Annotated in this window: 56 protein-coding genes (2 of these 56 cut by a window edge); 24 read left to right on the top strand and 32 right to left on the bottom strand. The window is 70.0% G+C overall.

What is annotated here, in order from left to right; genetic code table 11:
• The 8 genes from ASC67_RS18365 to ASC67_RS18330 all read left to right on the top strand — a co-directional run.
• On the top strand, positions 1-230 hold the 3' end of the coding sequence (locus ASC67_RS18365) for a GNAT family N-acetyltransferase (RefSeq protein ID WP_056325373.1). The gene continues 481 nt to the left of window position 1, outside the view; only the last 230 of its 711 coding nucleotides appear in the window; the start codon falls outside the window, past its left edge; its stop codon occupies positions 228-230.
• Positions 231-294: 64 nt separating this feature from the next.
• Positions 295-699 carry a hypothetical protein gene (locus ASC67_RS18360; RefSeq protein WP_156466818.1) on the top strand — a complete coding sequence of 135 codons (405 nt, stop codon included), beginning with the start codon at positions 295-297 and terminating at the stop codon, positions 697-699.
• Positions 700-727: 28 nt separating this feature from the next.
• Positions 728-1,417 carry an SDR family oxidoreductase gene (locus ASC67_RS18355; RefSeq protein WP_056325236.1) on the top strand — a complete coding sequence of 230 codons (690 nt, stop codon included), beginning with the start codon at positions 728-730 and terminating at the stop codon, positions 1,415-1,417.
• Complete coding sequence (locus ASC67_RS18350) at positions 1,414-1,998, top strand: hypothetical protein (protein WP_056325370.1); 585 nt, start codon at positions 1,414-1,416, stop codon at positions 1,996-1,998. The genes ASC67_RS18355 and ASC67_RS18350 overlap by 4 nt, the downstream gene beginning before the upstream one ends.
• A 73-nt stretch (positions 1,999-2,071) precedes the next feature.
• The gene (locus ASC67_RS18345) at positions 2,072-2,674 is read left to right on the top strand and encodes a cysteine hydrolase family protein (RefSeq protein ID WP_056325233.1); all 603 of its coding nucleotides are present in this window, start codon (positions 2,072-2,074) and stop codon (positions 2,672-2,674) included.
• A gap of 41 nt (positions 2,675-2,715) precedes the next feature.
• A complete protein-coding gene (locus tag ASC67_RS18340; protein WP_056325230.1) occupies positions 2,716-3,138 on the top strand; it encodes a VOC family protein in 423 nt (140 codons plus the stop codon).
• Positions 3,135-3,893, top strand: a complete 759-nt coding sequence (locus ASC67_RS18335; RefSeq protein ID WP_082536112.1) for a metallophosphoesterase — start codon at positions 3,135-3,137, stop codon at positions 3,891-3,893. The genes ASC67_RS18340 and ASC67_RS18335 overlap by 4 nt, the downstream gene beginning before the upstream one ends.
• Before the next feature lie 28 nt (positions 3,894-3,921).
• Complete coding sequence (locus ASC67_RS18330) at positions 3,922-4,188, top strand: hypothetical protein (RefSeq protein WP_056325227.1); 267 nt, start codon at positions 3,922-3,924, stop codon at positions 4,186-4,188.
• Positions 4,189-4,205: 17 nt separating this feature from the next.
• On the opposite strand, the gene ASC67_RS18325 is transcribed toward ASC67_RS18330, so the two are convergent.
• Positions 4,206-5,207: a response regulator transcription factor gene (locus tag ASC67_RS18325; RefSeq protein ID WP_056325224.1), complete on the bottom strand. Its 1,002-nt coding sequence runs from the start codon at positions 5,205-5,207 to the stop codon at positions 4,206-4,208.
• The gene (locus ASC67_RS18320; protein ID WP_056325221.1) at positions 5,188-8,709 is read right to left on the bottom strand and encodes an ATP-binding protein; all 3,522 of its coding nucleotides are present in this window, start codon (positions 8,707-8,709) and stop codon (positions 5,188-5,190) included. Before ASC67_RS18320 ends, ASC67_RS18325 begins: the two co-directional genes overlap by 20 nt.
• Positions 8,710-8,813: 104 nt before the next feature.
• Here ASC67_RS18320 and ASC67_RS18315 point away from each other — a divergent pair, with 104 nt between their 5' ends.
• The 3 genes from ASC67_RS18315 to ureC are packed head-to-tail and all read left to right on the top strand — an operon-like array spanning position 8,814 to position 11,164.
• Complete coding sequence (locus ASC67_RS18315; protein WP_056325217.1) at positions 8,814-9,116, top strand: urease subunit gamma; 303 nt, start codon at positions 8,814-8,816, stop codon at positions 9,114-9,116.
• A 10-nt stretch (positions 9,117-9,126) separates the two neighbouring features.
• Positions 9,127-9,435, top strand: coding sequence for an urease subunit beta (locus ASC67_RS18310; RefSeq protein ID WP_056325213.1), 309 nt, complete (start codon positions 9,127-9,129; stop codon positions 9,433-9,435).
• A 1-nt stretch (position 9,436) separates the two neighbouring features.
• Positions 9,437-11,164 carry an urease subunit alpha gene (gene ureC / locus ASC67_RS18305; protein ID WP_056325210.1) on the top strand — a complete coding sequence of 576 codons (1,728 nt, stop codon included), beginning with the start codon at positions 9,437-9,439 and terminating at the stop codon, positions 11,162-11,164.
• On the opposite strand, the gene ASC67_RS18300 is transcribed toward ureC, so the two are convergent.
• On the bottom strand, positions 11,149-13,212 hold the full coding sequence (locus tag ASC67_RS18300) for an AsmA family protein (protein ID WP_056325206.1): 2,064 nt from the start codon (positions 13,210-13,212) through the stop codon (positions 11,149-11,151). The two genes, ureC and ASC67_RS18300, sit on opposite strands and share 16 nt — an antisense overlap.
• A 142-nt stretch (positions 13,213-13,354) precedes the next feature.
• On the opposite strand from ASC67_RS18300, the gene ureE reads away from it, so the two are divergent.
• From ureE to lysM, 4 genes are all read left to right on the top strand, one after another.
• Entirely contained in the window at positions 13,355-13,987 is a 633-nt protein-coding gene (ureE, locus tag ASC67_RS18295) for an urease accessory protein UreE (RefSeq protein WP_056325203.1), read from the top strand.
• A gap of 3 nt (positions 13,988-13,990) precedes the next feature.
• Positions 13,991-14,704: an urease accessory protein UreF gene (locus ASC67_RS18290; RefSeq protein WP_056325200.1), complete on the top strand. Its 714-nt coding sequence runs from the start codon at positions 13,991-13,993 to the stop codon at positions 14,702-14,704.
• Positions 14,705-14,756: 52 nt separating this feature from the next.
• Positions 14,757-15,419: an urease accessory protein UreG gene (gene ureG / locus ASC67_RS18285; RefSeq protein WP_056325196.1), complete on the top strand. Its 663-nt coding sequence runs from the start codon at positions 14,757-14,759 to the stop codon at positions 15,417-15,419.
• 103 nt (positions 15,420-15,522) lie between these two features.
• Positions 15,523-16,026, top strand: coding sequence for a peptidoglycan-binding protein LysM (gene lysM, locus ASC67_RS18280; RefSeq protein ID WP_056325192.1), 504 nt, complete (start codon positions 15,523-15,525; stop codon positions 16,024-16,026).
• 16 nt (positions 16,027-16,042) lie between these two features.
• Here the strand turns inward: lysM and ASC67_RS18275 are convergent, their stop codons facing one another.
• The 5 genes from ASC67_RS18275 to ASC67_RS18255 form a co-directional block, all read right to left on the bottom strand.
• Positions 16,043-19,048 carry an EAL domain-containing protein gene (locus ASC67_RS18275; protein WP_082536110.1) on the bottom strand — a complete coding sequence of 1,002 codons (3,006 nt, stop codon included), beginning with the start codon at positions 19,046-19,048 and terminating at the stop codon, positions 16,043-16,045.
• 153 nt (positions 19,049-19,201) lie between these two features.
• Complete coding sequence (locus ASC67_RS18270) at positions 19,202-20,209, bottom strand: S49 family peptidase (protein WP_056325185.1); 1,008 nt, start codon at positions 20,207-20,209, stop codon at positions 19,202-19,204.
• Positions 20,206-20,616 carry a Rieske 2Fe-2S domain-containing protein gene (locus tag ASC67_RS18265; RefSeq protein ID WP_056325183.1) on the bottom strand — a complete coding sequence of 137 codons (411 nt, stop codon included), beginning with the start codon at positions 20,614-20,616 and terminating at the stop codon, positions 20,206-20,208. Before ASC67_RS18265 ends, ASC67_RS18270 begins: the two co-directional genes overlap by 4 nt.
• The gene (locus tag ASC67_RS18260; RefSeq protein WP_056325178.1) at positions 20,609-21,277 is read right to left on the bottom strand and encodes an HAD family hydrolase; all 669 of its coding nucleotides are present in this window, start codon (positions 21,275-21,277) and stop codon (positions 20,609-20,611) included. The genes ASC67_RS18265 and ASC67_RS18260 overlap by 8 nt, the downstream gene beginning before the upstream one ends.
• Positions 21,274-22,305: an RluA family pseudouridine synthase gene (locus tag ASC67_RS18255; protein ID WP_404932894.1), complete on the bottom strand. Its 1,032-nt coding sequence runs from the start codon at positions 22,303-22,305 to the stop codon at positions 21,274-21,276. The genes ASC67_RS18260 and ASC67_RS18255 overlap by 4 nt, the downstream gene beginning before the upstream one ends.
• 639 nt (positions 22,306-22,944) lie before the next feature.
• On the opposite strand from ASC67_RS18255, the gene ASC67_RS18250 reads away from it, so the two are divergent.
• Positions 22,945-25,983, top strand: a complete 3,039-nt coding sequence (locus tag ASC67_RS18250; protein WP_056325171.1) for an Rne/Rng family ribonuclease — start codon at positions 22,945-22,947, stop codon at positions 25,981-25,983.
• Between the two features lie 92 nt (positions 25,984-26,075).
• Here ASC67_RS18250 and nagZ read toward each other — a convergent pair whose 3' ends face one another.
• The 22 genes from nagZ to ASC67_RS18140 form a co-directional block, all read right to left on the bottom strand.
• Positions 26,076-27,143 (bottom strand): beta-N-acetylhexosaminidase, encoded by a 1,068-nt coding sequence (gene nagZ, locus ASC67_RS18245; protein ID WP_056325168.1) that lies wholly within the window; start codon positions 27,141-27,143, stop codon positions 26,076-26,078.
• The gene (gene acpS / locus ASC67_RS18240) at positions 27,144-27,542 is read right to left on the bottom strand and encodes a holo-ACP synthase (protein WP_056325165.1); all 399 of its coding nucleotides are present in this window, start codon (positions 27,540-27,542) and stop codon (positions 27,144-27,146) included.
• Between the two features lie 7 nt (positions 27,543-27,549).
• Entirely contained in the window at positions 27,550-28,344 is a 795-nt protein-coding gene (locus tag ASC67_RS18235; RefSeq protein ID WP_056325162.1) for a pyridoxine 5'-phosphate synthase, read from the bottom strand.
• Positions 28,345-28,359: 15 nt separating this feature from the next.
• Positions 28,360-29,190 carry a DNA repair protein RecO gene (gene recO, locus ASC67_RS18230; RefSeq protein WP_235566379.1) on the bottom strand — a complete coding sequence of 277 codons (831 nt, stop codon included), beginning with the start codon at positions 29,188-29,190 and terminating at the stop codon, positions 28,360-28,362.
• Complete coding sequence (era, locus tag ASC67_RS18225; RefSeq protein ID WP_056325158.1) at positions 29,187-30,125, bottom strand: GTPase Era; 939 nt, start codon at positions 30,123-30,125, stop codon at positions 29,187-29,189. Before era ends, recO begins: the two co-directional genes overlap by 4 nt.
• Positions 30,122-30,817, bottom strand: a complete 696-nt coding sequence (rnc, locus tag ASC67_RS18220) for a ribonuclease III (protein ID WP_056325359.1) — start codon at positions 30,815-30,817, stop codon at positions 30,122-30,124. Before rnc ends, era begins: the two co-directional genes overlap by 4 nt.
• Positions 30,818-30,866: 49 nt before the next feature.
• Positions 30,867-31,256, bottom strand: a complete 390-nt coding sequence (locus ASC67_RS18215; RefSeq protein WP_056325155.1) for a DUF4845 domain-containing protein — start codon at positions 31,254-31,256, stop codon at positions 30,867-30,869.
• 26 nt (positions 31,257-31,282) lie between these two features.
• Positions 31,283-32,251, bottom strand: a complete 969-nt coding sequence (lepB, locus tag ASC67_RS18210; protein WP_056325151.1) for a signal peptidase I — start codon at positions 32,249-32,251, stop codon at positions 31,283-31,285.
• A 7-nt stretch (positions 32,252-32,258) separates the two neighbouring features.
• On the bottom strand, positions 32,259-34,073 hold the full coding sequence (gene lepA / locus ASC67_RS18205) for a translation elongation factor 4 (RefSeq protein ID WP_056325148.1): 1,815 nt from the start codon (positions 34,071-34,073) through the stop codon (positions 32,259-32,261).
• Between the two features lie 548 nt (positions 34,074-34,621).
• Complete coding sequence (locus ASC67_RS18200) at positions 34,622-36,082, bottom strand: DegQ family serine endoprotease (RefSeq protein WP_404932893.1); 1,461 nt, start codon at positions 36,080-36,082, stop codon at positions 34,622-34,624.
• Between the two features lie 148 nt (positions 36,083-36,230).
• Entirely contained in the window at positions 36,231-37,289 is a 1,059-nt protein-coding gene (locus ASC67_RS18195) for a MucB/RseB C-terminal domain-containing protein (RefSeq protein ID WP_235566378.1), read from the bottom strand.
• 2 nt (positions 37,290-37,291) lie between these two features.
• Complete coding sequence (locus ASC67_RS18190; protein ID WP_056325138.1) at positions 37,292-37,936, bottom strand: sigma-E factor negative regulatory protein; 645 nt, start codon at positions 37,934-37,936, stop codon at positions 37,292-37,294.
• 35 nt (positions 37,937-37,971) lie between these two features.
• On the bottom strand, positions 37,972-38,592 hold the full coding sequence (gene rpoE / locus ASC67_RS18185; protein ID WP_056325132.1) for an RNA polymerase sigma factor RpoE: 621 nt from the start codon (positions 38,590-38,592) through the stop codon (positions 37,972-37,974).
• 3 nt (positions 38,593-38,595) lie between these two features.
• Positions 38,596-39,060 carry a hypothetical protein gene (locus ASC67_RS18180; RefSeq protein ID WP_156466816.1) on the bottom strand — a complete coding sequence of 155 codons (465 nt, stop codon included), beginning with the start codon at positions 39,058-39,060 and terminating at the stop codon, positions 38,596-38,598.
• A gap of 33 nt (positions 39,061-39,093) precedes the next feature.
• Complete coding sequence (fabF, locus tag ASC67_RS18175; protein ID WP_056325122.1) at positions 39,094-40,338, bottom strand: beta-ketoacyl-ACP synthase II; 1,245 nt, start codon at positions 40,336-40,338, stop codon at positions 39,094-39,096.
• 37 nt (positions 40,339-40,375) lie between these two features.
• Positions 40,376-40,615: an acyl carrier protein gene (gene acpP, locus ASC67_RS18170; RefSeq protein ID WP_011828239.1), complete on the bottom strand. Its 240-nt coding sequence runs from the start codon at positions 40,613-40,615 to the stop codon at positions 40,376-40,378.
• Positions 40,616-40,732: 117 nt separating this feature from the next.
• Positions 40,733-41,482 (bottom strand): 3-oxoacyl-ACP reductase FabG, encoded by a 750-nt coding sequence (gene fabG, locus ASC67_RS18165; RefSeq protein WP_056325120.1) that lies wholly within the window; start codon positions 41,480-41,482, stop codon positions 40,733-40,735.
• Positions 41,479-42,417 (bottom strand): ACP S-malonyltransferase, encoded by a 939-nt coding sequence (gene fabD, locus ASC67_RS18160; protein WP_056325117.1) that lies wholly within the window; start codon positions 42,415-42,417, stop codon positions 41,479-41,481. The genes fabG and fabD overlap by 4 nt, the downstream gene beginning before the upstream one ends.
• A 53-nt stretch (positions 42,418-42,470) precedes the next feature.
• Positions 42,471-43,469, bottom strand: coding sequence for a beta-ketoacyl-ACP synthase III (locus tag ASC67_RS18155; RefSeq protein ID WP_056325114.1), 999 nt, complete (start codon positions 43,467-43,469; stop codon positions 42,471-42,473).
• The gene (gene plsX / locus ASC67_RS18150; protein ID WP_056325111.1) at positions 43,466-44,572 is read right to left on the bottom strand and encodes a phosphate acyltransferase PlsX; all 1,107 of its coding nucleotides are present in this window, start codon (positions 44,570-44,572) and stop codon (positions 43,466-43,468) included. Before plsX ends, ASC67_RS18155 begins: the two co-directional genes overlap by 4 nt.
• A gap of 209 nt (positions 44,573-44,781) precedes the next feature.
• Complete coding sequence (gene rpmF, locus ASC67_RS18145; protein ID WP_011828234.1) at positions 44,782-44,964, bottom strand: 50S ribosomal protein L32; 183 nt, start codon at positions 44,962-44,964, stop codon at positions 44,782-44,784.
• Positions 44,965-45,151: 187 nt separating this feature from the next.
• Positions 45,152-45,718, bottom strand: a complete 567-nt coding sequence (locus ASC67_RS18140; RefSeq protein ID WP_056325107.1) for a DUF177 domain-containing protein — start codon at positions 45,716-45,718, stop codon at positions 45,152-45,154.
• 39 nt (positions 45,719-45,757) lie between these two features.
• On the opposite strand from ASC67_RS18140, the gene ASC67_RS18135 reads away from it, so the two are divergent.
• Both ASC67_RS18135 and ASC67_RS18130 read left to right on the top strand, forming a co-directional pair.
• The gene (locus ASC67_RS18135; protein ID WP_056325353.1) at positions 45,758-46,369 is read left to right on the top strand and encodes a Maf family nucleotide pyrophosphatase; all 612 of its coding nucleotides are present in this window, start codon (positions 45,758-45,760) and stop codon (positions 46,367-46,369) included.
• Positions 46,366-47,133 (top strand): SAM-dependent methyltransferase, encoded by a 768-nt coding sequence (locus ASC67_RS18130; RefSeq protein WP_056325102.1) that lies wholly within the window; start codon positions 46,366-46,368, stop codon positions 47,131-47,133. Before ASC67_RS18135 ends, ASC67_RS18130 begins: the two co-directional genes overlap by 4 nt.
• An 8-nt stretch (positions 47,134-47,141) precedes the next feature.
• Here the strand turns inward: ASC67_RS18130 and ASC67_RS18125 are convergent, their stop codons facing one another.
• Both ASC67_RS18125 and ASC67_RS18120 read right to left on the bottom strand, forming a co-directional pair.
• Positions 47,142-48,623 carry a DEAD/DEAH box helicase gene (locus ASC67_RS18125; protein WP_056325095.1) on the bottom strand — a complete coding sequence of 494 codons (1,482 nt, stop codon included), beginning with the start codon at positions 48,621-48,623 and terminating at the stop codon, positions 47,142-47,144.
• Positions 48,624-48,650: 27 nt separating this feature from the next.
• Positions 48,651-49,745, bottom strand: a complete 1,095-nt coding sequence (locus ASC67_RS18120) for a glycosyltransferase (protein ID WP_056325092.1) — start codon at positions 49,743-49,745, stop codon at positions 48,651-48,653.
• 86 nt (positions 49,746-49,831) lie between these two features.
• On the opposite strand from ASC67_RS18120, the gene ASC67_RS18115 reads away from it, so the two are divergent.
• The 6 genes in view from ASC67_RS18115 to ASC67_RS18090 are tightly spaced (at most 27 nt apart) and all read left to right on the top strand, a layout consistent with a single transcriptional unit that may run on beyond the window.
• Entirely contained in the window at positions 49,832-51,301 is a 1,470-nt protein-coding gene (locus ASC67_RS18115) for a mannose-1-phosphate guanylyltransferase/mannose-6-phosphate isomerase (protein WP_056325088.1), read from the top strand.
• Positions 51,298-52,371, top strand: a complete 1,074-nt coding sequence (gene rfbB, locus ASC67_RS18110; protein WP_056325086.1) for a dTDP-glucose 4,6-dehydratase — start codon at positions 51,298-51,300, stop codon at positions 52,369-52,371. The genes ASC67_RS18115 and rfbB overlap by 4 nt, the downstream gene beginning before the upstream one ends.
• Positions 52,368-53,276 carry a dTDP-4-dehydrorhamnose reductase gene (rfbD, locus tag ASC67_RS18105; protein WP_056325081.1) on the top strand — a complete coding sequence of 303 codons (909 nt, stop codon included), beginning with the start codon at positions 52,368-52,370 and terminating at the stop codon, positions 53,274-53,276. Before rfbB ends, rfbD begins: the two co-directional genes overlap by 4 nt.
• Before the next feature lie 17 nt (positions 53,277-53,293).
• The gene (gene rfbA, locus ASC67_RS18100) at positions 53,294-54,175 is read left to right on the top strand and encodes a glucose-1-phosphate thymidylyltransferase RfbA (protein WP_056325077.1); all 882 of its coding nucleotides are present in this window, start codon (positions 53,294-53,296) and stop codon (positions 54,173-54,175) included.
• Positions 54,175-54,726, top strand: coding sequence for a dTDP-4-dehydrorhamnose 3,5-epimerase (gene rfbC / locus ASC67_RS18095; RefSeq protein WP_056325074.1), 552 nt, complete (start codon positions 54,175-54,177; stop codon positions 54,724-54,726). Before rfbA ends, rfbC begins: the two co-directional genes overlap by 1 nt.
• Positions 54,727-54,753: 27 nt before the next feature.
• Positions 54,754-55,182, top strand: the start of a protein-coding gene (locus ASC67_RS18090; protein ID WP_056325069.1) for a GDP-L-fucose synthase. 504 nt of this gene lie beyond the right edge of the window; only the first 429 of its 933 coding nucleotides appear in the window; the start codon lies at positions 54,754-54,756; the stop codon falls past the right edge of the window.

Here is a 55,182-nt window from a genome sequence, read left to right as displayed (position 1 = left end):
CGGGCGGCTTCCGCGAAATCAGCGGCGTGTGCACCCATCCCGACGACCGCGGCCGCGGCCTCGCCTACCGCCTGATGGCACGGCTGCTGCGGCAGCAGATCGCGCGCGGCGAGCAGCCGTTCCTGCACGTGATGCACGACAACCATGCCGCCTGCCGCGTCTACGAGCGCATGGGCTTCCGGCTCCGCCGCGCGATGGTGGTACGGGTGCTGGCGCGCAGCAGCGCATGAGCCGGGCCGCGCGAGACTTCCGTCGATGCCCGCCCACCCTCCCCGCTTCGCAAAGGACTCCCGCGTGCGACTTCCCCTGCCTCCGCTCCATTTCGCCCAGGTTCTTGCTTTCGCCTGCGCCGCGCTGGCGGCTTCCGCACCGCCGCTCGCCGAAGCGCAATCGATGGCACTCGACCCGCAGGCCATGGCGCGTTTCGACGTTGGCTATGCAAAGTGCGAGGCCCGCCTGCCCGCGATGCGCGGCCACCGCGACGACGCCTACCTGAGCCTGCGCCGGCTGCAGATCGACGACTCACGGCGCCGCCAGCTTGCGGCGGCGCGCCGCAGCGCCGCCTACCAGGGTGAGCTTCGCCGCGTGAAGTCCGCCGAGGCGCAGGGTGTGGCGCCGGCGGCCTCGAGCCCGATCGAGCACCAGTGCCAGGCGCTGTGGGCCGAGACACAGCGCGTGATGCACCAGCCGCGCCGCTGACCGACACCGTGACCGAAAGGACCGACGCATGACAGGAAACACTCCGACCCTGAGCGGGCGGCGCGCGCTGATCACCCAGGCCGATGACTTCATGGGGCCGGCGCTGTGCGAGGTGTTCGCCGCGCACGGCGCACAGGTGATCGCCGACACCTCGCCGCTGGTCGACGCCGACGCGCCGGCCCGGGTGGTGGCCGCGGCCGGCGTGGTGGACCTGCTGATCCTCAACCTCGCGATCCCGGCACCGCGCACCAGCGCCGTGGCGTCGTCCGAGGCCGAGTGGGCGGCGGTGTTCGGCGCCCTGGTCGACCCGCTGCCGCGGCTGCTGCGCGCGGTGCTGCCGCAGATGATCGAGCGGCGCGCGGGCCGCGTGCTCCTGATGGGGAGTGCCGCGGCGCTGCGCGGCATGAGGAACAGCTCGACCTACAGCGCGGCGCGCGGTGCGCAGCTGGCCTACGTGCAGGCGGTCGGCGTCGAGGTGGCGCCGCACGGCGTGCGGGTGAACGCGATCGCGCAGAACTTTGTCGACAACCCGACCTACTTTCCGCCCGAGGTTCAGGCCGACCCGCGCTTCCAGGAGCGTCTGAAGCGCGAGGTGCCGCTGGGCCGACTGGTCGGCGCCCGCGAGGATGCCGAGTTCGCCGCCTACCTGTGCAGCGAGCCGGCCGACTGCTTCGTCGGCCAGGTGTTCCCGGTGTGCGGGGGCTGGGTGCCGCGATGAGACTGACCGACCTGGGCCCACTGCCGCTGACGCTGATCGCGTCGCTGGTGCTCGCCGTGGTGCTGCTGGCGGTGCGCGTGTTCGTGATGCAGCGCGTGCAGCAGCGGCGCCAGCGCGAGAACCGGCAGGAGACGGAGCGGCTGAAGTCGCTGATGGCGGCCTACCGCTCGCTGGCCGGCTCGTTCTCGCACGCGGCCGACGAGCACGGCCCGCAGATCGAGGAGACGCTGGCCGACCTGGTGCTGTTCGGCTCGCTGGCGCAGGTGGAGCTGGCGGCGCAATGCGCGCTGCGGCTGCGGCGCGGCGAGCCGGTGGACTGGCAGCCGCTGATCGAGGCGCTGCGCTCCGACGTGCGGGCCCAGCTCGGGCTGGACCCGATCCCGGCCGGCCTGGTGCTGCCGCCGTCGGGCCCGGGCCGCATGCCGCGGAGCGGCCGTGGCGACGGCGAAGGCGGCGGCCGCGGCGATGCGCGCGGCGGGGGTGGCGGTGGTGGTGGTGGTGGCGGAGCCGCCGCCGGAGCCGGCGGGATGAGTGCCGGATTGATCGCTGCCGAGGCCGGCAGCCCACGCGATCCGCCCTGAGGCGCGGGACATTGCGACTTTGGTGTAATGGCCGCGCGCCGGCACCACCGCCAGGCATCACGAGGAGACCTGCATGACCACCGCTTCCACCACCCTGAGAGAGCTCGTCGGTCTCGGCCACCGTCCGGCCGCGCTGGGCGAGGCCGCGCTCATCATGATCGACTGCCAGAACACCTACCGGCAGGGCGTGATGCAGCTGACCGGCGTGGAAGAGGCGCTGGTCGAGGCGCGCAAGCTGCTGGAGATCGCCCGCGCGCGCAGGATGCCGATCTTCCACATCCAGCACGACGCCGGGGCCGGCTCGCCCTACGACGTGCGGGCCGAGATCGGCGCCATCTCGGCCGAGGTGGCACCGATCGCCGGCGAGCCGGTCATCACCAAGAACTACCCCAACGCCTTCGTGCAGACCGACCTCGACGAACGGCTCAAGGCGCTGGGCATCCAGCAGATCGTGCTGGCCGGCTTCATGACGCACATGTGCATCAACTCCACCGCGCACGGCGGCTTCAACCTCGGCTACGCGCCGACGGTGGTGGCCAGCGCCACCGCGACGCGCGCGCTGCAGGGGCCGAACGGCAAGGTGCTGACGGCGCGCGAGGTGCACGACGGCGCGCTGGCGTCCACGCGCGATCTGTACGCGGCGGTGGTCGACTCGGTGGCCGATCTCGGCAGCTGAGTCCGCGCGGGACGTCGCGGCACCGAAAGTAGGGCCTCACGATGTTCACCTACGTTTGCCTCGGCAGCGCTGATCTGCCCCGCGCCGCGCGCTTCTACGACGCGACGATGGCCGCGCTGGGCCTGCAGCGCTGCGACACCAGCGACGAGCCCGACTGGGACGGCTGGATCGGCTGGGGCACCTACCTGCAGCACGGCGCGAAGGAGATCGCGCTGTGGCTGTGCGAACCGTTCGACGGCCGGCCGGCCACGGTGGGCAACGGCACGATGGTGGCGCTGCGGGCGCGCAGCTGGGCCGAGGTCGATGCCTTCCACGCGGCGGCGCTGGCGCACGGCGGCCGCTCCGAAGGCGCACCGGGCCTGCGCCCGCAGTACAACGCCGACTTCTACGCGGCCTATGTGCGCGACCCCGACGGCCACAAGCTCGCCGTCGTCTGCCGCGGCCAGACCGGGCCGGCCGCATGACGATGCCGGCCCTGCGCATCGCCTTCGTCTCCGACATCCACGGCAACCTCGCCGCACTCGAGGCGGTGGTGGCCGACATCGGCCGCCGGAAAGTGCACCGCACGGTGAACCTCGGCGACAGCCTGTCGGGGCCGCTGCTGCCGCGCGAGACCGCGCGCTTCCTGATGGCGCAGGACTGGCTGCAGCTGGCCGGCAACCACGAGCGCTACGTGCTCGGCGGCGGCGCGCTGCCGCGCGAGCCCTCGGATGCCTACGCGCACGCGATGCTCGGCCTCGCCGAACTCGACTGGCTGCGCACGTTGACGCACCGGCACGCACTGGCCGACGACGATGCCTTCCTGTGCCACGGCACGCCAGCGCGCGACGACACCTACTTCTTCGAGACCGTGACGCCGCAGGGACTGCGCGCCGCGACGGCCGACGAGGTGGAGGCGCGCCTGGGCGAGGTGCGTGCGGCGCTGGTGTGCTGCGGGCACACCCACACGCCGCGCCTGCTGCGCAGCCGGCGCGGCCAGCTGCTGCTCAACCCCGGCAGCGTGGGCCTGCCGGCCTACGACGACGCCTGGCCCTTCCCTCACGCGGTGGAGAACGGCGCACCGGACGCGCGCTATGCGATCGCCGAGCGCGGCGCCGACGGTCGCTGGTCGGCCGAGCTGATCGCCGTGCCCTACGACCATGCGGCGATGGCCGCGCTGGCGCGCGAGCGCGGCCGGCCCGAGTGGGAGCACGCGCTGCGCTGGGGCCGCATGCCGTGAGCCGCTGCCCACCTCGCGAGGTGCCTCGATGAAGACGATCGCCGTGCTCGTGGCCTTGGCGGCCTGGGCCCACCTGCTGCTCTGGCGCCCGGCGCCGTGGGTGAGTTGGCTGCTGTTCATGGCCTTCCTCGCATTCGGCGGCCTGTTCACGCTGGCGGGCGGCTTCAGCTACTGGTGGGACTCGGGCATGCGGCCCTCGCAGCGCAGCGCGGTCGTGCTGGTATGCGGGCTGCTCACGCTGGCGGCCCAGGCGGGACGCCTGTTCATGTCGCTCTCCGACGACGACCTGGGCTGACGCGCGGCGGCCGCGCCTCAGCTGCCGCCGCGCTTGAGCTTGCCGAGCGCCATCGCCGCGGCGGAGGTGCGTGTCTCGACGCCGAGCTTGGCGAACACATGCTCCAGGTGCTTGTGCACGGTGCGCGGGCTGGTGCCGAGGATGTCGCCGATGTCGCGGTTGGTCTTGCCCTGCGCCACCCAGTGCAACACCTCGGCCTCGCGGCCGGTGAGCCGGAACGCGACGGCCAGGCCCTCGATGGTGGCGCGATCGTTCGACTCCGTCAGCACCAGCAGCCATTCGTCCTCGCCGGTCGGCTCGTGCAGCGCGAAGCTCACGCGCCGGCCGTCGCGCGCCAGCACGATGGGGTAGCCGGTCTGCTCGGTGGCCGCCAGCACCGCCTGCGCCTGCATCCAGTCGAGCAGGGTCTCGCTGAGCACGGGCCCGCGCGTGCCGGCCTCGCGGGTGGCGTCCAGCGCCTGCAGCAGCTCGCGCGCCAGCGGCGTCTGCCACAGCACGCGGCCGTCGCTGGCGCGCACGGTGATCACCGCGTGGCCGAAGGCGTCGAGCGCGCTGCGCGCCTGCCGTGCCTGGCGCGCGCCGCGCACGTGGGCGGCGATGCGAGCGATGACCTCGCGCGGGCGGATCGGCTTGGTCACGTAGTCCACGCCGCCGGCCTCGAAGGCGGCCTCGACGTGCTCGGTCTCGGCCAGCCCCGTCATGAAGACGATGGGGATGTGCGCAGTGGCGGCGTCACGCTTGAGCCGGCGCGCCACCTCGAAGCCGTCCATGCCGGGCATCAGCGCGTCGAGCAGCACCACGTCGGGCCGCGCGTGCACCGCGCGCTCCAGCGCGGCCTCGCCGCTGGTGGCGACCAGCACCGTGTAGCCGGATTCGTCGAGCGCGTCGTGCAGCACCGCGACGTTGTCGGGCACGTCGTCGACGATCAGCACGACGTCGCTGTTCTCGCCGAGGCGCATGCGCTCCGGTCCGCGCAGCACGTCGGGGTCGGCGGGAGAGTCAGGCGGCCGCGGCAGCATCTTCGGGTTCCTCGTCTCGGGGGTTCAGCAGCGCACGGATGGCATCGAAGCGGAACTGCTGGGCCAGTTCGCGCACCGGGCCGGTCCAGGCCGCGGCGGCCGGGTCCTCGGCCTCGATCGCGCTCAGCTCACCCAGCAGCCCGCGCAGGTAGCCCAGCCGCGCCAGCTCGTCGAGCGCGGCGCGACGCGCCAGCGCGGCGACCGGTGGCGGACCGGCCGGCGTGGCTGGCGCCGGCGGACCCGAGGCCGCGGCGCGGCGCGGTGGCGGCGCGTCGATCCATTCGAGCGCCAGGCGCTGGCCCAGCCACTGCAGCAGGTCGGCCACGCGCACCGGCTTCACGAAGAAGTCGGCCGGCGTGACGCCGACGTCGTTGTCGAGCCCGCGATCGAAGGCATTGGCCGAGACAATGGCCACCGGCGCCTCGCACAGGCCTTCCTCGCGCAACTGGCGGATCGTGGCCCAGCCGTCCAGCCCCGGCATCGCCAGGTCCATCAGGATGGCGTCGGGCGGCGGCCCGGCGCGCAGCAGCCGCAGCGCCGCCTCGCCCGAGGCCGCCTGCCGCACCGTGAAGCCCAGCGGCTCCAGCACGGTGGCGAGCAGGCCGCGGTCGGCCTCCTCGTTGTCGACCACCAGCACGCTGCGGCGCGCGCCGAGGTAGCCGATGCGGCGCGCCACGCGCACCGCGGGCGCCACCGTCGCCTCGGCGGCCTGCGGCAGGAACAGGCGGATCGCGAACGCGGTGCCGCGGCCCGGCGTGCTGCGCACGGTCATCTCGCCGCCCATCAGGTCGGTCAGCATCTTCGCGATGGTGAGGCCGATGCCGGTGCCGGTGCCATGCCCGCCGCCGGCCAGCGCGCCGCCGCGCTCGAAGGGCTCGAACACGCGCGCCAGCTCGTCGGGCGTCATGCCGGGGCCCGAGTCCTCGATCTCGAAATGCGCGATCTCGCGCGCGTAGCGCATGCGGAACACCACCTCGCCCTGCGCGGTGAACTTGACGGCATTGCCCAGCAGGTTGATGAGGATCTGGCGCAGCCGCTTCTCGTCGGCGCGCACCACCTCCGGGCCCTCGATCTCGTGGCGGAACACCAGGCCCTTGGCGCGCGCCTGCAGCTCGAACATGCGCGCGAGTTCCTGCACCGCCTCGCACAGCCGCAGCGGCCGCACCTCGAGCGCGAGCTTGCCGCTCTCGATGCGCGCGAGGTCCAGCGTGTCCTCGATCAGGCTCGCCAGGTGGTCGCCGCCGCGGCGGATCACGCGCACCGCCTGCGCGCGGTGCGGCGGCATCGCCTCGTCCTCCTCCAGCAACTGCGCATAGCCCAGGATGCTGTTGAGCGGCGTGCGCAGCTCGTGGCTGATGGCGGTGATGTAGCGGCTCTTCGCGCGGTTGGCCTGCTCGGCCTGGTGCATCGCGCGTTCGGCCTGCAGCTTGGCCTCCTGCAACTGCGCATCGGTGCGGCGGTGCGATTCGATCTCGGTGCGCAACGCGGCGGTCTGGCGGTTCGATTCCTCCTGCGCGACCTCGCGGCTCTTGTGCGTGAGCACCAGCCACCAGGCCACCGTGCCGGCGATCAGCAGCAGCGCGGCGAAGGCCTTCACGAAGCCGAGCTTCAGCGCGCCGGCCACCGCCGGGGCGAGCGGCGCGCCGCTGGCAGCGAGCGTGCGCAGCTCCTGGTGATAAAGGAGTGCGAACAGGCCGCCGAGCAGCGGCACCACGGTGAGCATCAGCAACAGGTAGTGGCCCAGGCCGGTGTCGATGTAGGGCCACACCGCGCGCGGCAGCAGGCGCCGCAGCGCGGCCGACCACTGCGCGGCGAGCTTGGCCTCGGGCGGCTTGCACAGGTCGCCGCAGCGCGCGTCGAGCGTGCAGCACAGCGAGCAGATCGGGCCGCCGTAGGCCGGGCAGGAGGCGATGTCGTCGCGCTCGTACTCGCGCTCGCAGATGCAGCAGCGGCTCAGGCGCGGGTAGCGGCCGTCGTCGCCGGCCGCCAGCGGCTCGGGCTGGCGGGCGATGTAGTAGCGGCCCTTCGTGGCCCAGGCGATCAGCGGCGCGGCGGTGAAGGCCGTGACCATCGCGATGGCCGCCGACCAGGCCTGCGCCATCGGACCGTAGAGGCCGATGTGCGCGGTGATCGACAGCAGCGAGGCGATGCCCATCGCACCCACGCCGACCGGGTTGACGTCGTAGAGGTGGGCGCGGCGGAACTCGATGCCGGGCGGGCTCAGGCCCAGCGGCTTGTTGATCACCAGGTCGGCCACCACCGCCATCATCCAGGCGATCGCGACATTGCTGTACAGCCCGAGCACGCTGCCGATGGCCTGGAAGACATTGAGCTCCATCAGCATCAGCGCGATCGCGGTGTTGAACACCATCCACACCACGCGGCCCGGGTGGCTGTGGGTGAGGCGCGCGAAGAAGTTGCTCCAGGCCAGCGAGCCGGCGTAGGCATTGGTGACGTTGATCTTGATCTGCGAGATCACCACGAACAGCGCGGTCGCGGCCACCGCCAACCCGTAGTGCGGGAACACGTGCTCGTAGGCCGCGAGGTACATCTGGTTGGGGTCGACCGCGCGGTCCAGCGGCACCATGTGGCTGATGGCCAGCCATGCCAGCAGCGTGCCGCCCAGCATCTTCAGCACCCCCGGCAGCACCCAGCCCGGCCCGCCGACCAGCACGCCCAGCCACCAGCGGCCGCGCTGATCGGCGCGCTTCTCGGGCATGAAGCGCAGGTAGTCGGCCTGCTCGCCCATCTGCGTGATGAGCGCGATGCCCACCGTGGTGGCCGCGCCGAAGTGCAGCCACGAGAACCCGACCACGCCCTTCTCCCCCCCGTAGGCGAACAGTCCGTCGACGACGCCCGGGTTCTCGGCGAACACATAGACATAGGGCGCGATCAGCATCGCCAGCCACAGCGGCTGGGTCCAGACCTGCAGCCGGCTGATCGCGGTGACGCCGTGGGTCACCAGCGGGATCACGACCACCGCGCAGATCAGGTAGCCCCAGGCCGGCGGGATGTCGAAGGCCAGCTCCAGCGCATAGGCCATCACGGCCGCCTCGAGCGCGAAGAAGATGAAGGTGAAGCTGGCGTAGATCAGCGAGGTGAGCGTGGAGCCGATGTAGCCGAAGCCGGCACCGCGCGTCAGCAGGTCCATGTCGACGCCGTGGCGCGCCGCGTAGACGCTGACCGGCAGGCCGGCCAGGAAGATCACCAGCCCGGTCACCAGGATGGCCAGCACCGCGTTGACGAAGCCGTGCTGGACCAGCAGCGTGGCGCCCACCGCCTCCAGCACCAGGAAGGACGCAGCGCCGCCGATGGCGGTGTTGGCCACCCGCCAGGCCGACCACTTGCGGAAGGCGCGCGGTGTGAAACGCAGCGCGTAGTCCTCCATCGTCTCGCGGGCGACCCAGCTGTTGTAGTCGCGGCGCAACTTGATCACGCGCTGCACCGGGGCGGCGGGCGGCGTGTCGGCGGCAGGCGGCAGGGCGACGGGGTGGGACGGCATGGACAGGACGGTTGTACCTCACCGATCAAGAACCGCACCAGCCGGCCCTCCGCCGGCGTTGACTGGCCCTAACATGGCATCCATCCTGCTCACAGCGCCCCGCCATGGACCTGACGCCCCGCGAGAAAGACAAGCTGCTGATCTTCACCGCCGCGCTGCTGGCCGAACGGCGCCGCGCCCGGGGCCTGAAGCTCAACCACCCGGAGGCGGTGGCGCTGATCAGCGCCGCGATCATGGAAGGCGCCCGCGACGGCCGCAGCGTGGCCCAGCTGATGAGCGCGGGCCAGCAGGTGCTGACCCGGGCCGACGTGATGGACGGCGTGGCCGAGATGATCCCGGACATCCAGGTCGAGGCGACCTTCCCCGACGGCACCAAATTGGTGACCGTGCACCAACCCATTGCATGAGGCCGCTCACATGACGCCTGGAGAGCTGTTGCCTGCAGATGGACCGGACCACGCGCTGAATCCGGCCCGCCGCACGCTGACGCTGGTGGTGGAGAACGGCGGCGACCGTCCGATCCAGGTCGGCTCGCATTACCACTTCGCCGAGACCAACGGCGCGCTGCGATTCGACCGCGCCGCGGCCCACGGCATGCGACTCAACATCGCCTCCGGCACCGCGGTGCGCTTCGAGCCGGGCCAGCAGCGCACGGTCGACCTGGTCGACTACGCCGGCGACCGCCAGGTCTACGGCTTCCGCGGCCTCGTGCAAGGAAACCTCTGACATGGCCACCATCGGGCGCCGCGCCTACGCGGAGATGTACGGGCCGACCGTCGGCGATCGGGTGCGGCTGGCCGACACCGAGCTGCTGATCGAGGTGGAGGCCGACTACACGCTGCGTGCCGGCGGCTATGGCGAGGAAGTGAAATTCGGCGGCGGCAAGGTCATCCGCGACGGCATGGGCCAGAGCCAGCGGCCCAACGGTCCCGGGCCGCACGACGCGGTGGACTGCGTGGTGACCAATGCGCTGATCCTCGACCACTGGGGCATCGTGAAGGCCGACATCGGCATCCGCGGCCAGCGCATCGCCGCGATCGGCAAGGCCGGCAACCCCGACGTGCAGCCGGGCGTGGACATCGTCATCGGCCCGGGCACCGAGGTGATCGCCGGCGAGGGGATGATCGTCACCGCCGGCGGCATCGACTGCCACATCCACTTCATCTGCCCGCAGCAGATCGAGGAGGCGCTGTCCAGCGGCGTGACCACCATGCTGGGCGGCGGCACCGGGCCGGCCACCGGCACCTTCGCGACCACCTGCACGCCGGGGCCGGAGAACATCGCCAACATGCTGCGGGCGGCCGACGCCTTCCCGATGAACCTGGGCTTCTTCGGCAAGGGCAACGCGAGCCGGCCGGAGGCGCTGCGCCAGCAGGTCGAGGCCGGCGTGATCGGCCTGAAGCTGCACGAGGACTGGGGCACCACGCCGGCGGCGATCGACTGCTGCCTGTCGGTGGCCGACGAGGGCGACGTGCAGGTGGCGATCCACAGCGACACGCTGAACGAGTCGGGCTTCGTCGAGAACACCGTCGCGGCGACGAAGGGCCGCACGCTGTGCGCCTTCCACACCGAGGGGGCCGGCGGCGGCCACGCGCCCGACATCCTGCGCGTGGTGGGCGAGCCGAACTTCCTGCCGAGCTCGACCAACCCGACGATGCCCTACACCGTCAACACGCTCGACGAGCACGTCGACATGCTGATGGTCTGCCACCACCTCGACGCGGCGATCGCCGAGGACCTGGCCTTCGCCGAGAGCCGCATCCGCCGCGAGACGATCGCGGCCGAGGACATCCTGCACGACCTGGGCGCGATCAGCATGTTCAGCTCCGACTCGCAGGCCATGGGCCGCGTCGGCGAGGTGGTGCTGCGCTGCTGGCAGACGGCGCACAAGATGAAGCTGCAGCGCGGCAAGCTGCCCGGTGACCCGGAGCGCCACGACAACGGGCGTGCCAAGCGCTACGTGGCCAAGTACACGATCAACCCGGCCATCGCACACGGCATCAGCCACGAGGTCGGCAGCATCGAGGTCGGCAAGTGGGCCGACCTGGTGTTCTGGCGGCCGGCCTTCTTCGGCGTGAAGCCCTCGCTGGTGATGAAGGGCGGCTTCATCGCGTCGGCGCTGATGGGCGACGCCAACGCCAGCATCCCGACGCCGCAGCCGGTGCACTACCGGCCGATGTTCGGCGCCTTCGGCGGTGCGCTCGCGCGCGGCTCGCTCAGCTTCGTGAGCCAGGCTGCGCTGGCCTCGGAGGTGGGCAGCGTGTACGGCCTGCGCAAGCAGCTCTCGGCGGTGAAGCGGTGCCGCACCGTCAAGAAGGGCGACATGGTGCACAACGCCTACCTGCCGCGCATGGAGGTCGACGCCCAGACCTACCAGGTGCGCGCCGACGGCCAGCTGCTGACCTGCGAGCCGGCCACCGCCCTGCCGATGACGCAGCGCTATTTCCTCTTCTGAACCGCCGGCGCCGGCGGTGCCACGGTCGGCAGGCCCTCCTGCGTGGCGCGCGCCATCAGAGCGGCGCAGTCGCGGTCCTCGCCGGGGCCGGTCTCGATCAGCGGGATGATCGCGGCGAGCGGATTGATCAGTCCGAGCAGCAGCGCCCCACCACCGCGCGCGAACAGCCGCGCCTTGTCGGGCGACACCTGCGGTTTCGCGAACGGGCCCTTCACGTCGAACGGCACGCGTGCGCTCAGCGGGCTCAGGTCCTTGGCCGTGGGGGTGACACGCAGGTCGAGCTGCTCGTTCGTGAAGTCGGCCCGGCCGCGCGCCTCGATCACCGTGTCCACGGTATCGAACACCGCGGCGCGCGTGCTCATCTGCCCGCGCTGGAAGCCCACATCGACCAGCGCACAGCGCACCTCGACGGCGCGGTCGCCACGCACCAGGAAACTCAGCGCCTCGTAGGCATCGAGATCCAGCAACTCGAGCAGCAGGTTGCTGACGTGCCCGCGGCCCATCGCGAGCTGCGCCTCACCGTCGGCGCTGCCCAGCATCTGGGCGAACGACTGGCCCTGGCCGGCAAGCACGAGACGGCCATTGATCGCGCCCAGTGCGCTCTTCGTGCTGCGCAGCTGCGGCAGCAGCGTGTCGAGCTGCAGGCGGCGCAGCTTCAGGTCGAGCTGCGCCGCCATCGGCTGCGCGCGGCCGTCGATGCGCAGGTCGCCGTCGAGCCGGCCGCCGCCGAGCTGCAGCAGCAGCGGCGAGAGCGTCAGGCGACGGTCGTCCATCTTCACGCGGAAGTCGAGCTTCCCGATCGGGAAGCTGCCGAGGTTGCGCACCTCCTGGCCGACGAAATGCACCTCGGCGTCGAGCGTGCCCCACTTGTCGGCGTCGAAGCGCTGCTGGGGCAGCACGCGCCGCGGGCCGTCCGCCGGCGCGGAGGCGGACGCGGCGGGCACGGTCGGCGTCGCCGCGGCGGTGGCAGCCGTCTGCGTTGCTGTCCTCGTCGTGTTCTTCGTCGATTTCGCCGGGCCGCCAGCCGTCGCCGCGCGGGCGGCACCGCGCGGCTTGCCGATCACCGGCCCGAAGTCGGCCAGGTCGAGCGATCTCGACACCAGCTCGCCGCTCAGCAGCGGACGCGGCGCGCGGCGCTCGAACGCGATGCGGCCGCCGAGATCGCTGCGGCCGACGACGGCCTTGAAGTCCTCGTAGGTCCAACGCGTGCCGTCGAAGCGCAGCCGCCCTTCGGTCTTGTAGGGCGGTGTGTCGGGCAGGCCGACCCCGGCGATGCGGTGCCATTCGCCGAGCGAGCTGCCCGCGAGCTTCAGTTGCAGGTCGGCGCGCTCGGGCTCGCGCGGCCGCAGCACGCTGCCGCTCGCCACGATCGAGGTGCTGCCGATGCGACCGTCGAGTTCGAACGCGTACGGCTGGTCCTCGTTGCGCAGCTGCAGCACCTCGTCGCCTTCGGCACGCGCCTTCACCGGCAGGTCGTTCCAGCGGCCGCTGGCCTCGGCTTGCAGACGCCGGCGCCCGCCGCCGTCGATCGTGGTCTGCACGGCGATCCGCACCTCGGCGCGCCGTGCGGTCTCGGCATAGGTGACGACGCCACGGTCCAGCGCCACGCTGCCCAGGTGCAGGGTCCGCTTCGCGTCGCTCTGCTCGCGGTCCAGCCGCCAGCTGCGGCGGCCGTCCGGCGCCCGCTCCAGCCACAGGTCGGGCTGCTCGGCCCGCACGCGGGGCAGCACGATGCGCCCGTGGAGCAGCGGCCACAGCGCCACGTCGACCTCGACGCGGCGCGCCTGCAGGAATTCGGCCCGCCCGGCCCACGACGGGTTGCCGAAGCGCAGGCCCTCGACCGTGAGCCGCCCGTGGCGGCCGAAGCGCCACCACAGATCGCCGTCGATCACCAGCGTGCGGCCGGTGGCCGCCTGCACCCGCTCGCCGATCCAGCCACGCAGCAGGTTAAGCTTCCAGGGCACGACCCACGCGATCGCCAGCACGATCGCCAGCGCGAGGAACACGATCGCCAGGCGGCGCAGCAGGGGCGGGAATCGGTACGGCATGGGTCTCGGCGACGCGGGGCCCGGCGGGCCGAGCGTGAACTCCGAGCGTGACGCGGCGGGGCCGCCGCCACCATCGGCCGGCGGCGGGTCGGGCTGTAGGCCGTGGCCTACGGTGGCGCGCAGCGAGGGGCATACTCCCGCCATGCTGACCATCAACAAACTGCTCGCGCGCGGCGAAGGCCTCGCGCCCGCGCTGCTCAAGCGCGCCGCCACGGTGGAACTCGACTGGGACGTGCGCCAGAAGAGCCGCTTCGACGCCACCGATTCGCAGGGCCGCACGCTCGGCGTGTTCCTGCCGCGCGGCAGCGTGGTGCGCGGCAGCGACGTGCTGGTGGCCGAGGACGGCTCGCTGATCCGCGTGATCGCGGCGCAACAGCCGGTGCTGGTGGTGACGCATTGCAGCGAGCACGGTTCGGCCTTCGACCTGCTGCGCGCCGCCTACCATCTCGGCAACCGCCATGTGCCGCTCGAGCTGCAGCCCGACCGCCTGCAGTTCGAGCCCGACCACGTGCTCGCCGACATGCTGAGGGCCATGCACCTGATCGTCGGCGAGGCACTCGCACCCTTCGAGCCCGAAAGCGGCGCCTACGGCGAGCCGGCGGCCCATGGGCATGGGCACGCCGGGCACGACCACGCGCACGGACACGCGCATCCCGCCGCGCCGGCGACGACGCGCGGCCGGCCGATCGGCGTGGCCGTCAGCGCGGCCGCACCGGCCCCGCATGTGCACGGCCCCGGCTGCGGGCACGACCACGATCACGGCCATCACCACTGAACGATGCCGCGCGTGCGTCGCCCGGCCGCGCCGACCAGCGCCGCCACCTTGCTGGCCCTGATGTGGCTGGCCTCGCCGGCCTTGCCGGTGGGTGGCTTCAGCTATTCCGAGGGTCTGGAAGCGGCGGTCGAGGCCGGGCTGGTCCACAACGAGGCGTCGGCGCAGGCGTGGCTGCTCGATCAACTGCTGCTGGGCCTCGGCCGCGGCGAGCTGGCGGTCGTCGCCCAGGCCATTGCGGCCTGGCGGCGCGGCGATGCGCCGCGCGTGCGCGAGCTCAACGACTGGCTGCTGTCCACCCGAGAGAGCGCGGAGCTGCGACTGCAGACCGAGCAGATGGGCCGCTCGCTCGGCGCCTGGCTACAGCAGCGCCCGGGCACCGACGCGGCGGCCCTGGCGCGCCTGCTCGCGCTGCCGCCCGCGCCGAGCTACCCGGTCGCCTTCGCGCTGGCCGCCGCCGGCACATCCGCCAGCGTGCGCGAGGCGGTCCTGGCCTGTGCCTTCGGCTGGGCCGAGAACATGGTGCAGGCGGCGATCAAGGCGGTGCCGCTGGGCCAGAGCGCGGGCCAGCGCATGCTCGGCGCGCTGGTCGAGGCGATCCCTGAGACCGTGGACGCGGCGCTCGCGCTGCGCGACGGCGAGCGCATGGCCTTCATGCCGATGCTCGCGGTGCTGTCGGCCCGGCACGAGACGCAGTACTCACGCCTGTTCCGCTCGTGAGCGAGCGGGGCCACGGCGCGGCCGGTGGCGCGCTTCGTGCATCATCGCCGCCATGAGCACGTCCCTGCATTCGATCCCCCGCCGCACCAAGAAGCTGCCGCCGCTGCGCGTGGGCGTCGGCGGCCCCGTCGGTTCCGGCAAGACCACGTTGGTCGAGATGCTGTGCAAGAGCATGCGCGAGCGCTGGGACCTGGTGGTCGTGACCAACGACATCTACACCAAGGAAGACCAGCGCCTGCTCACGGTGTCGGGCGCGCTCGAGCCCGATCGCATCATGGGCGTCGAGACCGGGGGCTGCCCGCACACGGCGATCCGCGAGGATGCGTCGATCAATCTCGAGGCGGTCGACCGCATGCTGGCGAAGTTCCCGGACGCCGACATCGTGTTCATCGAGTCGGGCGGCGACAACCTCGCAGCCACCTTCAGCCCCGAGCTCAGCGACCTGACGATCTACGTGATCGACGTCGCCGCCGGCGAGAAGATCCCGCGCAAGGGCGGTCCCGGCATCACGAAGAGCGACCTGTTCGTCATCAACAAGACCGATCTCGCGCCGCACGTCGGCGCCGACCTGGCGGTGATGGAGGCCGACACGCGGCGCATGCGGCCGGCCTACGCGAGCTCGCGGCCCTATGTGATGACCAACCTGAAGACGCGCGCGGGTCTGGCCGAGGTGGTGGGCTTCATCGAGCGCCGCGGCCTGCTGAACACCGCCTGAGGGCCGATCTCCCTAACCTGGCGGGCTTCGTCATCGGCCCCGGCCCACGGTGGGATTAGAGTCGGCATTCCCTCTGTTCCATCCACCACGAAAGGACGACGCCATGGGCCTGATGAGTTTCATCAAGGAAGCCGGAGAAAAGCTGTTCGGCAAGGGCGAGGCCAAGGCAGCGCAGGAGGCCGCGAAGCAGGCCCCCAGCCCCGAGAACCTGGAGCGTCTGAACAAGACCGCCGGCGATGCCATCGTGAGCTACATCCAGGCGCAGGGCCTGAACGTCGACGGCCTGGCCGTCGGCTTCGACGGCGCCAGCGCAACCGTCACCGTCTCGGGCCAGGCGCCCGATCAGGCCACCAAGGAGAAGGTGCTGCTGTGCTGCGGCAACGTCGAGAACGTCGTGGCGGTCAACGACCAGCTGACGGTGGCCGATCCCACCCCGGAAGCGCAGTACTACACCGTGGTGAAGGGCGACAACCTGTCGAAGATCTCCAAGCAGTACTACGGCACGCCGAACAAGTACCCGGTGATCTTCGAGGCCAACAAGCCGATGCTGACGCATCCGGACAAGATCTACCCGGGCCAGGTGCTGCGCATCCCGCCGCAGCCCTGAGGAGGTTCCTCGCCTCTCAGAGCGCGATGGTGGCGGCCCGGGCCTGCAGCCACGCCGCCGTCGCGGCGGCGTCGGCCGGCCGGGCGAACAGGAAACCCTGGAAGGCCGGACACTCCATCGAGGCCAGGATCGCGGCCTGGGCCTCGGTCTCGACGCCCTCGGCCACCACGTGCAGCCGCAGGCTGCGGGCCATGGCGAGGATGGCGCGGACGAGCTCGCGGTCGTCGGCATCGGTCTCGAGATCGCGGACGAAGGTGCGGTCGATCTTCAGCGTGTCGACCGGAAAACGCTTGAGGTGGCCGAGGCTGGAGTAGCCGGTGCCGAAATCGTCGATCGCGATCCGCACCCCCAGAGCCTTGAGGCGGCGCAGCATCTCCAGCGTGGCCTCGGGGTCCTGCATCAGCGTGGACTCGGTGATCTCGAACTCGATCCGGCTGCCGTCGACGCCGCTGGCCCGCAGCACCTCGGCCACGGTGTCGACGAAGTCGGCCTGGGCCAGTTGCACCGGCGAGACGTTGACCGCGATCGAGATGCCGCCGAGCGCGGTGCCCGACCAGGCCCGCAACTGCGCGCAGGCCTGACGCAGGATCCAGTGGCCCAGCGGGACGATCAGGCCGCTCTCCTCGGCCACCGGGATGAAGACGGCCGGGCTCTGCAGGCCCAGTCCCGCACGGTCCCAGCGCACCAGCGCCTCGACGGCGACCGCATCGCGCGTGCGGCCGTCGACCACCGGCTGGTAGTGCACGATGAACTGGCCTGCGGCGAGCGCACGGCGCATGTCGGCCTCGAGTTGCAGCCGCGCCGAGGCGGCCTCGTCGACGGCCTTCGAGAAGAAGTGATAACGGTTGCGGCCCTCGCGCTTGGACCGGTACATGGCTGCATCCGCGCGCTTCATCAGCGTGTCGGGGTCGTCGCCATCGCCGGGGAACAGAGCGATGCCGAGGCTCGCGCCGACGTTGACCTCGGTGCCCCCCAGCACGCAGGGCTGGGCCACCTGCCGCAGGATCTTCTTGGCGACCTCCGCCACGCCATCGACATCGACATCGTCGAGTTCGGACAGCAGCACCACGAACTCGTCGCCGCCGAGACGGCAGATGGTGTCGCTGGCGCGCAGCGCGCCGGTGAGCCGCTGCGCCACCGCCTTCAGCAGTTCGTCGCCGACCGCGTGGCCCAGCGAATCGTTGACGTGCTTGAAGTGATCCAGGTCCATGAAGACCACCGCGAAACGCCGGCCATGCCGGCGTCCGGACTGGCAGGCCTGGTGCACGCGGTCCTGGAACAGCACGCGGTTGGGCAGGCCGGTCAGGCCGTCGTGGTGGGCCAGGTAGGACATCTTCTGCGCCAGGCCGCGGGCCTCGGTGACGTCCTGGCAGACCATCACCGCGCCCAGCAGGCTGCCATCGCGCCCGGCGATCGGAGCCACCGACAGCTGCACCCCGAAGTCGCGGCCCGAGGGGTGGCGCAGCACCGCGCTTTCCCGCACGCCATAGACCTCGCGGTCCTGCAGGCATTGCTCGACCGGGCTCGGCAGCGGCGCGCCGCTGGCCTGGTCGTACAGGTGGACCACCTCGCCGAAGGGCCGGCCGGCAGCCTGCGCCAGCGTCTGGCCGACCATCTGCTCGGCGGCCGGGTTCAGGTAGGAGATGCGGCCGTCACGGTCGGTGCTCACCACGCCGTCGCCGATCGAGTGCAACGTGACCTGGATGCGCTCCTGCTCGGCCGCCAGCTGCGCGGCCACGCGACGATGCTCGGTCACGTCCTTCAGCACCGCCAGCGTGCGCAGCAGGCCGCCCTCGGCGTCGGTCTCCCAGATCGCGGAGAGCTGCACATCGACCACCTCGCCGGTCTTGGTGAGCATCTGGTAGTCGATGTCGCGGATGGCCCCGTCCTGCATGAAGCGCGGGATCACCGAGGCCTCGGCGCGCTGGCGCGACTCGGGGGCCAGGAACTCGGTGGAGCGACGACCCAGGACCTCGGCCCGCTCGTAGCCCAGGCGCGCCAGCCAGGCGTCGTTGACCGCGACCAGCCGGCGCTCGACGTCGACCGAATGCATCATCACCGGCGTGCGCTCGTACAGTGTGCGGAATTGCGCCTCGCGATCCTCGATCTCCTGGACATGCTGGCGGTTGCGTTCCAGCGCGGCGGCCAGCAGCAGCGGCGGCACCAGCGTCAGCACCACCGGCAGGTAGAACGCCACCGTTTCCAGCCAGCCCTCGCCCGGCCCCGGCTGGAACAGGCCGAGCGCGATGACGACGCCGACCGACAGCGAGGCCAGCAGGCCGCCGGTGGCCGCGCCGGCAAAGCCACCGACGGCCGCCACCAGCATCAGCGCGACGGACACGTAGACGTAGCGGAAGTGCGAGAACACCGACGCCGACGCCGCGGTCGCGACCGAGATCAGCACCGCGGACGCCACCGCGGGAGGCATCAGCGCCGCAAGCACCGCTCGCCAGCCGCGTGCCAGCAGCAGCAGGCCCAGCGGCAGCACCGTCACCCCGCCGATGACCGTGCCGACGAACCACGCCGACCACAGCGTACCGAACGACGCCTCGAACTGCGTCGACAGCACGGCCGCACCCAGCGTCGCGCCGACCAGGCTGGGCACGACCGCACCCAGTCCCAGTGCCCGCAACAGCGATCCGACGTGCTGGACGCAGCGCGCCGGCGGGCCGGCACGGCGCAGCAGCCAGCCGGCCAGGCCGGCTTCCGCCAGGTTGGGCAGCAGGAAGGACAGGCTCAATCCGAGCGCGTGCCCGCTGAGCAGGTTGGCGGCGACGTTGGCGCCGGCCATGGCCAGCAGGTGCAGCGGCCACTCGGCGCGCCGGCGCGACAGCAGCACCACGGCCGCCGCTGCGTTGGCATACCAGAGCGTGGCGACGCTGCCCGGCTGGCGCGACAGGTGGATCGCGCCGTAGGCGAACACGAAATGCAGGACCGCGATCAGCGCGAGCGAGGCCGCCAACGACCGCTCGGGCCGGTCGGGCTGTGCGCGCGGGGGTGGTGGTGCACCGTCGCTTGCCATCGGGTCGTCTATCGTCCTGCTGGGGCCCACCACGCGCTCTCCGTCGATGCTTCGTCCGCAGCTGCGCGGAGGTCGGCGGCGAGAGCCGCCCACGAAGGATTCTGAAAGATAGCCGGCCGGTCGAAGCGCCGATCAGGCGGGCAATTCCAGCCGTCAGCGCAACGACGGGCCCGCGAGCGCCTTCGCCGCACCGGCACCGACCGCCGCGCCGAAGCGTTTGGCCAGGCGCTCGGCCACGTTTTCCTTGGGCGTGTAGTCGATCACCTCTTCGGCCTTGACCACCTCGCGCGCCACGTAGTCGAGGCTGCCGAGCCGGTCGGCCAGACCCTGCTGCACCGCCGACTCGCCGCTCCAGAACAGGCCGGAGAAGGTCTCGGGCACTTCCTTCAGGCGGGCACCGCGCCCGTCCTTCACCACCTTGATGAACTGCTGGTGGATCTGGTTCACCATCGCCTGTGCATAGGCCTTGTGGGCCTCGCTCAGCGGCGAGAAGGGATCGAGCAGGCCCTTGTTGTCACCGGCGGTGATGAGGCGGCGCTCGACGCCGAGCTTGTCCATCGTGCCGGTGAAGCCGAAGCCGTCCATCAGCACGCCGATCGAGCCGACGATGGAGGCCTTGTCGACGAAGATCTCGTCGGCCACCGCGGCGATGTAGTAGGCCGCCGAGGCGCACAGTTCCTCGCACACCGCGTAGACCTTCTTGTCGGCATGCAGGCCCTTCAGGCGCCGGATCTCGTCGGTGATGAGGCCGGCCTGCACCGGGCTGCCGCCGGGCGAGTTGATGCGCAGCACCACGGCCTGGGCACCGGCGTCGTCGAAGGCGGTGCGCAGCGCGGCGTTGATGCCCTCGGCGCTCGCCAGCGCATCCGCCGCGATCTCGCCCTGGATCTCGATCAGCGCGGTGTGCGGCCCGCTCGGCACGGCGGCATTGCGCTGCTGCGCGACCAGCGCCCAGGCGATCGCCGCGAAGACCAGCAGCCAGGCGAGCCGGCGCACGGCGCGCCAGCGGCGCTCGCTGCGCCGCTCCTTCAGGAAATCGCGCGCGAACTCCTCGATCACCCGACCGTCGATGCTGGTCGGCGCGGGGGTGGAGGCCGCCGCCGCACGGGCGGGCGTTGCGGGGCCCAGCGTGGGCTCGGCGGGATCGTCGAAACTGCTCATGGAATGCTCGGAATGGAAGGGGCGCCGAACGCGGGCCGGATGTCCGGGGAAGGATACCAACTCACCCGGCCGTCGCGTTCCGCGACGCGAACGGCCTTGAGGCGCGCGCCGCCGCAGGGCCCGGCGATGCAATAGCCGTCGGACGGCTCGTAGGTGGCGCCGTGGATCGAGCAGACGATGTAGCGGCGGTCACCATCGAGGAACTCGCCCTCCTGCCAGTCCATCTCGACCGGCACATGGGCGCAGCGGTTCAGGTAGGCGACGATCCGGCCGTCGAAGCGCAGCACGAAGGCGCGCAGCGGCTGGCCGTACTCGAGCACGTCGAACAGGATGGCCCGGCCGCCCTCGACCAGGTCGGTCGAGGCACACAGCGGCACGCCCGCGCCGGCATCGGCGGGTTCAGGCATGGGCGCGCAGCCAGCCATCGAGCTCGGCCGTCGAATGGGCCACGAAGCGCGGCGCGAAAGCCTCGAAGGCCGCCGGCTCGTGCGCGCCGAAGCTGACGGCGACGCTGGCCGTGCCGGCATTGGCGGCGAGTTGCAGGTCGTGCGTGGTGTCGCCGATCATCAGCGTGCGGGCCGGCGCGACGCCCAGCTCGGCCATCAGCTCCTGCAGCATGCGCGGATGCGGCTTGGACGCGGTCTCGTCGGCGGTGCGGGTGGCGTCGAACAGGCCCTGGAGCTGCACGGTGTGCAACGCCTCGTCGAGCCCGCGGCGCGACTTGCCGGTGGCGACGCCCAGCCAGTGCTGGCGCGCCTTCAGCGCGTGCAGCATGTCCAGCGCGCCCGCGAACAGGCTCAGTTCGTGCTGGCGCGCGAAGTAGTGGTGGCGGTAGCGCAGCCCGAGCTCGGGGTAGCGCTCGCGCGCCAGACCGGGCACGGCGTGCTGCAGCGCCTCCTGCAGGCCCATGCCGATCACGTAGGCGGCCTGGGTATCGCCCGGCACCTCGGTGCCGAGGTCGGCAGCGGCGGCCTGGATGCACTTGACGATCAGCGCAGTGGAGTCGTACAGCGTGCCGTCCCAGTCGAACACGACGAGATCGAACTGGCGGGGGCGGAAATCGCTCATGGAGAGGACGGAGGGGCCGCGGTGCGCGGCAAGGCATTCAGAAGGAGCCGGCATTCTGCCGGCAAGGGGGCCTCGAGCTCGATCGTCTCGCCGCTCGCCGGGTGCTCGAAGCGCAGGCGGCGCGCGTGCAGGAACATGCGGTCGAACTTCACCGCCGGCACGGCCTCGCCGCGGGCGAAGGCCTTGTTCAGCGCGAAGTCGCCGTACTTGTCGTCACCGACGATGGCGTGCCCCGCGTGCGCGAGGTGCACGCGGATCTGGTGCGTGCGGCCGGTCTTGATGGTCACGTCGAGCAGGGTGTAGCCGGCGTAGGCGGCGGCCACCTGCACCAGCGTGATCGAGCGCTGGCCGTCCTCGTCGTCGGCGCCGGTGACGCGCACCCGGCGCTCGCCGCCGCCGTCGAGGTACTTGTGCAGCGGCGCGTCGATCACCTTGTGCCGGGCCGGCCAGGCCCCGGGCACCAGTGCGGCGTAGGTCTTGCCGGTCTCGCGCGCGCGGAACTGGTCCTGCAGCCGCGTGAGCGCGCTGCGCTTCTTGGCGAGCAGCAGCAGGCCGGAGGTCTCGCGGTCGAGGCGGTGCACCAGCTCCAGGAACTTCGCCTGCGGCCGGGCCCTGCGCAGCTGCTCGATGACGCCGAAGCTCACGCCGCTGCCGCCGTGCACGGCCACGCCGGCCGGCTTGTCGATCACCAGCAGGTGCTCGTCCTCGTGGACGACCGGAAACTCGCGCGGCGGCGCGGCCTCGCGCTCGGCCGGGGTGGCCATCCGCACCGGCGGCAGCCGCAGGTCGTCGCCGGCCGCGAGCCGGGTGTCGGCGGCCGCGCGGCCGCGGTTCACCCGCACCTCGCCGCTGCGGATGATGCGGTAGACGTGCGTCTTCGGGACGCCCTTGAGCGTCTTGACGAGGTAGTTGTCGAGCCGCTGGCCGGCACCGTCCTCACCGACCGTCAGGTGCCGCACGGCGGGGGCCGGCGGCGATGGCGGTGCGGGCCGCGGCGCCGGGCTGGCGACAGCGCGCGCGGGGGCCACCGGGGCTCGCGAGGCCTTGCGCGCCGGGGCCGCTTTGCCTCCTATAATGCGTTGCACCACGTGTGCGCCGTAAGTGATTGATTTGCTTGAGTTTAGCGGTCACTTCGCCGTGGCGTGGGCCCTGCAGCCGGATCGGCGGCAGGTATTCGGTGATGCAACGCCGCGTCGTGCGGCCGGGCCGGCTCCCAAGGTGAGCGGCAGGCGGCGCGAGGTGGCGGCAGAGCCAGCGTAGTACGAACCAACAAACAAGGTTTTCCGGTTGCAGACCGGAGGTGCCCCAGGCACCGGCGAGCTGCAACCCGCGCCCCCGTGATGTCCCGGATGTCTTCGGCCCGCTCCCTCCCCTCCGCGCTCCGATCGCCCGCAGCCTCGTCGCTGCGCGTCGGCACACGCGTGTGCGGAAGGAGCGCGCCACACCACGGCCCGGTCCGTGGCAGGCCCATCCTGACCCACGCGGGCGCACGCGCCAACGCTTGAGCGCCGCAGCGCCCTGACGGGCGTGGCGAGCGGTCGAGTCCAGGGCGATTCCTTCCGGTTCCTCCACGCTGTTTCGTGCATCGATAGGCCGTGCCCGGTGACGGGACCGGTCGGATTCGTGTGCGGGCAGGCAAACCACGCCTCCCGCACGGAGGAGCGCACATGAAACGCATGCTGATCAATGCCACGCAACCGGAAGAACGGCGCCTGGCGATCGTCGACGGGCAGAAGCTGCTCGACTTCGAGACCGAGATCGAGGGGCGCGAACAGCGCAAGGGCAACATCTACAAGGCCGTCGTCACGCGCGTCGAGCCATCGCTGGAGGCCTGCTTCGTCGACTACGGCGAGGACCGCCACGGCTTCCTGCCGTTCAAGGAGATCTCCAAGCAGTTCTTCAAGGAAGGCGTGACCGTCCGCGATGCGAAGATCCAGGACGTGATCTCCAACGGCACCGAGCTGCTGGTGCAGGTCGAGAAGGAGGAGCGCGGCAACAAGGGCGCGGCGCTGACCACCTTCGTGAGCCTGGCCGGCCGCTACCTGGTGCTGATGCCCAACAACCCGCGCGGCGGCGGCGTGTCGCGCCGCATCGAGGGCGAGGACCGCGAGGAGCTCAAGGAGAACCTCGACCAGCTCGAGTACCCCAAGGGCATGAGCCTGATCGCCCGCACCGCCGGCATCGGCCGCAGCGCCCCCGAGCTGCAGTGGGACCTGAACTACATGCTCAAGCTGTGGAGCGCCATCGACGGCGCGGCCAAGGCGGGCAAGGGAGCCTTCCTGATCTACCAGGAGTCCTCGCTGGTGATCCGTGCGATCCGCGACTACTTCCACGCCGACATCGGCGAGATCCTGATCGACACCGACGACATCTACGAGCAGGCCCAGCAGTTCATGAACCACGTGATGCCGGAATCGGCCTCGCGGGTCAAGCGCTACAAGGACGACGCGCCGCTGTTCAGCCGCTTCCAGATCGAGCACCAGATCGAGACCGCGTTCTCGCGCACCGTGAACCTGCCCTCGGGCGGCGCGATCGTGATCGACCACACCGAGGCGCTGGTCTCGGTCGACGTGAACTCGGCGCGCTCGACGCGCGGCTCCGACATCGAGGAGACCGCGACGCGCACCAACCTCGAGGCCGCCGACGAGATCGCGCGCCAGATGCGGTTGCGCGACCTGGGCGGCCTGATCGTCGTCGACTTCATCGACATGGAGGAGAGCAAGAACCGCCGCGAGGTCGAGACCCGCCTGCGCGACGCGCTGCGCACCGACCGTGCGCGCGTGCAGTTCAGCTCGATCAGCAAGTTCGGCCTGCTCGAACTGAGCCGCCAGCGCCTGCGCCCGGCGCTCAGCGAAGGCAGCCACATCACCTGCCCGCGCTGCAACGGCACCGGCCACATCCGCGACACCGAGTCTTCCGCGCTGCAGATCCTGCGCATCATCCAGGAAGAGTCGATGAAGGAGAACACCGCCGCCGTGCACGTGCAGGTGCCGGTGGAAGTCACGTCCTTCCTGCTCAACGAGAAGCGCACCGAGATCACCAAGATCGAGCTGCGCCAGCGCACCACCGTGCTGCTGGTGCCGAACAAGCACCTCGAGACGCCGAACTACAAGCTCGAGCGCCTGCGCCACGACGACCCGCGGCTGGAGAACCTGCAGGCCAGCTACACGATGATCGAGGAGCCGGACGACGAGGTCGGCATCACCCGGCGCGAGAAGGCCAAGGCCAAGCAGGAGCCGGTGATCAAGGGCGTGCTGCCCGATCTGCCCGCCCCGGTGGCCGCGCCGAAGCCGGAACCGGTGGCCAAGGCCCCGGTGGCCGCGCCGCCGGTCGTGGCGGCACCGGTGCCTGCCAGTCGCGACGCCGGCGGCGGTGGATTCTTCGGCTGGTTGAAGAAGCTGTTCGGCGGCGAAGCGTCGCCGGCCGCCGCACCCGTGGTCAGACCCCCTGCCGTGCAACCGGCGAAGCCGGGCCGCGAAGGCGGACGCGATGGCAACCGTGACGGGGGCCGCGGTCGCCGGGGCGGACGCGATGGCCAACGCAGCGAGCGGGGCGAGGGCCGCCCGGGCGGCGAGCGCATCGAAGCCCGTGGTGAGCGTGGCGAGCGCAGTGAACGGGGCGAGGACCGCAACCGCCGCGGTGGTGGTGGTGGCGAACAACGCGACGGCCGAGGCCGCCGCAGCGAGCGCCCGGAAGGCGCTGCCGCCGAGACAACGGCCGGCCTGAGCGCCGAACGCCCGCCGCGCCGTGGCCCGCGTCCGGAATCGGCATCCACCTCGGCGGCCGAGGACCTGACGCTGCCGCTGGCCGCCGCCGAGGGCCTGGCCGCCAGCGCCGGCCCGGCCGCCGACGCCACCGAAGGCGCCGAGGGGGGTGAAGGCGCACGCCGCCGCCGCCGCCGCGGTGGTCGCGGTCGCGGTGAGCGCGACGAGGCCCGCAGCGACGCGCCCGAAGGTTCGATCGATGCCGCCGTCGTCGAGGGTGCGCCGAGCGCCGACGACGACACCCAGTCTCCGCGTGCCGAAGGCGACGCCACACCGGACGACGAAGTCACCGGCGAAGGCGGCGAACAGCGCCGCCGTCGCCGGGGTGGCCGCGGTCGCCGCGAGCGTGGCGAGGGCGACAGCGCTCCGGCCGCAGCAGCGCCGCTGAGCGACGAGGCAGGCGGCGATGACGCTCCGGTGTTGGCCAGCGCGGCCGAGACTGCACCGGAAGCCACCGTCAAGCCCTGGTGGGAAGCCGCCCCGACGGCCGAGCCCACGGCTGCGGCAGCGCCGGCCGTCGCGGCGCCCACGCCGCCGCAACCCACGGAAGTCGCATTGCAGGCGCTGGCCGACGTGGTGTCCAAGGCCCCTGTGGCCGCGCCGCCCGCCCTGGCGCCGGTCGCTGCACCGGTGGTGGCACCCGCGCCGGTCACGGTCGAACCGGTCGCCATCGCTGCGCCGCCTGCGGCTGCTGCCGCCCTGCCGCCCTACGCGCTGCCGATCGACGACCTCGCCGCCGTGGCCACCGGCGCCGGCCTGCAGTGGGTGAACTCCGACGCCGACAAGGTGCGCGCGGTGCAGCAGGCGATGGCCGATGCGCCGAAGCCGGTGCACGTGCCGCGCGAGCCGAAGCCGGTGGTCGCGGTCGACGACGGCCCGCTGGTGCTGGTGGAGACACGCAAGGACCTCGCGCAGATCAAGCTGCCTTTCGAAGGCCGCTGAGTCTCCCCGCCAGGGACAACGACAACGCCCCCGTGCCGCAAGGCCCGGGGGCGTTGTTCATGGCGCGGCCGTGTCGGCGCCGCGCCGGCGTCTCAAGGCAACTGGTCGAGCGCGCGCTGGTAGGGCGCGTGGTGCATCAGTTCGTCCCAGGGCAAAGGCGCCGTCTGCGGCAGCAGGTCGAGGCGACGCGCCTCGCTGTCGGCGCTGGCGTGCCAACGGCCGCGCTCGAGTGCCGTCGCCAGCCCGTCGATCAGTGCGTCGAGCGGTGCGCCACCGTCGAGCGACTGGTTGCACAGCAGCACCAGGTCGCAGCCGGCATTCAGCGCGGCGATGCCAGCCGCGGTGGGCGTGCCGGCCACGGTCGCGCCCTGCATGCTGAGATCGTCGCTGAAGATCGCGCCGGTGAAACCGAGTCGGCCGCGCAGGATGTCCTGCAGCCAGCGCGGCGAGAAGCCGGCCGGCAGCGCGTCGACCTTCGGGTAGATCACGTGCGCCGGCATCACGCTGGCGAGCGAGGTGGAGAGCCACTCGTAAGGCAGGGCGTCGTCGCCGAGGATCTGGCGCAGCGTGCGGCGATCGACCGGCACCTCGGTGTGCGAATCGGCCGCCACGTAGCCGTGCCCCGGGAAATGCTTGCCGCAACTCGCCATACCGGCCAGCAGCAGCCCGTGCATCAGGCTCTTGGCCAGCAGCGTGGCGACGCGCGGATCGCGGTGGAAGGCACGGTCGCCGATCACGCCGCTCGGGCCGTGGTCGAGGTCGAGCACGGGCGTGAAGCTGAAGTCGACGCCGCAGGCGCGCAACTCGGCGGCCAGCACGTAGCCGCAGGCGGTCGCGGCGTCGGTGGCGCGCATCGCACCGCTGCCCGGGCCGGCCTTGCCGTCATCCAGCCACAGCTCGCCCAGTGCGCGCATCGGCGGCAGATGGGTGAAGCCGTCGCTGCGGAAGCGCTGCACGCGCCCGCCTTCGTGGTCGACGCAGACCAGCACGTCGGGGCGCAGCGCCTTGATCTCCGCGGTGAGCGCGGTCAGCTGGGCGCGGTGCTGCCAGTTGCGGGCGAACAGGATCAGGCCGCCGACCAGCGGGTGCTGCAACCGGCGGCGGTCATCGGCGTCGAGCGCGGTGCCGGCGATGTCGAGAACGATGGGGGCGTGGTTCATCTAGGCTTCCTGTGTCTCGACCACGACGAAGCTCGCCGCGTAGTCGGTTTCGTCAGTGACGCTGACATGGGCGCGCAGGCCCTGAGCCTCGAACCATGCGGCCAGCGCGCCGTGCAGGCGGATCTCCGGCTTGCCGCTGCGCGCGTTGACGATCTCGCAGGCACGCCAGGTCATCGGCATGCGCATGCCCGTGCCGATCGCCTTCGAGAAAGCCTCCTTGGCCGAGAAGCGCGTGGCCAGGTAGCTGAGGCCTCGCGCTTCCACCTTGGCCAGGCGGTAGCGGAACACCTCGATCTCCTGCGGGCCCAGCACCTTCTCCGCGAAGCGCTCGCCGCGGCGTGCGTAGGTCTCGCGCAGACGGCGGATGTCGCAGATGTCGGTGCCGATCCCGAAGATCATGCCGGAGCTACGCGTGGGCGCGATGGATGCAGCGCAGGTAGTCGCGCACGGTCTCGGTCAGTCCCAGCTCCAGCGCGTCGGCGATCAGCGCGTGGCCGATCGACACCTCCTGCACACCGGGCACCGCCCGGAGAAAGGCGGTCAGGTTGTCGCGGTTCAGGTCGTGCCCGGCATTGAGCCCCAGGCCCACGGCCAGCGCGGCCTCCGCGGCCGCGGTGTAGCAGGCCAGCAGCGCGGCGTGCTGCGGCGTGCCGGCGCCTTCGGCATGCGAGCGCGCGTAGGCCTCGGTGTACAGCTCGACGCGATCGGCACCGATGAGCCGGGCCTGGGCCATCGCCTCGGGCAGCGGGTCCATGAACAGGCTGACGCGCACGCCGAGCGCATGGCACTCGTCGATCAGAGGCCTCAGCGCCTCGTTGTCCTCGGGCAGGCTCCAGCCGTGGTCGGAGGTGGACTGCTCGACGCTGTCGGGCACGAAGGTGGCCTGGTGCGGGCGCAGCTCGCGCACCAGGTCCATCAGGTTGTGGAAGGGATTGCCTTCGATGTTGTATTCGATGTGCGGATGGGCCTTCAGCATCGCCGCCAGGTCGTGCACGTCGTGGGTGCGGATGTGACGCTGGTCGGGCCGCGGGTGCACCGTGATGCCCTGGGCCCCGGCCTCGATCGCGAGCCGAGCCGCGTGCGTGACGCTCGGTATCGTGAGCGTGCGGGTGTTGCGCAGCAGCGCGACCTTGTTCAGGTTGACCGACAGCGCGGTGCTCGTGCCGTGGGAAGGGAGGCCGGAGGCGATCAGCGGATTCATCGAAATGTGAGCTCGTCAGCGGTCGAGGTTCTGCAGGTCCATCATCAACTGCCGTGTGCGCAGCACCGGCGTGGCCAGATGATAGTGAAGCAGGCTGCGCAGCATCGGCTTGAGGTCGGCCAGCACCGGCAGGCAGGCGCGCTGCAGCGCCGCCAGGTCATTGAGGTCGAGCGCGGCCTGCAGGGCCAGCCAGTCGGTCTGCGCCAGACTCGGCTCGCCCGACGCGGCGGCCACCAGACCGGACTCGGCCTTCAAGGCATGCCGAACGGCTCCGCCCAGCGGCTGCTGGGTCAGCGTGACACGGCCGAACTCGGGCAACAGGCCGATCTCGCGCAGCAGCACCAGTTCGAAGGCGCGCAGCGCCGCCTCGACCCGCGCATCGTCGCTAGCGCCCAGCGCCGGCAGCGTGTGCGCATAGGCGTCGAACAGCGTCGGGTGCGGATCCTGTCGGGCCAGCAGCTTCATCAACAGCTCGTTGAGATAGAAGCCGGTCAGCAGCGCCGCCCCGCCGAGCATCGCCGGGCCGCCGGCCCATTCGGCCGTCTTCAGCGGCTGCACCTCGCTGCCTTCGCCTTCTCCTTCACGAGCGCGGCGCACGCCGTAGGCCACGTTGAGCCGCTGGAACGGCAGCAGCACCGCGCGCAATTGCGAATAGGGCCGCTTCGCCCCCTTCGCCGCCACCGCCACGCGGCCCTGCTCGCGGGTGAACAGATCGAGGATCAGGCTGGACTCGCTCCAGTCGTAGCGGTGCAGCAGATAGGCCGGCTGCAGCGCCGGAGCCACGAGACGACCGCCGCGGGCGGCCTGCGGCGTGGCGCCCGAGGCACGCGACGCGGCAGCGCTCACTCGTAGCCGTAGCTCTTGAGGCGGGCCTCGTCGTCGGCCCAGCCGGAGCGGACCTTGACCCAGATCTCGAGGAAGACCTTGCCGCCCATCAGGCGCTCGAGCTCGACACGTGCGTCGGTGCCGATGCGCTTCAGTCGCTCGCCCTTGTCGCCGATCACCATGCCCTTGTGGGCCTCGCGCTCGACGATGATGGTGGCGGCGATGCGGCGCAGCGCGCCCTCTTCCTTGAACTCATCGATCACCACGGTCGAGGTGTAGGGCAGTTCGTCGCCGGTCAGCCGGAACAGCTTCTCGCGGATGATCTCGCTGGCGAGGAAGCGATCGCTGCGGTCGGTCAGCGCCTCCTCGTCGTAGAACCAAGGCTGCTCCGGCAGGTAGGGCTGGACGATCTTCAGCAGACGCCGCACGTCGTCGTCGCTGGTGGCCGCCAGCGGAACGAACTCGGCGAAGGGATGGCGCTCCTGCATGCTCTTGAGCCAGGGCGCAAGCTCGGCGCGGCGGCGGACCAGATCGAGCTTGTTCGCGATCAGCAGCGTCGGCTTGCCCGGCGGCACCAGCGACAGCACCTTGGCGTCGTCGAGCCCGAAGCGGCCGGCCTCGACGACGAACAGCACCACGTCCACGTCGCTCATCACCGACTGGACGGTCTTGTTCAGGTTGCGGTTGAGCGCGCCGGCGCCCTTGACGGTGTGACGGGTCTGGAAGCCGGGCGTGTCGACGAACACGAACTGGGCCTCGCCGGCGCTGCGGATGCCGGTGATGCGATGGCGCGTGGTCTGCGCCTTGCGCGAGGTGATGCTGACCTTCTGCCCGACCAGCGCATTGAGCAGGGTCGACTTGCCGACGTTGGGCCGACCGACGATCGCCACCAGGCCGCAGCGCTGCTCGGGCATGTCTCCGCCTGCGGCAGGGTCGGCGGTGGTGCTGTCGTTCATGGGCGCTCGGTTTCGTCGGACTTCAGTGTAGCCAGCGCGGCGCGGGCGGCCTCCTGCTCGGCCGCGCGCCGCGAGCGGCCTTCACCACGGATCTCGAGCGAGCGCGACGGGATGCTGCAGACCACGGTGAACATCTGCTCGTGCTGGCGTCCGCGCGTCGATTCGATGCGATACCCCGGCACCGGCTGGCGACGGGCCTGCAGCCATTCCTGCAGTTCGGTCTTGGGGTCGCGCGTCCAGGCCTCGGCCGCAGTGCTGGCGACCAGCGGCGTGAACAGGCGCTCGACCAGAGCCCGCGCCGGCGCGAAGCCGCCGTCGAGGTAGACCGCGGCGATCAAGGCCTCCACCGCGTCGGCCAGGATCGAGGGGCGCTGGCCCCCCCCGCTGCGCGCCTCGCCTTCGCTCAGGCGCAGCAGGGCCGGCAGGCCGAGATCCAGCGCGAGACGGTGCAGCATGTCCTCGCGCACCAGGTGGGCACGCACCCGGGTCAGGTCGCCCTCGCCGGACTGGCCGAAATGCTCGAACAGCAGGCCCGAGATAGCGGCCGAGAGCACCGCGTCGCCTAGGAATTCGAGCCGTTCGTTGTTATGGGCGCCGAAGCTCTTGTGGGTCAGCGCCCGGTCGAGCAGGGCGGCTTGCGCGAAGCGGTGCCCGAGGCGGGCCTGCAGCGCATCGAGAAGGCTGTCGTTCACGGCGTCGCCGACCGCGCCGCACGCCAACCGGCGGCGGCGCGGCGCAGCCTCACTGCGAGCGCCCCCGGTACTTGATGAGCAGGAAGACCGGCTCGATCAGTTCGAGCTCCTTGTCGTAGGCGAACTTCACCACGACCTTCTCGTTTTCCTTCGTGATCTCGAGGTCCTTGCCGCTGATCGAGGAGATCGAGTACTCGATGTCCTTCTGGCGGTCGAAGGCCGAACGGATCTCCGGCACGGTGCCTCCGCCCTCCTTGGCGACCTTGTTGACCGCGCGCTGGATGGTGAAGTACTCGTTCATAGTCGGCAGCACCTTCAGACCGACCAGCGCGACGCAGGCGATGATGATGGCCCAGAACAGCAGCCCGATCAGGGTGACGCCTCTCTGGGCGGGGCGTGCGCGGACCGCACCCGATGTTGCCGACGCTGCGAAGGCCATCGTTGTTCTCCTGGTGAAGCGCTGGCTCAATGGAAGGAGCCGATCCGCTTGAGGTTACCGAAATTCATCCAGACAAAGAAGGCCTTGCCGACGATGTTCTCGTTCGGCACGAAGCCCCAGTAACGCGAATCCTGAGAATTGTCCCGGTTGTCGCCCATCATGAAATAGTGACCCGGCGGCACCGTGCACACCACACCTTCGGCGCTGTAGCGGCAGTTGTCGCGGAAGTTCTGGAACTGCGGCATCGGGATCACGAAGCCGGGGCGGTCCTTGTCCGTCAGGATGCGGTGCTCTACGGCGCCGAGCTTCTCGCTGGCCTGCTGGGCGTAGCGCAGCGAGTCCTCGTCGTAGAACTCCGGCAGTGGCCGCGTTTCCACCGGCTGACCGTTGATCGACAGTTTCTTGTTCAGGTAGGCCACTTCATCGCCCGGCAGACCGACCACGCGCTTGATGTAATCGACGCCCGGCTCGACCGGGTAGCGAAACACCATCACGTCACCACGCTGGGGGTCATTGTTGGCGAGGATCTTCTTGTTGATCACCGGCAGCCTCACCCCATAGTGGAACTTGTTCACGAGGATGAGATCGCCGATCGCCAGCGTGGGGATCATCGAGCCGGACGGGATCTTGAACGGCTCGAACAGGAAGGACCGCAACAGGAAGACCGCCAGGATCACCGGGAACAGTCCGGCGGTCCAGTCCAGCCACCACGGCTGGGCCAGCACGCGCTCACGCGCCACTGTCACGTTGCCATCGACCTGCTGGATGCCCTGGCGCTGCAGTTCGCTGCGCCGCTGTGCATCCTGCGCCTCCAGCGCCGAGGCGGCTGCCACGCGCCGTGGCAGGAAGTGCAGGCGCTCGGCCAGCCAGTAGCCGAAGGTCGCCAGCGTCAGGATGAAGAGCAGCAGCGAGAAGTTGCCGCTCCAGGAGCCGAGATACCAACCGCCCAGGTAAACCGCGAGGGCGCCGTAGAGCAGCCCGGTCAATGCACTCATGAAGTGTTCAGTCGTCCACTTGGAGGATGGCCAGGAACGCTTCCTGCGGCACCTCGACGGAGCCGATCTGCTTCATGCGTTTCTTGCCAGCCTTCTGTTTTTCGAGCAGCTTGCGCTTGCGGCTGATATCGCCACCGTAGCATTTTGCCAGCACGTTCTTGCGCAATGCCTTGATGTTCTCCCGCGCGATGATGTTGGCGCCGATGGCCGCCTGGATGGCCACGTCGTACATCTGCCGCGAGATGATCTCGCGCATCTTGGCGACCACCGCACGGCCCCGGTACTGGCTCTGGCTGCGGTGCACGATGATCGACAGCGCATCGACCCGGTCGCCGTTGATCAGGATATCGACCTTCACGACGTCGGCAGCGCGGTATTCCTTGAACTCGTAGTCCATCGAGGCGTAGCCGCGCGACACCGACTTCAGCTTGTCGAAGAAGTCCAGCACGATCTCGGCGAGCGGCATCTCGTAGGTCAGCATGACCTGGCGGCCGTGATAGGCCATGTTGAGCTGCACGCCGCGCTTGAGGTTGGCCAGCGTCATCACCGGGCCGACGTAGTCCTGCGGCATGTACAGGTGGACGGTGACGATGGGCTCGCGGATCTCGGCGATCTTGCCGATCTCGGGCATCTTGGACGGGTTCTCGACCTCGATCACCTCGCCCGCCAGCCCACCGAGCTGGACCTGGTAGACGACGCTGGGCGCGGTGGTGATCAGGTCCTGGTCGAACTCGCGCTCCAGGCGCTCCTGCACGATCTCCATGTGCAGCAGGCCGAGGAAGCCGCAGCGGAAGCCGAAGCCGAGCGCCTGGCTCACCTCGGGCTCGTAGCGCAGCGACGAGTCGTTGAGCTTGAGCTTCTCCAGCGCGTCGCGCAGCTGGTCGTACTCGCTGGCCTCGGTGGGGTAGAGCCCGGCGAAGACCTGCGGCTGGATCTCCTTGAAGCCCGGCAGCGGCTCGCTGGCCGGCCCGGCGTTGTTGGGCAGCTTCTTCTCGAGCGTGAGGGTGTCGCCGACCTTGGCCGCCTGCAGCTCCTTGATGCCGGCGATCAGGAAGCCGACCTCGCCCGCCTTCAGTTGCTCGCGCGGCTCGGACTTCGGCGCGAAGACGCCCAACTGCTCCAACGGATAGACGGTGTCGGTGGCCATCATGCGGATGCGGTCGCCTTTGCGGAGCACGCCGTCGACCATGCGCACCAGCATCACGACACCCACATAGTTGTCGAACCACGAGTCGATGATCATCGCGCGCGGCGGTCCGTCAGGTTGGCCACGGGGAGCCGGCATGCGGGTGATCACCGCCTCGAGGATGTCGTCGATGCCTTCGCCGGTTTTCGCGGAGCAAGGGATGGCATGCTCGGCGTCGATGCCGATCACGTCCTCGATCTCGGACTTGGCGTTCTCAGGATCGGCCTGCGGCAGATCCATCTTGTTGAGCACCGGCACCACCTCGACACCCAGGTCGAGCGCGGTATAGCAGTTGGCCACCGTCTGCGCCTCGACGCCCTGGGAGGCATCGACCACCAACAGAGCGCCCTCGCAGGCCGACAGCGAACGACTGACCTCGTAGCTGAAGTCCACGTGCCCCGGCGTGTCGATCAGGTTGAGCTGGTAGACCTGCCCATCGCGCGCCTTGTAGTTCAAGGCCGCCGTCTGCGCCTTGATCGTGATGCCGCGCTCGCGCTCGATGTCCATCGAGTCCAGCACCTGCGCTTCCATCTCTCGATCGCTCAGACCACCGCAGCGCTGGATGATCCGGTCGGCCAGGGTGCTCTTGCCGTGATCGATGTGGGCAATGATCGAGAAATTGCGGATGTGGTCCATCTGACCTGTCGTCGTCGTACTGCGCTGCGCTTCAAGCGGGAGCTGCGACGGCGCTGCCGTTGCGTGGGGTGCTCATGTCGCGAAGCGGTGTGAAGGCACGGCGATCGCGCCGCACATAAAAAAAAGGCACGTCAAACCGGTGACGCGCCTTCCAACAAAAAACGTTTGGCAACTGCTTCGTTGGGCTTTCATTGTAGCCACATCAACCGCGCGGGAAACCGCGCCGTTGCTCGGTTTTGCGTCGTTGCAGCGTGCCAACAGAGAAATTAGTACACATGTTATCCACAATCGCCTGTGGGCGTCCTGTGGACGATCTTTGGCATTCTGACTATTGTTCCGAGCGATGCTTAAAGCGCCGAAATCTGGACGAATTCTAGCGGATTCGAGAGTCAATCGAAGATTCCGGAAGTGGGTGTGTGCACACACCCACTTCCGGAATGCTTGCGCATCTCCCGCAACTCGCAGAATCTTTTTCCAGCCGGCGGAAAACCAGACTGAGCGTCAGGGCGACGACTTGACGGCGCTGGCTCGCAGCCGCGCGGCTCGCTCTAGCGAGCGGCCGTCCGGATCAGTGCGTACTGCGCCCACTCCCCCCGCCTGAAAAGCACATTGATCGGCTTGCTCTTGTCGAGCTTGGCGATCACGGACTCGAACTGCTTCACGTCGACGATCTCGACATTGCCGACCGACAGGATCACATCGCCTTCGCGCAAGCCCGCCCGCGCCGCCGCGCCTTCGGTGGCCTCCACGCGCACGCCACCACGGAGCTTGAGCTCTCGCTTCTGCTCCTCGCTCAGGTTCGCCAGCGTCAGCCCCAGCGCTCCGGTGACGACGCTCGGCGTCGGCGTCTGCTTGCTCTCCGGCACCGCCGCCCGGCGGCCAGGCTCCGGCTCGAGTTCGGCGACGGTCACGCCGAGATCCCGCGAGTTGCCGCGGCGGAAGACCTGCAGGCTCGCCTTGCTGCCGGGTTTGGTTCCCCCCACCAGGCGCGGCAGGTCGCTCGATTTCTCCACCGGCTTGCCGTCGAAACGCGTGATGATGTCGCCCGCCTCGACACCCGCCTTGTCGGCCGGCCCACCGGCCTCGACCGAACGCACCAGGGCACCGGCGGCCTTGCCAAGGCCCAGCGATTCGGCCACGTCCTTCGTCACCTCGCCGATCTGCACGCCGATGCGGCCCCGCACCACGCGCCCACCGGCACGCAACTGGTCCGCTACGCGCGTGGCTTCGTCCATCGGGATGGCGAAGGAGATGCCCATGAAGCCGCCCGAGCGGCTGAGAATCTGCGAGTTGATGCCGACCACCTCGCCGCGCAGGTTGATCAGCGGGCCGCCGGAGTTGCCGGGATTGATGGCCACATCGGTCTGAATGAAGGGAACGAACTCGCCGGTGTCACGCGCCTTGGCACTGACGATGCCGGCCGTGACCGTGTTCTCCAGACCGAAGGGCGAGCCGATCGCCATGACCCATTCGCCGACCTTCAGCTTGCTGACGTCGCCGATCTTCACCGACGGCAGCCCCGTGGCCTCGATCTTGACCACGGCCACGTCGGTGCGCTTGTCGGCGCCGATGAGCTTGGCCTTGAACTCGCGCTTGTCCGTCAGCGTGACATAGACCTCGTCGGCCCCGTCCACCACGTGCGCATTGGTCATCACGTAGCCGTCGGTGGTGAAGATGAACCCGGAGCCCACACCGCGCTGCTGCTCTTCATCGGGCGCCTGCCGACGCGGATCCTGGCGCTGCCCGGGCAGCTGCCCCGGCGGCACGCCGAAGAAGCGGCGGAAGAATTCCTGCATCTCCTCGTCCATCTCCGGGCCGGCACCACCACCGCCGCGCTGGCCACCGCGGGCGCGCTCGGTGGTCCGGATGTTCACCACCGCCGGACCGACCTGCTCGACGAGGTCGGTGAAGTCGGGCAGGCCACGTGCCGCCGCCACGGCCGGCTGCGCATGGCTGGCATGCGGAGACATCAGCACGCCACCCAGCGTCGATGCGCCAGCGATGCTCATCGCCGTCACCCAGACCCAGGAACGCGCACGCCATGGCGAGCGCGACATCTCAGTTCTTGCTTCTTGCATCATCACCTCGTACCAACAGTCGATCAGGGAGCCATGGCCGCGGGACCCCGGGGCCCGGCGGGGTGAGATCGCGAAACCGTCAGCGGGGTTCCAAGGCCGCTGCGAATGCGCGCAGGGTCACGACGGGGACATCACCGATCACGGTAATCCACCATTCGCCGCGGCGCTTCACCAGGGTCTGCGTGGCGCCGAGCGACATCAGCATCTCCCGGCGGTGCAGGCGTGGCATGTAGGGCTCGATGAACACCGAGACGTAGGTGAGTCCGTCGGAATAGATGGCTTGCAGCACGGCAGGCGGCGCGAGCGGGAATTCGCCTTGCGCGACGGCAGGCTGGGGCTGCTCCACGCCGGAAACCGCCATCAAGCGCTTGACGCTGCTGACATGCCGGAAGCCCGGCGGCAGCGAATTCAGCAACCACCCTTCTCGCCCGATGTCGATTTCCTGCAGCGTCGGTCGCTCCACGCGGTAGCCTTCCAGCCGCTTCATCGGCTGCAGCACCGACTCCGGCCGAGGCTTCACGCCGATGGACACCTCGGAAAAGGCCGAGGTCTCCAGCACCACATCGCGTTCGTCGAACACCTCGGATCGCAGCAAGAGGCCGGAGCTGCGCTCGGCCCACAGGCGGTAGCCGAAGCGGTAGCCGTCCTTGGGTTGAAGCAGCAGCACGTTGGCTTCGTGCCCGGCCACGCGCCCGTCGCCCAGCGACTTCACGTCGTAGAACGGCACGATGCGGTCGGCGCCAGCCGACAGCAACAGGGGGAATTGCCCCACGGCCTGCCGCGTTTCCACCACCGCGACACGGCTGTGCGGCCACAGGCTGTGCACGAGATCGTTGTGGCGATAGACCTGACGGTGCTGACCATCGAGCGACTCGATGCGCTCGAACTGATTGCGCCCGTCGCAGAAGTGCACGATGCGCGAACTCGCCACCGAGCCGGCCGCCGTCACGACGAACGTCCCCTGGAAGTTGCGCTTCCCGGCCGCCTCATGGATGCGCGCCAGCCAGTAGCGCGCATCGCGCGCCTCGACCAGCGGATCGCCCCCGGGCTGAGCGCGGGTCGCGGTGGGCAACAACGCGGCCATCAGCACGACGGCCGGCATGGCGCGCCACCCCCGCGCGACGATGTTCTGCAGCATGTTCAGCGAGCAGCCGCCGTGGCGCCGTCGTAGGTCGCGCTGCGCAGGAACCCCGACGGCACGCTCAAGGCCGAGCTGCCACCGAACTGCTTGTGAGCGGCCAGGTACTGATCGAGGCGGGCATCGCGGATCAGCACACCGCTGGCCGGCTCGACCTGATCGGCAGGCGCGGCCAGGACGACCCGCTGGGGTGCCTCGGCCGGCACCACCGGTGCCTGCGCCAGCTGCGGCGCGTCCACCTGCGGCCCGGGCAGGCGGGTCACGGCCAGCGACCCGATCACGGCCAGGAAACCCGCCGCCACCGCGGCCGGCGTGGCCCAGCGGCGCAACCCCGCGCCGGCGGCTCGCTGCCTGGGCAAAGCGGCTGCGGCCTCTTCGGCCACCCGATCGGCCCGGGGCGCGAGCACGACCGGCTCCCGGTCGAGCTGCGTCCGCAGACGCTGCAGGAATGCCGCATCGCGGCCCAGGCCACTGAGCTCCTCGGAGCGCAGAACGTCACCGATCAACTGGTAGCTGTGCCAGCGTTCACGCAGGGCCGCCTCGTCGCGCCAGCGCGCGCTGAGCGACGCCGCCACGCGGGCATCGGCTTCGCCGTCAACCAGGGCCGAAAGGGCTTCGGCCCCCTGCAGGTTCTCGACATTGCTCATCTGAACACTCCATTGGCCCCTGGGCTCATCCACACTCACCAGCGCTCGCCGGAGCGCTGCTCCAGCATCGGCCGCAAACGCTCGGCGATCGCCTCGCGCGCCCGGAAAATGCGCGACCGCACCGTCCCGATCGGGCAATTCATCACGTCGGCGATCTCTTCGTAGCTCAGGCCTTCGATCTCGCGCAGCGTGATCGCCTGCCTCAGATCTTCGGACAGATCCTCGATCGCGGAGTTCACCGCGTTGGCGATCTGTTTCGATGCCAGCAAGGCGTCAGGCGTCTCGCCGTCGGTTAGTTCGTTCTCGACCCGGGAAGTTTCATCGCCGTCCTCGTCCCGGCCGGCCCGTGCCGATTCGGTCACGAGCAGGTCGCGCTTCAGGTCGCCGAGCGCCTTCTTGGCCGTGTTCACCGCGATGCGATACAGCCAGGTGTAGAAGGCGCTTTCTCCACGGAACTGCGGGATCGCCCGGTAGGCCCGGATGAAGGTCTCCTGGGCGATGTCCTGGACCAGATCGACGTCGCGCACCATCCGCCCGATCAGCCGCTCGATGCGACGCTGGTACTTGACGACCAGCATCTCGAAGGCGCGCACGTCGCCCTGCTTGACTCGGTCGACCAGCAGGGCGTCGCTGTCGGGGCTGTTCGGCTCAGCCACGGCTCAAGGACCTTCCGACGCGCCGGACGACGCTGCGGGCGAGTAGAGCGCACAGCGCAGCGCATGCCATTCGGCCGGATGCTCGCGGCGCCGCAACGCCAGCCATCGTGTGCAGGGTCCGGGCGCCGGGACCTCGAGGCCGTCCGCCCGAAAGCGCAGCAGCAACCAGCGATCCAGGTCGAGCGCCACCGCTACCTTGCCGACGCGCGGTTGCGCCGCATCCGCAGGCTCGGCCAGACACCAGTCGACGCCGTCCCATTTCAGATGCTGCGCGGAGGCCCGCCGATCTCGCCACAGCAGCCACGCCACGCCGGCCACGACCAGGCCCGTGACGGTCGCCGCGAGGCCGTCGCCGCGCTGCAGTGCCCACAGCGCCGTCACGCCCACGGCCAGCCCCGACAGGAGTCGCAGCATCGCTCGCGCCAGGCCCGGACACGCCGTCACCGCCACGGCGGGAGCCGCACGCATCGTTCAGGGAAATGCTCAGGGCCGGCACGCGCGTCAGACGCGCTTGAACACCAGCGTGCCGTTGGTGCCGCCGAAACCGAAGTTGTTCTTCACGGCGTGCTCGATCTTCATCTCGCGCGCAGTGTTCGCGCAGTAGTCCAGGTCGCACTCGGGATCCTGGTTGAAGATGTTGATCGTCGGCGGCGACACTTGGTCGCGGATCGCGAGCACGGTGAACACCGATTCGATGCCGCCCGCGCCGCCGAGCAGGTGACCGGTCATCGACTTGGTCGAATTGACCACCAGATTCTTCGCATGATCGCCGAAGGCCAGCTTGATCGCGTTGCTCTCGTTCAGATCGCCCAGCGGCGTCGAGGTGCCGTGCGCGTTCAGGTACTGCACCTGATCCGGCTTGATCCCCGCATTGCGCAAGGCAGCCTTCATCGCCCGCTTCGGGCCATCCACGTTGGGGGCCGTCATGTGGAAAGCGTCCGCGCCCATGCCGAAGCCGGCCAGTTCCGCATAGATTTGCGCGCCGCGGGCCTTGGCATGTTCGTACTCCTCGAGCACCATCACGCCAGCCCCTTCGCCGAGCACGAAGCCGTCGCGGTCGCGGTCCCAGGGGCGCGAGGCGGTGGCCGGGTCGTCGTTGCGAGTCGACAATGCCCGCGCTGCGGCGAAGCCGCCGATACCGAGCGGCGACACGGTCGACTCGGCACCGCCGGCAATCATCACGTCGGCATCGCCGGCCTCGATCATGCGTGCCGACTGGCCGATGCAATGCAGGCCGGTGGTGCAGGCGGTGACGATCGCGAGGTTCGGCCCGGTGAAGCCGCACTGGATCGACAGATGCCCCGAGATCATGTTGATGATCGAGGCCGGCACGAAGAACGGCGAGATCCGCCGCGCCCCGCGTGCCGCGTACTCCGCGTGCGTTTCCTCGATCATCGGCAGGCCGCCGATGCCCGAGCCGACCAGGCAGCCGATGCGCTCGGCCTGTTCCTCGTTCAACGCGTCGCCCGTGGGCAGCCCGGCATCCTTCACGGCCTGCAGCGACGCTGCGAGGCCGTAGTGGATGAAGGTATCCATGTGCCGAGCTTCCTTGGCGGGGATGTAATCCTCGATCTGGAAACCCTTCACCTCGCCGGCGATATGGCAGGCCAGCTTGGTGGCATCGAACTTGGTGACGGTGGCGATGCCGGACTGGCCGGCCACGAGCCGCGACCAGGACTCGTCCACCGTGTTGCCCAGGGGGGTGACGAGACCGAGCCCGGTCACCACGACGCGACGACGGCTCATGCGCTGAAAGGAGCGAGGGAAACGGAAACCGAGGCCGTCAGGCCTTGGCGTGACTCTTGGCGTAGTCGATCGCGAGCTGCACGGTCGTGATCTTCTCCGCCTCTTCATCGGGGATCTCGATGCTGAACTCGTCCTCGAGTGCCATCACCAGTTCCACGGTGTCCAGCGAATCCGCGCCCAGATCGGCGACGAAGGCTTTTTCATTGGTGACCTCGCCTTCGGCCACGCCGAGTTGCTCGGCGATGATCTTCTTGACGCGTGCTTCGATGTCGCTCATGACTCCTCCAAGGAGAGTTTGCAAAAACAGCCCGTGATTCTAGTTGCTCCGGCGTGACAGCTCCGGCGCAGCGGCGCGACCCCGGGGCGACGGGTCGCACCGCGCTCTGTTCAACACTCAGTTCATGAACATGCCGCCGTTGACGTGCAGTTCGGTGCCCGTGATGTAGCCGGCCTGTCTCGATGCCAGGAAGGCCACCGCATCGGCGATCTCCTCCGGCGCGCCCAGGCGCCCCAGCGGGATCTGCGCCAGCAGCGCGGCCTTCTGCGCCTCGGGCAGTCCGTCGGTCATGTCGGTCGCGATGAAACCCGGCGCCACGCAGTTGACCGTGATGCCCCGGCTGCCCAGTTCACGGGCCAGCGAGCGCGTCATGCCGGCGACGCCGGCCTTCGCCGCAGCGTAGTTGGCCTGGCCCGGATTGCCGCTCGCTCCCACCACCGAGGTGATGTTGACGATGCGGCCGTAGCGCTGCTTCATCATCGGCCGGATCACCGCCCGGCTGGCGCGGAACACGGCCTTCAGGTTGGTATCGAGCACCGCGTCCCAATCGTCGTCCTTCATGCGCATCGACAGCGTGTCGCGCGTGATGCCGGCGTTGTTGACCAGCACGTGCAGGCCGCCGTCCTGCTTGACGATGGCGTCGACCGCCGCCTCGAGCGCCGCGCCGTCGTTCACGTTCAGCACCAGCCCGCGCCCGCCGTGGGGGGCCAGCGCCGTGCCGATCGCCACCGCGCCGGACTCGCTGGTCGCCGTGCCAACGACCTTGAAGCCGTGCTCGGCCAGCGTGGTTGCGATCGCGCGGCCGATGCCGCGGCTCGCGCCCGTCACCAGGGCCACCTGCGTCGTCACCGAAGCGTCCGCGCTCATGCCAGAGCTCCTTTCGTCTCGGCCAGGCTGGACGGATCGAAGATGTTCAGCGCGGCCAGTTCGGCATCGACCCGTTTCACCAGACCGGCCAGCACCTTGCCCGGGCCACACTCCACGACGGTGGTCACGCCGCGGGCCTTGAGCGCCTGCACGGTTTCCACCCAGCGCACCGGGCCGAAGGCCTGGCGGTAGAGCGCGTCGCGGATGGCCGCCGGCTCGGACTCGACGGCGACGTCGATGTTGTTCAGCACCGGGATGGCCGGTACGGCCAGCGCCACGGCGACAAGACGCTGACGCAGGCGCTCGGCGGCAGGCTTCATCAGGCTCGAATGGAACGGCGCCGACACCGCCAGCGGGAGCGCCCGCTTGGCGCCGGCGGCCTTCAGCAGCTCGCAGGCCTTGTCGACGGCGAGCTTGCTGCCGGAGATCACGGTCTGCTTCGGGTCGTTGTAGTTGGCCGCCTGCACCGACTCGCCGGTCGCCGCCTCGGCCTCAGCGCATCCCGCGCGCACCGCCTCGGCATCCAGCCCGAGGATGGCGGCCATGGCGCCGGCACCGACCGGCACCGCGTCCTGCATCGCCTGGGCCCGCAGGCGAACCAGCGGCACCGCGTCGGCCAGGCTCAGCACGCCGGCTGCGACCAGCGCGCTGTACTCCCCGAGCGAGTGGCCGGCCACCACCGCCGGCGGCCGGCCGGTCTCGGCCAGCCAGGCGCGGTAGCAGGCAATGCTGGCCGCCAACATGACCGGCTGGGTGTTGGCGGTGAGGTCCAGCGCCTCCTTCGGGCCCGACCGGATCAGCGCGGCCAGGTCCTCGCCGAGCGCCTGCGAAGCCTCGGCCAGGGTCTCGCCCACGACCGGGTGATCGCCCCAGGCATCGAGCATGCCGACGGACTGCGAGCCCTGGCCGGGAAAGACAAATGCGAATGCGGACATCGAGAACTTCCCAATCTTCTTGTTTCTTCGCGCCCGGGCAGGCCCGGCAGCGATCACAGGTCGAGCAGCACCGCGCCCCAGGTGAAGCCGCCACCCACGCCCTCGAGCATCACCGTGTCGCCCGGCTTGACCTGGCCGCGGCGCACCGCGTGGTCCAGCGCCAGCGGCACCGAGGCGGCCGACGTGTTGCCATGTTCGTCGACGGTCACGACCAGCTTCTCCAGCGGCAGCTTCAGCTTCTTGGCCGTGCCCTGCATGATGCGGATGTTGGCCTGGTGCGGAATCAGCCAGTCGACGTCGCTCTCCTGGCGGCCGGCCTTGGCCAGTACCGCGCGCGCCGCTTCGTCGAGCACCCGGACGGCGAGCTTGAACACTGCCTGTCCGTCCATCTTCAGCAGCGGATCGCCGGTGACGTGGCCGCCGGCGACCGTGCCCGGTACGCACAGGATGCCTACGTGGCTGCCGTCGGCATGCAGTTCGGTGGCGAGGATGCCCGGCGTGTCGCTGGCTTCCAGCACCACGGCGCCGGCACCGTCACCGAACAGCACGCAGGTGGTGCGATCCTTGAAATCGAGGATGCGGGAGAACACCTCGGAGCCGATCACCAGCGCCCGGTTCGCCGCACCGGTGCGGATCATCGAGTCGGCCACCGCGAGCGCGTACACGAAGCCGGAGCACACCGCCTGCAGGTCGAAGGCCGGGCAGCCTGCGGCACCCAGCTTGTGCTGAACGATGCACGCCGTCGACGGGAAGATCATGTCCGGCGTCGACGTCGCCACGATGATCAGGTCGATCTCGCCGGCCTGCCGACCCGCGGCCTCGAGCGCATGGCGCGCCGCCTCGACGGCCAGGTCGCTGCAGGCCACGTCGGCGGCCGCGAAATGGCGCGCGCGGATACCGGTGCGCTCGACGATCCATTCATCGGAAGTCTCGACGCCGCTCTGGGCCAGCTCGGCGGCGAGCTGGTCGTTGGTCAGGCGACGCGGCGGCAGGTAGCTGCCGGTGCCGGTGATGCGCGCGTAGCGAGGAAGGGAAGGGGCGGATTGGGTCATGCGGCTTCGGGCACCGGACCGGCCGGCGCGCCCGCATCGGCCGGCAAGGCCTGGAGGGTCGCGCTGATGCGGTCGTGGACCCGATCGAGCAGTCGGTTTCGCGCGGCATCATAAGCCCGGTTCAGTGCCTGCTCGAAAGCAAAGGCATCGGCCGAACCGTGGCTCTTGAACACCAGCCCGCGCAGGCCGAGCAACGCCGCGCCGTTGTAGCGGCGGTGATCGACCCGGTTCTTGAAGTGCCTGAGCACCGGCAACGCCACCAGGGCCGCCAGCTTGCTGTACCAGGTGCGGGTGAACTCCTGGCGGATGAAGCTCGACAGCATCGAGGCCAGGCCTTCGGCCGTCTTCAGCGCGACGTTGCCGACGAAGCCGTCGCACACGACGATGTCGGTACGGCCGGTGAAGATGTCGTTGCCCTCGACGTTGCCGACGAAGTTGAGCTGGCCGCCGGCGGCGGCGGCGCGCAGCAGTTCGCCGGCGCGCTTGATGGTCTCGCTGCCCTTGATCGCCTCTTCGCCGATGTTGAGCAGGCCGACGCTCGGGTTCGCCTTGCCCTCGACCGCGGCCACCAGCGCGCTACCCATCACCGCGAACTGCAGCAGGTGCTCGGCGGTGCAGTCGACGTTGGCGCCGAGGTCCAGCACGGTGGTGTGGCCGTCGAGCTGGTTCGGCATCACCGTGGCGATCGCCGGACGGTCGATGCCGTCGAGCGTCTTGAGCACGTAGCGCGCCACCGCCATCAGCGCCCCGGTGTTGCCCGCCGAGACGCAGGCCTGCGCCGCCGCCACGCCGTCGACCGGCTTGACCTGGCTGATCGCAACGCGCAAGGACGAATCGCGCTTGCGCCGCAGCGCCACCTCGACGGGATCGTCCATCTCGACCACCTCGCTCGCCGGCACCAGGGTGCAGCGCTCCCACTTGGCCGCCGGGGCCAGCGCCTCGGGGCGCCCGACGAGCAGCAGCTCGGCGCCGGGGTGGGCCGCCAGGAAAGCCTGACAGGCCGGCAGCGTGACCGACGGGCCGTGGTCGCCGCCCATGCAGTCGACGGCCAGGCGCACCGTGGCAGACCGAGCCTCGGCAGCAGAAGCGAGCGGGGCGTTCATGGTGTCGACGGGGCGGAAGCGGGTCTTGGCCGTATCACAGGCGACACGCTAAGCCTTGCGCGGAACGGTGGCAAGCGACGCGCGAGGCCGCGCCTGCACGTTGCCGCCGAACCAACGACAACGCCCGGCCGCCTTCAGTCAGGCATGCCGGGCGCGTTGCGAAGCTGGATGACGCTGCCCGGCCGCACGAGGCACCGGGCCGCACCGATTCAGGCATCCGCCTTGGTCTTCAGCACCTTGCGGCCGCGGTAGAAACCGGTCGCGCTGATGTGGTGGCGCAGGTGGGTTTCACCGGTGGTCGGCTCGATCGCCAGGCCCGGGGTGTTCAGGGCGTTGTGCGAGCGGTGCATGCCGCGCTTCGACGGGGACTTCTTGTTCTGTTGAACGGCCATGAGGGGCTCCTGGGTCTTGCGTGCCCGGCGGTCGGGCCGCCGGGCGCTGCCGTGGCACCTCCGGATCGACCGGAGCACCTTGGCGGATGGTCCATGCCGGAGCGCCATGCGCCGGCAGCTTTCATGTCGGGCAATCCCGGCAGAAATATAAAACAGCCCGCGAGTATACCCGGAACGCCGGCCCGGGTCAGTGGCCGGCCTTGCGCGTCTTGAGTGCCTGGAGCACGGCGAACGGGTTTTCCTTCGCGGGCTCCTCCATGGATTCAGCGGCCAGCACGTCGCCGGGAACGACCAGCGGCTCGGGACAACGTTCGTGCCGCGGCACCACCGGCAGCGACAGCAGGAACTCGTCCTCGACGAGTTCACGCAGGTCCAGCGCACGGGTCAGTTCGAGCACGTCGTCCTCGCTTTCGGCATCGAGGGCCGCGGCGGCGTTCTCGGTCGCCACGAACCGGAACCATCGGTCGCAGTGCAGCGGGACCTCGACCGGCGCCAGGCACCGTTGGCACTGGAGCCGAAGCGTGGTCCGGGCCTGCAGATGCATCCAGATCTCCGGGCTGCTGCCGGCGCGTTGGCGCTGTTCGCCACGGGCCGACCACCCGACTTCGTCGCCGGCGGCCGGCGGTGCATCGGCATGGGCGCTCGCCGCCAGGCGCGTCAGCGACATCAACGGCCAGGCGCCCGACAAGCTGGCGCCCTCGGCCGCCAGGCTGGCGACGTTCAGTCGCAAGGGGTTCTGTTCACTCGGCTTCATCGCGCCCGGAGTTTATGCGCCGCCCCGACAATGGCGCCCATGCCCTCCGCCTTGCCGCCCCCTCGCCTGATCCTCGGATCGACCTCGCGCTACCGGCGCGAACTGCTGGCGCGCCTGCGCGTGCCCTTCGAGGTGGACGGACCGCGCGTCGACGAGACACCGCTTGCCGGCGAAACCCCTGTCGCGCTGGCCGAACGACTGGCGCTCGCCAAGGCGCGCGAGGTGGCGGCACGCCATGCCGACGCGGTCGTGATCGGCTCCGACCAGGTGGCCGACCTCGACGGCACGCCGGTCGGCAAGCCGGGCCATCACGAACGCGCCGTCGAACAACTGCGCTCGATGAGCGGGCGCACCGTCGTGTTCCAGACCGCGCTGGCGGTGGTGCGCCCGGCCACCGGCTTCGAGCGCCTGCTGCGCGTGCCGGTGACGGTGCGCTTCAGGACGCTGGGCGATGCCGAGATCGAGGCCTACCTGCGCGCCGAGCAGCCCTACGACTGCGCCGGCAGCGCCAAGTCGGAAGGCCTGGGGATCGCGCTGCTCGACGCGATCGAGTCCGACGACCCGACCGCGCTGGTCGGCCTGCCGCTGATCGCCACCGCCCGGCTGCTGCGTGAGGCCGGGCTCGACGTGCTGTTGTGGGGCCGCGGATGAAGGGTCGGCTGATCCTGGTCCCGAACACCCTGGACCTCGGGACGCTGGCCGGCGATGCGCCCCCGCCCGATCTGCGCCAGGTGTTGCCGCAAGGCGTGATCGACACGGCGGCCCGGCTGCGGCACTGGGTGTGCGAGAACGCCAAGTCGACCCGCGCCTTCCTGAAGCGGGTGGACGCCATCACGCCGCTGGCGCAGCCGCTGCAGGCGCTCGAGATCCGTGAGCTGCCGCGTCCGCCGAAGGGCCGCCAAGCGGCCGAGCCGGCCGACCTGCGTGCCCTGCTGGCACCGGCGCTCGACGGTCACGACATCGGGCTGATCAGCGAAGCCGGTCTGCCGGCCGTCGCCGACCCCGGCGCCGCGCTGGTGGCGGCGGCCCATGCGCTCGACGTGAGCGTGCAGCCCCTGCCCGGCCCGAACTCGCTGCTGCTGGCACTCGCCGCAAGCGGCCTGAACGGTCAGAGCTTCGCCTTCGTCGGCTATGTGCCGCAGGAGGCCAGTGCACAGGCACAACGCGTGAAGGAGCTGGAAGCGCTGTCGCGCCGCCTCGGCCAGACGCAGCTGATGATCGAGACGCCGTACCGCAATGGCGCGCTGCTGCGGGCGCTGCTCGGCGCGCTCGCGCCGGAAACCTGGCTCAGCGTGAGCTGCGGACTGACGCTGTCGGGCGGCTGGACCCGCAGCGCGAGGGTGGCGCAGTGGCGTCAGCGCCCCGTGGAGCTGCCGGCCGACGTGCCGGCCGTGTTCGCCCTGCTGGCCGGCTGATCGCCGCCTTACTTGCCGCCCAGCAAGGATGCCACGCGTTTCTTGGCCTTGATGTAGCGCGACAGCCCGCCGGTGGGCGTCGAGGCCTGGGCGGCCGACTTCTCCCACACCGGCTCGATGCCGGCCTGGGCTTCGTAGGGTTTGCTGAAGAACGGGTCGGATGGTGCCGCCGGGGCGTGGCGCCGGGGCGCCGGGGCCGGGCGATCACCGGCGGGGGCGGCGCTGCTCCGGCGTCCGTCGTCCTCGCGCGCGCTGTCTCGCTCGCCCTCGTCGCGCCGCGGCGCACGGCGAGGACGGTCGTCCTCGATCTCGAGCGCCTCGATGTCGAGCTTCTTCTTGATCAGCTTCTCGATGTCGGACACCAACCGGGCGTCGTCGCGCGACACCAGCGTGATCGCCAGACCCGAGGCCCCGGCGCGGCCCGTGCGGCCGATGCGGTGCACGTAGTCCTCGGCATTGAAGGGCACGTCGAAATTGAACACCGCCGGCAGGTCGGCGATGTCGAGGCCGCGCGCCGCCACGTCGGTGGCCACCAGCAGATCCACCTCGCCGGCCTTGAATGAGGCCAGGGCCTTCAGGCGCTCGTCCTGCGACTTGTCGCCGTGCAGGGCCTGGGTGCGCAGGCCGTCACGCTCGAAGGCGCGCGCCAGGCGCGCCGCGCCCAGCTTGGAATTGACGAAGACGATGCTCTGCGTGATGGCACGCGTGCGCAGCAGCTGCTTCACGGCGTTGCGCTTGTCGTCGTCCTCGACGCGGTAGAACCGCTGCTCGACCGTCGACGCGGTGGCATTGGGTCGCGCCGTCTCGACCAGGATCGGGTCCTGCAGATAGCTGTTGGCCAGCTTCTTGATCTCGGGCGAGAAGGTGGCCGAGAACAGGAGCGTCTGCCGGGTCTTGGGCAGGTAGCTCAAGATGCGCTGCAGGTCAGGCAGGAAACCGATGTCGAGCATGCGGTCGGCCTCGTCGAGCACCACGTACTCGACCTGGCTGAGCGAGCAGTTCTTGGCCTCGATGTGGTCGAGCAGCCGCCCCGGCGTGGCGATCAGCACCTCGACGCCCCGCTTGAGCTCGGCCGTCTGCGGCTTCATGTCGATGCCGCCGAACACGACCGTAGCGCGCAGCTGCGTGTGCTTGGAGTAAGTCTTGACGCTGTTGGCGACCTGGTCCGCCAGTTCACGCGTCGGAGCCAGCACGAGGGCCCGCACCGGGTGGCGGGCCGGCGAGGTGCTGCTGCTCTCGTGCTTGAGCATCTTCTGCAGCAGCGGCAGCGAGAAGGCAGCCGTCTTGCCGGTGCCGGTCTGCGCGGCGCCCATGACGTCGCGGCCGGCCAGCACGAGTGGGATCGCCTTGGCCTGGATCGGCGTCATGAGCAGATAACCGGAGTCGGCCACCGCGCGCAGCAGCTTCGGATCGAGCGCGAGCGTGTCGAAACGGGCGGGCGGCGCCTCGGCCGGCAGGGCCGGTGACGCCATCGTGAGATCGTCTTGCATTGGCCGACATTATCGGCCAGCCGCGTTTCAGCGTCTCAGGACCAGCCAGCGTGGGGCCTTGAAGCGCACGATCATCCCGTACAACACGGTATAGGACAGACCGAACAACAGGATGAAGATGCCCAGGATCTGCGAGTTGTCCCAGAACAGCACGCTGGGCGCCACCGCCAGCATGCACAGCAGCCACAGATAGGGCGCGGTCATCGAATTGCGGCGCGTGAGCGCAGCCGCATCGCGGCTGCCCACGGCCCAGCGCAGCAGGCGCCGGTAGATCAGGCTGTGCAGGTGCACGCCGTCGGGGATGCCCACGCCACGCCCCCGGACCACCCGGCGCCGGTACATCGAGAACAGCGTCTCGAACACCGGGTAGATGGCCATCAGCAGCGGGAACAGCGGGGAGACCTGCGGATTGCGATGCAGCAGCAGGATGCTGAGCTCGGACAGATAGAAACCCAGGAAATAGGCCCCGCCGTCGCCCAGGAAGATCAGCCCGGCCGGGTAGTTCCAGACGAAGAAGCCCAGCACGGCCCCGGCACCGGCCAGCGCCAGCAGCGCGATCGTGCTGTCTCCCACCTGATTGGCCACGTAGGTGATGGCCAGCAGCATCATCATCACGCACATCGACGCCAGCCCGTTGAAGCCGTCGATGATGTTGATGGCGTTTGCGATGCCCGTCACGGTGAAGATCGCAAGAAAGGCGGCGCCGAGCGTGTAGGACGCGATCCAGTCCAACCCCCACAGGTCCGTGCGCGTGATCGTCGCCCCGAGCAGCAGCACACCCAGCAGCGCCGCCGCCGCTGTCGCAAGCAGCCGCCAGGCGGCCGAGACGCGCTTGGTCACGTCCTCGGCCAGGCCCGCTGCGAAGGCGGGCACGCCGCACAGCAGCAGCCAGACGGCGTAGTGCGCGGGTTCGCCGCCACGCATCCACCACAGCAAGGCGGCCGTGAACACCAGTCCTCCGACGATGCCGATCCCGCCCACCCTCGGCACGGAGCGCGCATGGAATTTCTGCGGGCCGCTCAGGTCGGGATCGGCAGAGAACCGGGCGTGCGTGCGATTCGAACGGACGACCAGCAGGGTCAGGATGGCCGACACGGCAAGCGCGCAGAGAAACAGAAGCATCGAGGCAGTTTACCGAGCGCGGTCGGCCGGACGCCGCGAGGCGCACCGCTATAGTGAGACCGCGGTACCTCCTCATCATTGCCACCATGCATCACATCACGCCCGTCGTGCTCGCCGGCGGCTCCGGCACGCGGCTCTGGCCGCTCAGCCGAGCGCTCTACCCGAAGCAGTTCCTGGCCCTGTCCGGCACGTCGACGCTGCTCCAGCAGGCCTGCCAGCGGCTCGCGGCCCTGGCCGACGCGCAGACGACCGTCGCATCGCCGCTGGTGGTCGGCAACGAGGAGCACCGCTTCATGTTGCTGGAGCAGTTGCGCGAGATCGGCAGCACCCAGGCGACGCTGCTGCTCGAGCCGACCGGCCGCAACACGGCCCCCGCACTCACCCTGGCGGCACTGGCGAGTCTTGCGGCCCACGGAGACGACAGCATCCTCGTGGTCACCCCGGCCGACCAGACCGTGACCGACGGCCCGGCCTTCACGCGTGCACTTCGGCAGGCCGTGGACGCCGCGGCGGACGGCAGCCTCGTCACGCTCGGCATCGTGCCCGACCGCCCGGAGACCGGCTTCGGCTACATCCACAGCGAAGGCGCCGACACAGTCCGGCGCGTCAAGGCCTTCGTCGAGAAGCCCGATCGGGCCACCGCCGAGCGCTACCTCGCCGACGGCGGCTACGCGTGGAACAGCGGCATGTTCGTGTTGCGGGCCTCCGTGTGGCTCGCCGCAATGGCTCATTTCCGGCCCGACATCGCCCAGGCCACCGAGGCCGCGTGGGCCGGCCGCAGCACCGACGCCAGCTTCGTGCGTCCCGACAAGGCCGCCTTTGCCGCCATCCCCGGCGAATCGATCGACTACGCGGTGATGGAGCCCTGCCCGGCCGACGCGGCCAGCGGATTCAGCGTGAAGATGGTGCCGCTCGACGCCGGTTGGAGCGACCTCGGAGCGTGGGACGCGGTGTGGCAGGTCAGCGACCGCGACGCCCATGGCAACGCATCGCATGGCGATGCGTTGATCGAGGACAGCCGCAACACGCTGGTTCACGCGACGAGCCGGCTGGTCGGTGCGATCGGTCTCGACGACGTGATCATCGTCGAGACGCCGGACGCGGTGCTCGTGACCGACCGGTCGCGCAGCCAGCAGGTCAAGCAGATCGTCGCCCAGCTTCAGCGCGACGGCCGCAGCGAGGGCACGCTGCATCGGCGCGTCCACCGCCCCTGGGGCTGGTACGACAGCGTGGACTCCGGCAGTCGTTTTCAGGTCAAGCGCATCCTGGTCAAGCCCGGCGCCACGCTGAGCCTGCAGATGCACCACCACCGCGCCGAACACTGGATCGTCGTCTCCGGCACCGCGGAAGTGACCTGCGGCGAAAGCAAGAAGCTGCTGACCGAGAACCAGAGCACCTACATCCCGCTCGGCGAGGTGCACCGCCTAGCCAACCCGGGTTCGATTCCCCTCGAGATCATCGAAGTGCAGTCCGGCAGCTATCTGGGCGAGGACGACATCGTGCGCTTCTCCGACACCTACGGCAGAGCGGACGGAGTCGCCTCGGATCGCCAATGATCCTCGTGACCGGCGGTGCCGGTTTCATCGGCAGCAACTTCGTTCTCGACTGGATCGCCTCGACCGACGAACCGGTCGTCAATCTCGACGTCCTCTCGTATTCCGGCAACCTGCGCAACCTCGCCTCGTTGCAAGGCAACACCCGTCACGTCTTCGTGCGCGGCGACATCTGCGACCGGCCGCTGATCGACCAACTGCTGGCGGAACACCGGCCCCGGGCCATCGTCCATCTCGCCGCGGAAAGTCATGTCGACCGCTCGATCCACGGCCCGGGGGCCTTCCTGCGCAGCAATGTCGAAGGCACATTCGTGCTACTGGAAGCTGTGCGCGCTCACTGGTCCGGGCTGGCCGCTGCCGAACGGGAAGCGTTCCGTTTTCTGCACGTGAGCACCGACGAAGTCTTCGGCTCGCTCGAGCCCGAAGCACCGGCCTTCACCGAAACACATTGCTACGATCCGAGCAGTCCCTATGCGGCCAGCAAGGCCGCCAGCGATCACCTCGCCCGCGCCTGGCATCGCACGTACGACCTGCCCGTGGTGACGACCAACTGCTCGAACAACTACGGGCCCTATCAATTCCCCGAGAAGCTGATCCCGCTGACGATCGTCAACGCGCTCGCCGGCAAGGCGCTGCCGGTCTATGGCGACGGTCTGCAGGTCCGCGACTGGCTGTATGTCGGCGACCACTGCAGCGCCATCCGCACCGTGCTCGAACGCGGGCGTGTCGGCGAGGTCTACAACATCGGTGGGTGGAACGAAAGCGCCAACATCGACACCGTACGGTGCGTGTGCAACCTGCTCGATGAGTTGCGACCGGATCCCCTCGGCTCTAACGACCGACTGATCCGCTTCGTCACCGATCGCCCCGGTCATGACCGACGCTATGCGATCGACGCCCGCAAGATCGGACGGGAATTGGGGTGGCGGCCCGCCGAGACCTTCGAGACAGGCATTCGCAAGACGGTCGAGTGGTACCTGACACATGCCGACTGGGTGCGCGAGGTACAAAGCGGCAGCTACCGCGACTGGGTGGCGCAGAACTACGCGACGCGAACCGCCGGCCCCGCATGAGGATCTTGTTGCTCGGCAAGAACGGCCAGGTGGGCTGGGAGCTTCAGCGCGCGCTGGCGCCCCTGGGCGAACTGATCGCGCTCGACCGCGACAGCAGCACGACGTTCAAGGCCGACTTCAGCCAGCCCGACGCGATGAAGGCAACGGTGCGCGCCCTGCGACCCGACATCATCGTGAACGCGGCGGCCTACACCGACGTCGACCGGGCCGAAAGCGAAGCCGCACTTGCACACGCCGTCAACGTGATCGCGCCTGCGGCACTGGCCCACGAGGCGGCGACGTTGGGTGCAACGCTGGTGCACTTCAGCACCGACTACGTGTTCGACGGCTCCGGCAGCGCGCCGCGTGACGAAAGCGCGCCGACCGCGCCGCTCAATGTCTACGGCGCGACCAAGCTCGATGGAGAACAGGCGATCCGCGCCAGCGGCTGCCACCACCTGATCCTGCGCACCAGCTGGGTTCATTCGGCGCATGGCAGCAATTTCGCGAAGACCCTGCTGCACCTGGCCGCCGAGCGCGAGCACCTCGAGATCGTCGACGACCAGATCGGGGCCCCCACCGGCGCCGACCTGCTGGCCGACGTCACCGCGCACGCCCTGCGGTCGGTTCAACGGCAGCCCTCGCTCGCCGGCACCTACCATGTGACCGGCAGCGGCGAAGCCAGTCGGCATGGCTACGCCCGCTTCGTCGTCGAGCAGGCACGCGCGCGAGGTCATCCGCTGAAAGTGGCGGCCGACGCCATCCGTCCGGTCCCCACCAGCGCCTTCCCGACACGCGCTCGGCGACCGCTCAACTCGCGCCTCGACACCCGCAAGCTGCAAGCCTGCTTCGGTCTGTGTCTTCCGCCCTGGCAGGAGGGCGTCGAGCGCCTGCTGATCGAAGTGCTGGAGCACGGAGCCCGTTGACCGCTCCGCAGAACGCCATGCAACGAAAAGGCATCATCCTCGCCGGCGGATCCGGCACCCGGCTGCACCCGGCAACGCTGGCCGTCAGCAAGCAGCTTCTGCCGGTGTACGACAAGCCGATGGTGTACTACCCCCTCACCACGCTGATGCTGGCGGGCATCCGCGACATCCTCGTCATCAGCACCCCGCAGGACCGACCTTGCTTCGAGGCGCTGCTCGGCAACGGTGCGCGCTGGGGCCTGACCATCAGCTACTGCGTGCAGCCCAGCCCGGACGGCTTGGCGCAGGCCTTCGTACTCGGGCGCGACTTCATCGACGGCGCGCCGAGTGCGTTGGTGCTCGGCGACAACCTCTTCCATGGCCACGACCTCCAGCCCCTGCTGGCCCGTGCCACATCGCGGCCCGCCGGAGCCACCGTCTTCGCCTATCACGTGCAGGATCCGGAGCGCTACGGCGTGGTCGAGTTCGACGCACAACGCCGGGCGATCAGCATCGAGGAGAAGCCGCGCGCGCCAAAGAGCAGCTACGCCGTGACCGGCCTGTACTTCTACGACGCGCAGGTCTGCGACATCGTTGCCGGGTTGAAGCCGAGCGCACGCGGAGAGCTGGAGATCACCGACGTCAACACGCACTACCTGCGCGAGGGCCGGCTCGACGTGGAAATCATGGGCCGAGGCTACGCCTGGCTCGACACCGGCACCCACGACAGCCTGCTCGATGCAGGCCAATTCATCGCCACGCTCGAGAAGCGCCAGGGCCTGAAGGTGGCCTGTCCCGAGGAAGTGGCTTTCCGTGCAGGCTGGATCAGCGCCGAACAACTCGAGGCGCTGGCCTCTCCGATGCTGAGGAGCGGCTATGGCCAATACCTGCTGCGCGTGCTGCGGGAGAGGGTCTACTGATGAGAGTGAGCCCCACGTCCTTGCCCGAGGTCTTGTTGCTCGAGGCCGAAGTCGTTCGTGACGCACGCGGATTCGTCGTGGAAAGCTTCAACCAGCGAGTGTTCGAAGCGACAGTGGGTGACGCCGCGAACTTCGTGCTGGACGTCCACTCCCGCTCGCAGCGCGGGGTGCTGCGCGGCCTGCATTACCAGTTGCCGCCGTGTGCCCAGGGCAAGCTGGTGCGGGTGATCGCTGGCCGGGTATTCGACGTCGTCGTCGATGTGCGCCGCAGCAGCCCGAACTTCCGGCGCTGGTTCGGCGTCGAGCTGGACGCCGAGAAGCCACAGCAGATCTGGATCCCACCGGGATTCGCGCACGGCTTTCTTGCGCTCAGCGAGACTGCCGAGGTCTTGTACAAGACGACGAGCTACTACGCCCCTGGAACCGAAGGCTCGGTGCGCTGGAACGATCCGGACATCGGCATCGAGTGGCCTCGGATGAGCAGCGCCCCTACACTTTCGGCCCGAGACGCCCGAGCGCCCGCACTCGCGGAAGCGCTGGTCTTCGACTGACCCCAGACACCCTACAGCAGCAGGTTCATGAACAAGAGCACCCGCATCTTCGTTGCCGGCCACCGCGGCATGGTGGGATCCGCGCTCCTGCGCCGACTGCAGGCTGCGGGATACACCAGCGTCCTGACGGCCTCGCGCGAACAACTGAACCTGCTCGACCAGCGAGCCGTCCACGCGTTCCTCGCAGAACACCGACCCGAGCACTGCGTGGTGGCTGCGGCCAAGGTCGGCGGCATCGCCGCCAACGACCGGTCCCGCGCCGACTTCCTGTACGAGAACCTCCTGATCGAAGCCAACCTCATCCACGGAGCCCACCTCGCCGGCGTGCAGCGACTGCTCTTCCTCGGCTCGAGCTGCATCTATCCGCGCGACTGCCCGCAGCCGATCCGCGAGGACTATCTTCTGACCGGCCCGCTCGAAGCGACGAACGAACCGTATGCGATCGCCAAGATCGCC

This window comes from Methylibium sp. Root1272 (assembly GCF_001425905.1).
GTDB lineage: Bacteria > Pseudomonadota > Gammaproteobacteria > Burkholderiales > Burkholderiaceae_C > Methylibium.
The sequence above is the reverse complement of the archived record's forward strand: the minus strand, read 5'-3'. Positions and strand labels throughout refer to the sequence as shown.

Bases quoted from the DNA above. Each gene is read 5' to 3' on its own strand.
- ASC67_RS18355 (WP_056325236.1), top strand. From the start codon at position 728: ATGACAGGAAACACTCCGACCCTGAGCGGGCGGCGCGCGCTGATCACC.
- ASC67_RS18350 (WP_056325370.1), top strand. From the start codon at position 1,414: ATGAGACTGACCGACCTGGGCCCACTGCCGCTGACGCTGATCGCGTCG.
- ASC67_RS18345 (WP_056325233.1), top strand. From the start codon at position 2,072: ATGACCACCGCTTCCACCACCCTGAGAGAGCTCGTCGGTCTCGGCCAC.
- ASC67_RS18340 (WP_056325230.1), top strand. From the start codon at position 2,716: ATGTTCACCTACGTTTGCCTCGGCAGCGCTGATCTGCCCCGCGCCGCG.
- ASC67_RS18335 (WP_082536112.1), top strand. From the start codon at position 3,135: ATGACGATGCCGGCCCTGCGCATCGCCTTCGTCTCCGACATCCACGGC.
- ASC67_RS18330 (WP_056325227.1), top strand. From the start codon at position 3,922: ATGAAGACGATCGCCGTGCTCGTGGCCTTGGCGGCCTGGGCCCACCTG.
- ASC67_RS18325 (WP_056325224.1), bottom strand. From the start codon at position 5,207: ATGCTGCCGCGGCCGCCTGACTCTCCCGCCGACCCCGACGTGCTGCGC.
- ASC67_RS18320 (WP_056325221.1), bottom strand. From the start codon at position 8,709: ATGCCGTCCCACCCCGTCGCCCTGCCGCCTGCCGCCGACACGCCGCCC.
- ASC67_RS18315 (WP_056325217.1), top strand. From the start codon at position 8,814: ATGGACCTGACGCCCCGCGAGAAAGACAAGCTGCTGATCTTCACCGCC.
- ASC67_RS18310 (WP_056325213.1), top strand. From the start codon at position 9,127: ATGACGCCTGGAGAGCTGTTGCCTGCAGATGGACCGGACCACGCGCTG.
- ureC (WP_056325210.1), top strand. From the start codon at position 9,437: ATGGCCACCATCGGGCGCCGCGCCTACGCGGAGATGTACGGGCCGACC.
- ASC67_RS18300 (WP_056325206.1), bottom strand. From the start codon at position 13,212: ATGCCGTACCGATTCCCGCCCCTGCTGCGCCGCCTGGCGATCGTGTTC.
- ureE (WP_056325203.1), top strand. From the start codon at position 13,355: ATGCTGACCATCAACAAACTGCTCGCGCGCGGCGAAGGCCTCGCGCCC.
- ASC67_RS18290 (WP_056325200.1), top strand. From the start codon at position 13,991: ATGCCGCGCGTGCGTCGCCCGGCCGCGCCGACCAGCGCCGCCACCTTG.
- ureG (WP_056325196.1), top strand. From the start codon at position 14,757: ATGAGCACGTCCCTGCATTCGATCCCCCGCCGCACCAAGAAGCTGCCG.
- lysM (WP_056325192.1), top strand. From the start codon at position 15,523: ATGGGCCTGATGAGTTTCATCAAGGAAGCCGGAGAAAAGCTGTTCGGC.
- ASC67_RS18275 (WP_082536110.1), bottom strand. From the start codon at position 19,048: ATGGCAAGCGACGGTGCACCACCACCCCCGCGCGCACAGCCCGACCGG.
- ASC67_RS18270 (WP_056325185.1), bottom strand. From the start codon at position 20,209: ATGAGCAGTTTCGACGATCCCGCCGAGCCCACGCTGGGCCCCGCAACG.
- ASC67_RS18265 (WP_056325183.1), bottom strand. From the start codon at position 20,616: ATGCCTGAACCCGCCGATGCCGGCGCGGGCGTGCCGCTGTGTGCCTCG.
- ASC67_RS18260 (WP_056325178.1), bottom strand. From the start codon at position 21,277: ATGAGCGATTTCCGCCCCCGCCAGTTCGATCTCGTCGTGTTCGACTGG.
- ASC67_RS18250 (WP_056325171.1), top strand. From the start codon at position 22,945: ATGAAACGCATGCTGATCAATGCCACGCAACCGGAAGAACGGCGCCTG.
- nagZ (WP_056325168.1), bottom strand. From the start codon at position 27,143: ATGAACCACGCCCCCATCGTTCTCGACATCGCCGGCACCGCGCTCGAC.
- acpS (WP_056325165.1), bottom strand. From the start codon at position 27,542: ATGATCTTCGGGATCGGCACCGACATCTGCGACATCCGCCGTCTGCGC.
- ASC67_RS18235 (WP_056325162.1), bottom strand. From the start codon at position 28,344: ATGAATCCGCTGATCGCCTCCGGCCTCCCTTCCCACGGCACGAGCACC.
- era (WP_056325158.1), bottom strand. From the start codon at position 30,125: ATGAACGACAGCACCACCGCCGACCCTGCCGCAGGCGGAGACATGCCC.
- ASC67_RS18215 (WP_056325155.1), bottom strand. From the start codon at position 31,256: ATGGCCTTCGCAGCGTCGGCAACATCGGGTGCGGTCCGCGCACGCCCC.
- lepB (WP_056325151.1), bottom strand. From the start codon at position 32,251: ATGAGTGCATTGACCGGGCTGCTCTACGGCGCCCTCGCGGTTTACCTG.
- lepA (WP_056325148.1), bottom strand. From the start codon at position 34,073: ATGGACCACATCCGCAATTTCTCGATCATTGCCCACATCGATCACGGC.
- ASC67_RS18200 (WP_404932893.1), bottom strand. From the start codon at position 36,082: ATGAGCATCGCTGGCGCATCGACGCTGGGTGGCGTGCTGATGTCTCCG.
- ASC67_RS18195 (WP_235566378.1), bottom strand. From the start codon at position 37,289: ATGCTGCAGAACATCGTCGCGCGGGGGTGGCGCGCCATGCCGGCCGTC.
- ASC67_RS18190 (WP_056325138.1), bottom strand. From the start codon at position 37,936: ATGAGCAATGTCGAGAACCTGCAGGGGGCCGAAGCCCTTTCGGCCCTG.
- ASC67_RS18180 (WP_156466816.1), bottom strand. From the start codon at position 39,060: ATGCGTGCGGCTCCCGCCGTGGCGGTGACGGCGTGTCCGGGCCTGGCG.
- fabF (WP_056325122.1), bottom strand. From the start codon at position 40,338: ATGAGCCGTCGTCGCGTCGTGGTGACCGGGCTCGGTCTCGTCACCCCC.
- acpP (WP_011828239.1), bottom strand. From the start codon at position 40,615: ATGAGCGACATCGAAGCACGCGTCAAGAAGATCATCGCCGAGCAACTC.
- fabG (WP_056325120.1), bottom strand. From the start codon at position 41,482: ATGAGCGCGGACGCTTCGGTGACGACGCAGGTGGCCCTGGTGACGGGC.
- fabD (WP_056325117.1), bottom strand. From the start codon at position 42,417: ATGTCCGCATTCGCATTTGTCTTTCCCGGCCAGGGCTCGCAGTCCGTC.
- ASC67_RS18155 (WP_056325114.1), bottom strand. From the start codon at position 43,469: ATGACCCAATCCGCCCCTTCCCTTCCTCGCTACGCGCGCATCACCGGC.
- plsX (WP_056325111.1), bottom strand. From the start codon at position 44,572: ATGAACGCCCCGCTCGCTTCTGCTGCCGAGGCTCGGTCTGCCACGGTG.
- rpmF (WP_011828234.1), bottom strand. From the start codon at position 44,964: ATGGCCGTTCAACAGAACAAGAAGTCCCCGTCGAAGCGCGGCATGCAC.
- ASC67_RS18140 (WP_056325107.1), bottom strand. From the start codon at position 45,718: ATGAAGCCGAGTGAACAGAACCCCTTGCGACTGAACGTCGCCAGCCTG.
- ASC67_RS18135 (WP_056325353.1), top strand. From the start codon at position 45,758: ATGCCCTCCGCCTTGCCGCCCCCTCGCCTGATCCTCGGATCGACCTCG.
- ASC67_RS18130 (WP_056325102.1), top strand. From the start codon at position 46,366: ATGAAGGGTCGGCTGATCCTGGTCCCGAACACCCTGGACCTCGGGACG.
- ASC67_RS18125 (WP_056325095.1), bottom strand. From the start codon at position 48,623: ATGCAAGACGATCTCACGATGGCGTCACCGGCCCTGCCGGCCGAGGCG.
- ASC67_RS18120 (WP_056325092.1), bottom strand. From the start codon at position 49,745: ATGCTTCTGTTTCTCTGCGCGCTTGCCGTGTCGGCCATCCTGACCCTG.
- ASC67_RS18115 (WP_056325088.1), top strand. From the start codon at position 49,832: ATGCATCACATCACGCCCGTCGTGCTCGCCGGCGGCTCCGGCACGCGG.
- rfbB (WP_056325086.1), top strand. From the start codon at position 51,298: ATGATCCTCGTGACCGGCGGTGCCGGTTTCATCGGCAGCAACTTCGTT.
- rfbD (WP_056325081.1), top strand. From the start codon at position 52,368: ATGAGGATCTTGTTGCTCGGCAAGAACGGCCAGGTGGGCTGGGAGCTT.
- rfbA (WP_056325077.1), top strand. From the start codon at position 53,294: ATGCAACGAAAAGGCATCATCCTCGCCGGCGGATCCGGCACCCGGCTG.
- rfbC (WP_056325074.1), top strand. From the start codon at position 54,175: ATGAGAGTGAGCCCCACGTCCTTGCCCGAGGTCTTGTTGCTCGAGGCC.